Origin of the sequence: Paraburkholderia sp. BR10937 (assembly GCF_040965695.1) — a bacterium.
GTDB lineage: Bacteria > Pseudomonadota > Gammaproteobacteria > Burkholderiales > Burkholderiaceae > Paraburkholderia.
This window is the reverse complement of record NZ_JBFRCL010000026.1, coordinates 57,672-115,342: the sequence shown is the minus strand read 5'-3', so window position 1 is coordinate 115,342 and position 57,671 is coordinate 57,672. Positions and strand designations below refer to the sequence as shown.

General features: G+C 65.4%; 49 protein-coding genes and 1 tRNA gene (2 of these 50 cut by a window edge). 16 read left to right on the top strand and 34 right to left on the bottom strand.

The genetic code is table 11. From position 1 onward, the window contains the following. The 4 genes from AB4Y44_RS22140 to AB4Y44_RS22125 form a co-directional block, all read right to left on the bottom strand. Positions 1–1,865, bottom strand: the 5' portion of a protein-coding gene (locus AB4Y44_RS22140) for a DNA internalization-related competence protein ComEC/Rec2 (protein ID WP_368700902.1). It extends 772 nt beyond the left edge of the window; only the first 1,865 of its 2,637 coding nucleotides appear in the window; its start codon is at positions 1,863–1,865; its stop codon lies off the left edge, out of view. Positions 1,866–1,955: 90 nt separating this feature from the next. Continuing rightward, a complete protein-coding gene (locus tag AB4Y44_RS22135; RefSeq protein WP_368700901.1) occupies positions 1,956–2,744 on the bottom strand; it encodes a TatD family hydrolase in 789 nt (262 codons plus the stop codon). Between the two features lie 21 nt (positions 2,745–2,765). Next, complete coding sequence (gene lolD / locus AB4Y44_RS22130) at positions 2,766–3,497, bottom strand: lipoprotein-releasing ABC transporter ATP-binding protein LolD (protein WP_342925371.1); 732 nt, start codon at positions 3,495–3,497, stop codon at positions 2,766–2,768. Further along, entirely contained in the window at positions 3,490–4,743 is a 1,254-nt protein-coding gene (locus AB4Y44_RS22125) for a lipoprotein-releasing ABC transporter permease subunit (RefSeq protein WP_342925370.1), read from the bottom strand. The genes lolD and AB4Y44_RS22125 overlap by 8 nt, the downstream gene beginning before the upstream one ends. A 318-nt stretch (positions 4,744–5,061) precedes the next feature. Between AB4Y44_RS22125 and AB4Y44_RS22120 the strand changes: the two genes are divergently transcribed. The 5 genes from AB4Y44_RS22120 to AB4Y44_RS22100 all read left to right on the top strand — a co-directional run bounded on the left by AB4Y44_RS22120 (position 5,062) and on the right by AB4Y44_RS22100 (position 11,936). Continuing rightward, a complete protein-coding gene (locus AB4Y44_RS22120) occupies positions 5,062–6,177 on the top strand; it encodes a regulator (protein ID WP_368700900.1) in 1,116 nt (371 codons plus the stop codon). Between the two features lie 33 nt (positions 6,178–6,210). Then, positions 6,211–7,917, top strand: a complete 1,707-nt coding sequence (gene recJ / locus AB4Y44_RS22115) for a single-stranded-DNA-specific exonuclease RecJ (RefSeq protein WP_368700899.1) — start codon at positions 6,211–6,213, stop codon at positions 7,915–7,917. Positions 7,918–8,035: 118 nt separating this feature from the next. Next, a protein-coding gene (prfB, locus tag AB4Y44_RS22110; protein ID WP_342925367.1) for a peptide chain release factor 2 occupies positions 8,036–9,140 on the top strand; the annotation gives its coding sequence in 2 pieces (ribosomal slippage) (positions 8,036–8,116 and positions 8,118–9,140; 1,104 coding nt in all). 211 nt (positions 9,141–9,351) lie between these two features. Further along, positions 9,352–10,887, top strand: coding sequence for a lysine--tRNA ligase (lysS, locus tag AB4Y44_RS22105; protein WP_342925366.1), 1,536 nt, complete (start codon positions 9,352–9,354; stop codon positions 10,885–10,887). 305 nt (positions 10,888–11,192) lie between these two features. Further along, on the top strand, positions 11,193–11,936 hold the full coding sequence (locus AB4Y44_RS22100) for a glycine zipper 2TM domain-containing protein (protein WP_368700898.1): 744 nt from the start codon (positions 11,193–11,195) through the stop codon (positions 11,934–11,936). 90 nt (positions 11,937–12,026) lie between these two features. Here AB4Y44_RS22100 and iscX read toward each other — a convergent pair whose 3' ends face one another. The 12 genes from iscX to AB4Y44_RS22040 all read right to left on the bottom strand — a co-directional run bounded on the left by iscX (position 12,027) and on the right by AB4Y44_RS22040 (position 21,578). Beyond that, entirely contained in the window at positions 12,027–12,224 is a 198-nt protein-coding gene (gene iscX / locus AB4Y44_RS22095) for a Fe-S cluster assembly protein IscX (protein WP_028204168.1), read from the bottom strand. 30 nt (positions 12,225–12,254) lie between these two features. Then, entirely contained in the window at positions 12,255–12,596 is a 342-nt protein-coding gene (gene fdx, locus AB4Y44_RS22090) for an ISC system 2Fe-2S type ferredoxin (protein ID WP_069265529.1), read from the bottom strand. Positions 12,597–12,780: 184 nt separating this feature from the next. Next, positions 12,781–14,652, bottom strand: a complete 1,872-nt coding sequence (gene hscA / locus AB4Y44_RS22085) for a Fe-S protein assembly chaperone HscA (protein ID WP_368700897.1) — start codon at positions 14,650–14,652, stop codon at positions 12,781–12,783. 63 nt (positions 14,653–14,715) lie between these two features. After that, positions 14,716–15,264 (bottom strand): Fe-S protein assembly co-chaperone HscB, encoded by a 549-nt coding sequence (gene hscB, locus AB4Y44_RS22080; protein ID WP_342923696.1) that lies wholly within the window; start codon positions 15,262–15,264, stop codon positions 14,716–14,718. Between the two features lie 105 nt (positions 15,265–15,369). Then, complete coding sequence (gene iscA, locus AB4Y44_RS22075; RefSeq protein WP_028210067.1) at positions 15,370–15,693, bottom strand: iron-sulfur cluster assembly protein IscA; 324 nt, start codon at positions 15,691–15,693, stop codon at positions 15,370–15,372. 152 nt (positions 15,694–15,845) lie between these two features. Further along, entirely contained in the window at positions 15,846–16,250 is a 405-nt protein-coding gene (gene iscU, locus AB4Y44_RS22070; protein WP_028216879.1) for a Fe-S cluster assembly scaffold IscU, read from the bottom strand. A 99-nt stretch (positions 16,251–16,349) separates the two neighbouring features. Next, positions 16,350–17,573, bottom strand: coding sequence for an IscS subfamily cysteine desulfurase (locus tag AB4Y44_RS22065; RefSeq protein ID WP_069265526.1), 1,224 nt, complete (start codon positions 17,571–17,573; stop codon positions 16,350–16,352). Positions 17,574–17,653: 80 nt separating this feature from the next. Then, positions 17,654–18,187: a Fe-S cluster assembly transcriptional regulator IscR gene (gene iscR / locus AB4Y44_RS22060; protein WP_042264865.1), complete on the bottom strand. Its 534-nt coding sequence runs from the start codon at positions 18,185–18,187 to the stop codon at positions 17,654–17,656. Between the two features lie 154 nt (positions 18,188–18,341). After that, positions 18,342–18,824, bottom strand: coding sequence for a low molecular weight protein-tyrosine-phosphatase (locus AB4Y44_RS22055; RefSeq protein WP_368700896.1), 483 nt, complete (start codon positions 18,822–18,824; stop codon positions 18,342–18,344). Positions 18,825–18,926: 102 nt separating this feature from the next. Further along, on the bottom strand, positions 18,927–19,157 hold the full coding sequence (locus AB4Y44_RS22050; RefSeq protein ID WP_342923693.1) for a hypothetical protein: 231 nt from the start codon (positions 19,155–19,157) through the stop codon (positions 18,927–18,929). 159 nt (positions 19,158–19,316) lie between these two features. Then, the gene (locus AB4Y44_RS22045; RefSeq protein WP_368700895.1) at positions 19,317–20,753 is read right to left on the bottom strand and encodes a lactate utilization protein B; all 1,437 of its coding nucleotides are present in this window, start codon (positions 20,751–20,753) and stop codon (positions 19,317–19,319) included. Between the two features lie 102 nt (positions 20,754–20,855). Continuing rightward, complete coding sequence (locus AB4Y44_RS22040; RefSeq protein ID WP_368700894.1) at positions 20,856–21,578, bottom strand: (Fe-S)-binding protein; 723 nt, start codon at positions 21,576–21,578, stop codon at positions 20,856–20,858. A 190-nt stretch (positions 21,579–21,768) separates the two neighbouring features. On the opposite strand from AB4Y44_RS22040, the gene AB4Y44_RS22035 reads away from it, so the two are divergent. Further along, positions 21,769–22,569 carry an IclR family transcriptional regulator gene (locus AB4Y44_RS22035; RefSeq protein ID WP_028204180.1) on the top strand — a complete coding sequence of 267 codons (801 nt, stop codon included), beginning with the start codon at positions 21,769–21,771 and terminating at the stop codon, positions 22,567–22,569. Positions 22,570–22,637: 68 nt separating this feature from the next. Here the strand turns inward: AB4Y44_RS22035 and AB4Y44_RS22030 are convergent, their stop codons facing one another. The 3 genes from AB4Y44_RS22030 to pbpG form a co-directional block, all read right to left on the bottom strand. Next, positions 22,638–23,162: a DNA-binding protein gene (locus tag AB4Y44_RS22030; protein ID WP_342923690.1), complete on the bottom strand. Its 525-nt coding sequence runs from the start codon at positions 23,160–23,162 to the stop codon at positions 22,638–22,640. Between the two features lie 3 nt (positions 23,163–23,165). Then, positions 23,166–23,453, bottom strand: a complete 288-nt coding sequence (locus AB4Y44_RS22025) for a hypothetical protein (RefSeq protein WP_368700910.1) — start codon at positions 23,451–23,453, stop codon at positions 23,166–23,168. A 241-nt stretch (positions 23,454–23,694) separates the two neighbouring features. After that, complete coding sequence (gene pbpG / locus AB4Y44_RS22020) at positions 23,695–24,879, bottom strand: D-alanyl-D-alanine endopeptidase (RefSeq protein ID WP_342923689.1); 1,185 nt, start codon at positions 24,877–24,879, stop codon at positions 23,695–23,697. A gap of 715 nt (positions 24,880–25,594) precedes the next feature. Here pbpG and AB4Y44_RS22015 point away from each other — a divergent pair. Then, positions 25,595–26,173, top strand: coding sequence for a phasin family protein (locus tag AB4Y44_RS22015; RefSeq protein ID WP_342923688.1), 579 nt, complete (start codon positions 25,595–25,597; stop codon positions 26,171–26,173). Positions 26,174–26,404: 231 nt separating this feature from the next. Here AB4Y44_RS22015 and lpdA read toward each other — a convergent pair whose 3' ends face one another. The 3 genes from lpdA to aceE all read right to left on the bottom strand — a co-directional run bounded on the left by lpdA (position 26,405) and on the right by aceE (position 32,712). Then, positions 26,405–28,171, bottom strand: a complete 1,767-nt coding sequence (lpdA, locus tag AB4Y44_RS22010; protein ID WP_368700893.1) for a dihydrolipoyl dehydrogenase — start codon at positions 28,169–28,171, stop codon at positions 26,405–26,407. Between the two features lie 95 nt (positions 28,172–28,266). Beyond that, positions 28,267–29,937: a dihydrolipoyllysine-residue acetyltransferase gene (gene aceF / locus AB4Y44_RS22005; RefSeq protein WP_368700892.1), complete on the bottom strand. Its 1,671-nt coding sequence runs from the start codon at positions 29,935–29,937 to the stop codon at positions 28,267–28,269. Between the two features lie 78 nt (positions 29,938–30,015). After that, complete coding sequence (gene aceE, locus AB4Y44_RS22000) at positions 30,016–32,712, bottom strand: pyruvate dehydrogenase (acetyl-transferring), homodimeric type (RefSeq protein WP_342923685.1); 2,697 nt, start codon at positions 32,710–32,712, stop codon at positions 30,016–30,018. A gap of 295 nt (positions 32,713–33,007) precedes the next feature. On the opposite strand from aceE, the gene fixL reads away from it, so the two are divergent. From fixL to AB4Y44_RS21980, 4 genes are all read left to right on the top strand, one after another. Continuing rightward, entirely contained in the window at positions 33,008–35,521 is a 2,514-nt protein-coding gene (gene fixL / locus AB4Y44_RS21995) for an oxygen sensor histidine kinase FixL (protein ID WP_342923684.1), read from the top strand. Continuing rightward, a complete protein-coding gene (gene fixJ / locus AB4Y44_RS21990) occupies positions 35,518–36,165 on the top strand; it encodes an oxygen response regulator transcription factor FixJ (RefSeq protein WP_254315147.1) in 648 nt (215 codons plus the stop codon). The genes fixL and fixJ overlap by 4 nt, the downstream gene beginning before the upstream one ends. Before the next feature lie 227 nt (positions 36,166–36,392). Beyond that, entirely contained in the window at positions 36,393–37,247 is an 855-nt protein-coding gene (gene folD / locus AB4Y44_RS21985; RefSeq protein ID WP_324149145.1) for a bifunctional methylenetetrahydrofolate dehydrogenase/methenyltetrahydrofolate cyclohydrolase FolD, read from the top strand. Positions 37,248–37,494: 247 nt separating this feature from the next. Beyond that, positions 37,495–39,594, top strand: coding sequence for a M3 family metallopeptidase (locus tag AB4Y44_RS21980; RefSeq protein ID WP_368700891.1), 2,100 nt, complete (start codon positions 37,495–37,497; stop codon positions 39,592–39,594). Positions 39,595–39,677: 83 nt separating this feature from the next. Here AB4Y44_RS21980 and AB4Y44_RS21975 read toward each other — a convergent pair whose 3' ends face one another. Both AB4Y44_RS21975 and dinB read right to left on the bottom strand, forming a co-directional pair. After that, complete coding sequence (locus AB4Y44_RS21975; protein WP_368700890.1) at positions 39,678–40,964, bottom strand: amidohydrolase family protein; 1,287 nt, start codon at positions 40,962–40,964, stop codon at positions 39,678–39,680. 105 nt (positions 40,965–41,069) lie between these two features. After that, on the bottom strand, positions 41,070–42,173 hold the full coding sequence (gene dinB, locus AB4Y44_RS21970) for a DNA polymerase IV (protein ID WP_368700909.1): 1,104 nt from the start codon (positions 42,171–42,173) through the stop codon (positions 41,070–41,072). 234 nt (positions 42,174–42,407) lie between these two features. Between dinB and AB4Y44_RS21965 the strand changes: the two genes are divergently transcribed. Beyond that, positions 42,408–43,115, top strand: a complete 708-nt coding sequence (locus tag AB4Y44_RS21965; RefSeq protein ID WP_368700889.1) for an aspartate/glutamate racemase family protein — start codon at positions 42,408–42,410, stop codon at positions 43,113–43,115. Positions 43,116–43,210: 95 nt separating this feature from the next. Here the strand turns inward: AB4Y44_RS21965 and AB4Y44_RS21960 are convergent. Next, positions 43,211–43,287 (bottom strand) — tRNA-Met (locus AB4Y44_RS21960). A gap of 150 nt (positions 43,288–43,437) precedes the next feature. Beyond that, positions 43,438–43,980, bottom strand: coding sequence for a PadR family transcriptional regulator (locus tag AB4Y44_RS21955; protein WP_368700888.1), 543 nt, complete (start codon positions 43,978–43,980; stop codon positions 43,438–43,440). A 188-nt stretch (positions 43,981–44,168) separates the two neighbouring features. Between AB4Y44_RS21955 and AB4Y44_RS21950 the strand changes: the two genes are divergently transcribed. Then, on the top strand, positions 44,169–45,170 hold the full coding sequence (locus tag AB4Y44_RS21950; protein ID WP_368700887.1) for an NAD(P)H-dependent flavin oxidoreductase: 1,002 nt from the start codon (positions 44,169–44,171) through the stop codon (positions 45,168–45,170). A gap of 64 nt (positions 45,171–45,234) precedes the next feature. On the opposite strand, the gene AB4Y44_RS21945 is transcribed toward AB4Y44_RS21950, so the two are convergent. Beyond that, positions 45,235–45,855, bottom strand: a complete 621-nt coding sequence (locus AB4Y44_RS21945; protein WP_368700886.1) for a 2-hydroxychromene-2-carboxylate isomerase — start codon at positions 45,853–45,855, stop codon at positions 45,235–45,237. 100 nt (positions 45,856–45,955) lie between these two features. Between AB4Y44_RS21945 and AB4Y44_RS21940 the strand changes: the two genes are divergently transcribed. Together AB4Y44_RS21940 and xth are read left to right on the top strand one after the other, a co-directional pair. After that, on the top strand, positions 45,956–46,684 hold the full coding sequence (locus AB4Y44_RS21940) for an SDR family oxidoreductase (protein WP_368700885.1): 729 nt from the start codon (positions 45,956–45,958) through the stop codon (positions 46,682–46,684). Positions 46,685–46,767: 83 nt separating this feature from the next. Continuing rightward, positions 46,768–47,553 (top strand): exodeoxyribonuclease III, encoded by a 786-nt coding sequence (gene xth, locus AB4Y44_RS21935; protein WP_342923675.1) that lies wholly within the window; start codon positions 46,768–46,770, stop codon positions 47,551–47,553. A gap of 9 nt (positions 47,554–47,562) precedes the next feature. Here the strand turns inward: xth and AB4Y44_RS21930 are convergent, their stop codons facing one another. The 4 genes from AB4Y44_RS21930 to glnA form a co-directional block, all read right to left on the bottom strand. Continuing rightward, positions 47,563–49,656, bottom strand: coding sequence for a prolyl oligopeptidase family protein (locus AB4Y44_RS21930; RefSeq protein WP_368700884.1), 2,094 nt, complete (start codon positions 49,654–49,656; stop codon positions 47,563–47,565). Positions 49,657–49,773: 117 nt separating this feature from the next. Then, positions 49,774–51,357 (bottom strand): nitrogen regulation protein NR(I), encoded by a 1,584-nt coding sequence (ntrC, locus tag AB4Y44_RS21925; RefSeq protein WP_342923673.1) that lies wholly within the window; start codon positions 51,355–51,357, stop codon positions 49,774–49,776. Positions 51,358–51,432: 75 nt separating this feature from the next. Beyond that, positions 51,433–52,575 (bottom strand): nitrogen regulation protein NR(II), encoded by a 1,143-nt coding sequence (glnL, locus tag AB4Y44_RS21920; RefSeq protein ID WP_368700883.1) that lies wholly within the window; start codon positions 52,573–52,575, stop codon positions 51,433–51,435. A gap of 231 nt (positions 52,576–52,806) precedes the next feature. Beyond that, positions 52,807–54,222 carry a type I glutamate--ammonia ligase gene (gene glnA / locus AB4Y44_RS21915; protein ID WP_342923671.1) on the bottom strand — a complete coding sequence of 472 codons (1,416 nt, stop codon included), beginning with the start codon at positions 54,220–54,222 and terminating at the stop codon, positions 52,807–52,809. Positions 54,223–54,688: 466 nt separating this feature from the next. On the opposite strand from glnA, the gene AB4Y44_RS21910 reads away from it, so the two are divergent. Then, entirely contained in the window at positions 54,689–55,153 is a 465-nt protein-coding gene (locus AB4Y44_RS21910) for a rhodanese-like domain-containing protein (RefSeq protein WP_342923670.1), read from the top strand. A 100-nt stretch (positions 55,154–55,253) separates the two neighbouring features. Here AB4Y44_RS21910 and AB4Y44_RS21905 read toward each other — a convergent pair whose 3' ends face one another. From AB4Y44_RS21905 to AB4Y44_RS21895, 3 genes are all read right to left on the bottom strand, one after another. Further along, complete coding sequence (locus AB4Y44_RS21905) at positions 55,254–56,111, bottom strand: competence/damage-inducible protein A (RefSeq protein WP_368700882.1); 858 nt, start codon at positions 56,109–56,111, stop codon at positions 55,254–55,256. Between the two features lie 34 nt (positions 56,112–56,145). Beyond that, entirely contained in the window at positions 56,146–56,979 is an 834-nt protein-coding gene (locus AB4Y44_RS21900) for an EI24 domain-containing protein (protein WP_368700881.1), read from the bottom strand. 139 nt (positions 56,980–57,118) lie between these two features. Next, on the bottom strand, positions 57,119–57,671 hold the 3' portion of the coding sequence (locus AB4Y44_RS21895; protein ID WP_368700880.1) for a sterol desaturase family protein. 506 nt of this gene lie beyond the right edge of the window; the window shows 553 of its 1,059 coding nt (coding positions 507–1,059); its start codon lies beyond the right edge, outside the window; its stop codon occupies positions 57,119–57,121.

Genomic DNA, 57,671 nt, shown 5'->3' with positions numbered 1-57,671 from the left:
GCCGTTTCGACCAGCACCGACGTGCCCTGCCCGATGTCGAGCGCCGCGAGCCGGAAAGCGCCCGGCGCCGGCCCCGTCGGCGCAGGCACCAGTAGCGGCAGCCACGTGAACGGCGCGATCCAGCGCAGCGGCCAGCCGCGCGGCGCAAGCCACCAGGCGACGCCCACAGCTGCGCTGGCGAGCGGCCACGCCCCGGGTTGCGGCAGCCGTAAAACCGCCCATGGCAAGCCCTCCAGCGCGCTCAGCGCCACAACGAGCCAATCGAGGCAGGTATGCGCCCCGCGCAGCGCGAGGGCGTCGATCGGCGCGGGCATCGCCGCGCTCGCGATCACCAGCGGCGCGACGAGCATGCTCACCCAGGGAATCGCAAAGGCATTGGCGATCGGACCGATGAGCGGTATTTGCGCAAACCAGTAGACCGTGAGCGGCGCGAGCGCCAGCGTCACGGCCCACTGCACGCGAGCGCCATCGCAAAGGCGTGACGCGAGACGTCGCATCGCCTCACGCCAGCCGCCCGTTGGATAGGCGATGGCGGCGAGACATCGAAGCCAGCCGCCGCGCGCGGTTGGCTCCGCTAGTGGCTCAGTTCGCTCGCGCATCGGATCGGCAGCGTCCGCGGCAGCATCCTGCGGCGCGTCCCTGTGCAAGCGCGGCACGCCACTCGCCGCGAAGAGGATCGCCGCGACCGCGCAAAACGAGAGCCAGAATCCGGCTGCGGTCACCGCCCACGGATCGCGCAGCAGTACGAGCCCGAGTGCCCACGCCAGCACGTGCGAGCGCGCGACCTCGCGCCCGGCGAACAGCGCGAGCGCAACGACCGCCAGCATCCAGAGCGCGCGCTGCACCGGCACGTTGAAGCCGGCGAGCGCGGCATAGACGCCCGCCGCCAGCAACGCGCCGGCCACCGCCACCTTCTGCGCGGGCACGACGAGCGGCGCCTCGACGCCGCGCCAGCGGGCGCGCCGCCACAGTGCGCCCGCGATCCACCCGGCGAACCCCGCGACGAACGCGAGATGCAGCCCGGAGATCGCCACTAGATGGCTCGTGCCCGTATCGCGCATGAGACGCCTGTCCGCGTCGCTGACCGCATCCTGCGCGCCGGTGGCGAGCGCGATGACGATGCCGCGATGCGGCGCGTGGCCGAGCACCGCGTCGATGCGCGCACGCAGCGCGGCACGCGCCCGCTCGATGCGCACGCCAATGCCGCTGGCGTCAATGGGCAGACGCACGGCATGCCCGGGATCGCTCACGTAGCCGACGGCGCGCACGCCGCGCGCGAGCAGCGCGACTTCCGTATCGCGCAGGCCGAAGTTGCCGTTGCCATGCGGGCGTTTGAGCCGCACGGCGAGGCGCCAGCGCGCGCCGGGCACGAGCGGCGGCAGCGGCGCTTCGCGCGCCACCCACGACAGTTGAATCAAATGCGGTAGCCGCGTGGCGGCTTTGTGCGTCTCCCAGGATTCGACACGAAAGAGGAAGCTCGCGCCGATCTCGCCATAAGAAGGCAAGCTGGAGATATAGCCGGTGATGGTGATGTTGCGCGCCTGCCAGGCAGCGGGAAGCGCCTCAGCAAGCCGCGTTTCGGCGCGCCACGCCGCGTAGCCAAAGCCCGCGCATCCGGCCGCAAACCACACCGCCGCCCAGCCGAGCGTCATACGCCAGCGTCGCCCGCAAGCCAAGCCGAACACCCGGCGCACCATTTCGTGAGATTCGTCCGCCGGTGGCGCGGCGCCCAACGCCCACGCCGCCCACCCGGCCGCAAGCATGCTTGCCAGAACGAGCGCGACCCACGCGCCCCACCCCGGCAACGCCGCCTGTCGCTGCAAGACAATCACGCCCAGCGCAAACCCGCACCACATCGCCCGCATCCCGCCTCCTCGCAACGAGGGGGCTCAATGCTCGGACCGCGTCAGTCGCGCCGCGCAAAATGCACGCTGTGCACGCCACCCTGGAAACGATTATGCAGACGAAAGCGCGAGCCGCGGCAGCGCAGCCGTCGCGTTAGCCGTCGTGCCAAGTGCGAGTTCTTCGGGGCTCAAGCCCCGCAAGCCCGCAAGCACGGCGCCAATGCGCGGCACCTGGTCGGGCGTGTTGCGCGCGCGATAAAGCCAGGCGGGCGAGATATCCGGCGCATCGGTTTCCATGACGATGGCCTCGAGCGGCAACTGCTGCGCGAGCCTGCGAATCTGCAGCGCGCGCTCGAACGTCACATTGCCGCCAAAGCCCAGATGCATCCCTTGATCGATGAACGCTCGCGCCTGCTGGAAGCTGCCGTTGAACGCATGCGCGATGCCGCCTTTCACGCCGTTGCGGCGCAGCCCCTTGAGCACCTGGTCCTGCGACTTGCGCACATGGCAGATCGCCGGCAAGCCGAACTCGCGCGCAAGGCGCAGCTGGGCATCGTAGAAGTGCTGTTGACGCGCCTCGTCGAGGCCCGGCACGAAGTAATCGAGCCCGATCTCGCCGATGCCGACGAAGCGCGGATCATCGAGACTCGCCTCGATCTCGCGGCGCAGCACCTCGAGGTCGTCGTCACGCGCCTGCGGCGTATAGAGCGGGTGGATGCCGAGCGCGTAGACCGCGCCCGGGATGCGGTGCGCGAGCGCGCGCACCACTTCGAAGTTCTCGCGCGCCACCGCCGGAATCACGATGCGCGACACCCCCGCCGCTCGCGCCGCCGACGCGACCGCGTCGCGGTCGGCGTCGAACTCGGCGGCATCGAGATGGCAGTGCGTATCGATCCACATGGGGCGCGCTCGCGGGAAGGCTCAGACCGGTACGACCGGTTCCTCGTGCAGCATGCCGTCGCGCAGGCGCACGATGCGGTCGCAACGCGCCGCGAGGTCGGAATCGTGCGTGACGATCACGAAGCTCGTATCGAACTGGTCGGAGAGTTCGAGCATCAGATTGAAGACGTTATCCGCCGTCGCGCCGTCGAGGTTGCCCGTCGGCTCGTCGGCGAGCACGCATGCGGGCTTCGTCACGAGCGCGCGCGCGATGGCCACGCGCTGGCGCTCGCCGCCCGACAGCTCGCCCGGCCGGTTGCGCGCGCGATGCGAGAGGCCCACGCGATCGAGGATCTGCATCGCCTCGGCACGCGCGTCTTCCTGCGTCATGCGACGAATACGCAGCGGCATCGCCACGTTGTCGAGCGCCGAAAACTCCGGCAGCAGATGATGGAACTGATAGACGAAGCCCAGCGCGCGATTACGCAGTTCGTTGCGCTCGCGCTCGGACAGCTCGGTGAACGGCTTGCCGAGCACCGAGACCTTGCCCGCGCCCGGCTCGTCGAGGCCGCCGAGCACGTGCAGCAGCGTGCTCTTGCCCGAGCCCGACGCGCCGACCACGGCGAGCTTCTCGCCGCGCTTCACTTTCAGATCGGTGTCATGCAGCACCTGCACGGCAAGCGGCCCCTGGCCAAACACCTTCGAGACGCCGTGCGCTTCGAGCACGTACGGATAATCGCCAGCCGCGGCGATCAGCGATTGACGGTCATTCATAGCGCAGCGCCTCCGCAGGACGAACCTTGGCCGCGCGCCAGCTCGGATAGAGCGTGGCGAGCGCGGACAGCACGAAGGCGATCACGCCGATGCGGATCACGTCGGAAGGCACGAGTTCCGAAGGCAGCTCGCTGATGAAATAAACCGAAGGCGGCAGGAACTGGATGCCGAGCAGATGCTCGATCGCCGGCACGCTCCATGGAATGCTCCATGCGATCAGGCAACCGAGCGCGATGCCGATGGCCGTGCCCACGAAGCCGATCGTCACGCCCTGCACGACGAAGATCTTCATGATCGAGCCCGGCTGCGCGCCGAGCGTGCGCAGGATCGCGATATCGGCCTGCTTGTTGGTGACGGTCATGACGAGAGACGAAACGAGATTGAACGCCGCGACCGCGATGATGAGCGTGAGAATGATGAACATCATGCGTTTTTCGATCTGCACGGCCGAGAACCAGGTCTTGTTCTGCTGCGTCCAGTCGCGGATATAGAGGTCGCCCGAGAGCGTGTGCACGAGTTGGCGCGCCACCGCCGGCGCGCGCTGCATGTCCTTCAGGCGCAGGCGCACGCCGCTTGGCGCGCCGAGGCGATAGAGCACTTCCGCGTCGCGGATATTGACGAGCGCGAGCGTGCTGTCGTACTCGTAGTGGCCCGACTCGAACACGCCCATCACCGTGAACTGCTTCAGGCGCGGCAGCATGCCGGCCGGCGTGATCGAACCCTCGGGCGCGACGAGCGTGACCTTGTCGCCCACCGTCACGCCCAGGTTCACGGCGAGATCCGCGCCGAGCACGATGCCGAAGCTGCCGGGCGTGAGGTCGTTCAGGCTGCCCGCCTTCATTTCCTTGCCGATGTCCGAAACCTGCGGCTCCTCGGAAGGCTCGATGCCGCGCAGCGCAACGCCGTTGACGCTGTCGCCGCGCGTGAGCAGCGCCTGGGCGTCCACGTAGGGCGCCGCGCCAATGACTTCGGGATTGGTTTTCGCTTCCTTCGCGGTGAGCTGCCAGTCGGGCATCGTGCCGGTGGGCGAAAAGATCTCGATGTGCGCGAGCACGGAAAGCATGCGGTCGCGCACGTCACGCTGGAAGCCGTTCATCACCGAGAGCACGACGATCAGCGCCGCGACGCCGAGCGCGATGCCCGACATCGAAATGAGCGCGATGAACGAGATGAACCCGTTGCCGGTCGTGCGTTTGCCGGCGCGGGTGTAGCGCCAGCCTATCTGCCATTCGTAGGGAAGTTTCAAGCGAATCCTTTTGCGTCTTCGTTGCGCTCCGGCGCCGTATTGACCCCGGGGCCAGTGCGCCGGACGGCCGGAGAATATCGTGCCGGGTCGGGCGGCGATCAACCGCGAAGTTTGCCACACTGGCGGCGGTTCACGGATATTCGACGAAGTTCCCCACGCACTTTCGCGCGTGAGAGCCGCTGCCCGGCGAGGCGTCTGCCCGCCCTCTGCTTCGAGCCGCAATTCGCCCACAAGTGCCGCAGCGCCAGCATAACGGGTCGACGCGATGCCGTTGCGGCACGCCCGAGGGCCGCCCGGCGCACGATGCGCCGAAGTACAATGCGCACCATCATGCCCGCCGACCGACTCCATCTCCTCGTCCCCTTTGCCTTGCCGTCCGCGGCGGCCGCCTCCGCCGCGCTCGCGGGCCTCGAATACCCGGCGCTCGCGAAACTGGTTGCGCGCGCGACACTCGGCGAGCAGGTGATCGGCGAAGACTTCCAGCGCACCCTGCCGCACGAGCGCTGGGTCGCGCGCCAGTTCGGCGCGCTCGGTCCGGCGAGCGCAAACAACGCACAACCAGCGCCGGCCGCCGACGACGAAGCGCCGCTTGCGCCCTACATGCTGCTCGCCGACGGCGGCACGCCCGGCGACGCCACATGGGCGTGCGTCCAGCCCGTGCATGTGCGCATCGCGCACGATCATCTGGTGCTGATCGACCCCGCCTCGCTGGAACTCGCCGACGCCGACGCTACCACGCTCTACACCATCGCCCGTCCGCTGATCGAAGAAATGGGCGTGCGCATCGAGGCCCCGACGCCGCAGCGCTGGTATCTCTCGTCGGAAGCGTTCGGCACGCTCGCGGGCGCGTCGCCCTTGCGCGCGAGCGGCCGCAACATCGAGATCTGGCTGCCGCACGAGGCTCATTCGGGCCAGCGTTCACGCGCCTGGATGAAGGTGCAGAACGAGGTGCAGATGGCGTGGTTCGAGCATCCCGTGAACGAGGCGCGCGAAGCGCGCGGCCTGCCCGCCGTCAATTCGATCTGGTTCCACGCCCAGGGCGCGCTGCGCACCGTCACGAGCCCCTACGCGCGCGTGCGCTCCGACGCGGCCGCCACGCGCGGCCTGGCGCTCGCCGCAAAGGCGGAAGTCGGCGCTGCGCCCGCGACCTTCGCCGCGCTCAGCAACGGTTCGGGCACGGGCGCCACGCTCGTCGAACTCGATCCGTTCTCGGCAGCCTTCATCCAGCAGGACTGGGGCCGCTGGAGCGCCGCGTTCGCCCAACTCGAGCGCGACTGGTTCGCCCCCGCGCTCGCGGCGCTGCAAACGAGCGCGCTCGCCGCGCTCGATCTCACGCTGTGCGGCGATACCGGCTCGGTCACGCTGTCCATCACGCGCAGCGATTTGCGCAAGTTCTGGCGACGCCGCCTGTTCGCGTCGCTCTTTATCGAATGATCCCCGAATGACTTCTTTCTTCCGCGCTCACGCATGACCCGAATCGTCACCCGCGCCTGCTCGCCCGCCGACACCGAAGCGCTCGTGCGCCACGGCCTGCATCCGGTGCTCGCGCGCCTCTACGCCTCGCGCGGCGTTTGCCAGCCCGACGAGATCGAAACCGGCCTCGCGCGCCTCATCCCGCCCACGGGCATGAAGGGCCTCGACGAGGCCGCCGAACTGCTCGCCGACGCGCTCGAAGCCGAGTGCCGCATGCTCGTGGTCGCCGACTACGACTGCGACGGCGCGACGGCCTGTGCCGTGGCCGTGCGCGGCCTGCGCATGTTCGGCGCGCAGATCGACTATCTGGTGCCGAACCGTTTCGAGTATGGCTACGGCCTCACGCCCGAGATCGTCGCGCTCGCCGCGCAACGCAAGGGTGGCCCACCCGACGTCCTGATCACGGTGGACAACGGCATCGCCAGCGTGGAAGGCGTCGAAGCCGCCAACGCGCTCGGCATCGAGGTGCTCGTGACCGACCACCACCTGCCCGGCGACACGCTCCCCGACGCGCGCGCCATCGTCAATCCGAACCAGCCGGGCTGCGAGTTTCCGAGCAAGTGCATCGCGGGCGTGGGCGTGATGTTCTACACGCTGCTCGCGCTGCGCGCGGAGCTGCGCAAGCGCGGCTTCTTTGGCGACGGCAAGCCAGAGCCGCGCCTCGACGGTCTGCTCGATCTCGTCGCGCTCGGCACCGTCGCCGACGTCGTGAAGCTCGACTGCAACAACCGCGTGCTCGTCGCGCAAGGCTTGCAGCGCGTGCGCAACGGCCGCATGCAGCCGGGCATCGCGGCGCTCTTTCGTGCGGCGGGCCGCGACGCGAAAAGCGCGTCGGGCTTCGACTTCGGCTTCGCGCTCGGCCCGCGCCTGAATGCGGCCGGCCGGCTCTCGGACATGTCGATCGGCATCGAGTGCCTGACCACCGACGACGTGGGCCGCGCCTGGGAGCTTGCGCAGCAGCTCGACGGCATGAACCGCGAGCGCCGCGAGATCGAAGCCGGCATGCAGCAGCAGGCGCTCGCCGATCTCGCCGACGTCGATCCGCAAGGCAAGGCCACGCTCACGCTGTTCAACGAAGGCTGGCATCAGGGTGTGATCGGCATCGTCGCGGGACGGCTCAAGGAGCGCTTCCACCGCCCGTCGTTCACCTTCGCGCCTGCCGACGATGACGGCGCACTCGTGAAGGGCTCGGGCCGTTCGATCCCCGGTTTCCATCTGCGCGACGCGGTCGATCTGATCAGCAAGCGCGAGCCCGGTCTGATCCAGAAGTTCGGCGGCCACGCCATGGCCGCGGGCATGACGATCGCCGCCGCAGACGTGCCGCGCTTCGCCGAGGCGTTTGAGCGCGTGGGCCGCGAGTGGCTCACCGAAGAGGCCCTCGCGCGCACGGTCGAAACCGACGGCGATCTCGAAGACGCCTACTTCACACCCGATTTCGTGGAGATGCTCGACGCCGCCGTGTGGGGCCAGGGCTTCCCGGCGCCCGTCTTCTCGGGCGAATTCGAGGTGGCCTCGCAGGCGCTCGTGAAGGACAAGCACCTCAAGCTGCAACTGCTGCGCGGGCGCCAGCGCTTCAACGCGATCTGGTTCAATCACACGGAGTCGCTGCCGCAGCACACCACGGTCGCCTACCGGCTCGTGCGCGACACCTGGAATGGCGTGTCGCGCGTGCAGCTCGTGGTGGAGCACGCCGCGCTCTGAGCCCGCTCTGAACTGCACGTTGCGCTGAAAGCGCGGGCCGCCCGAAGCGCCCGCGCCGCCCTTGATCCGGGTCCAATCGGCTATAATTCAATGTTTTACACGCCGGATCACGATACAAATGGAAGCGGAACGTCTCAACGCGATCGAAGCCCTTTTGGCGGACCTGCGCACGCGCGCGGGCGAGCTACGGGGGTATCTTTGACTACGACGTAAAAGCCCGACGGCTCGTCGAAGTCAACAGCGAACTCGAAGACCCCAACGTCTGGAACGACTCCAAACACGCCCAGGGTCTCGGCAAGGAAAAGAAGCTGCTCGAGGGCGTGGTGCACGTGCTCGACGGCATCGAGAACGACACGCGCGACACGCAGGATCTCTTCGAGATGGCCCGCGAGGAAGGCGATGAAGACACACTCGTCGCCATCGAGTCCGACGCTCACGCGATCGAAGCGCGCGTAGCCGACGTCGAATTCCGCCGCATGTTCGCGAATCCGGCCGACCCGAACAACGCGTTCATCGATATCCAGGCCGGCGCCGGCGGAACCGAGGCCTGCGACTGGGCTTCCATGCTGCTGCGCCAGTACGTGCGCTACTGCGAGCGCAAGGGCTTCAAGACCGAAGTGCTCGAAGAATCCGAAGGCGACGTGGCCGGCATCAAGAGCGCGACGATCAAGGTCGAAGGCGAATACGCCTACGGCTTCCTGCGTACCGAAACCGGCATTCACCGCCTCGTGCGCAAGTCGCCGTTCGACTCGTCGGGCGGGCGTCATACGTCGTTCTCGTCGGTGTTCGTGTATCCGGAAATCGACGACTCGTTCGAGATCGAAGTCAATCCGGCCGATCTGCGCATCGACACGTACCGCGCTTCGGGCGCGGGCGGTCAGCACATCAACAAGACCGACTCCGCCGTGCGTATCACGCACGTGCCGTCGGGCATCGTCGTGCAGTGCCAGAACGACCGCTCGCAGCACCGCAACCGCGCCGAAGCCATGGCCATGCTGAAGTCGCGCCTGTACGAAGCCGAAATGCGCAAGCGGCAATCGGAACAGGACAAGCTCGAGGCGGGCAAATCGGACGTGGGCTGGGGTCACCAGATCCGCTCCTACGTGCTCGACAACAGCCGGATCAAGGATCTGCGCACCAACGTCGAAATCAGCAACACCAAGGCCGTGCTCGACGGCGATCTCGACGCCTTCATCAGCGCGAGCCTGAAACAGGGCGTGTAAGCTTGCCGCACGCCACGGGCGCTGCAGAGCACCGCACGCCGCCCTCTCCTGCTGCTCCGCCCGTCTCGACTGCGAGGCGCGCGACGCGCAGCAGGAACCGAAGTCCGCTTATCTGCGCGCGATGCGCGCCGTGTCCCGCGAAGGACCATGCCGGGGCCGCAGCCCCGAAAACTCGCCGAAACACCTGCGAATCAAAGAACTCCGAGCCATCATGACCGAACCGACCCAGCAGAACGCGCCCAGCGCCGCGCCCGAACTCGACGACAACCAGATCATCGCCGAGCGCCGCGAGAAACTGCGCGCGCTGCGCGAGGCAGGCGTCGCCTATCCGAACGACTTCCGCCCGACCCACCACGCCGCCGACCTCGCGCGCGACTACGCCGACACCGACAAGGACGCGCTCGAAGCGAATCCGCTCGAAGTGGCCATCGCCGGCCGCATGATGCTCAAGCGCGTGATGGGCAAGGCAAGCTTCGCCACGGTGCGCGACGGCTCGGGCCAGATCCAGTTCTTCATCACGCCCGCCGACGTGGGCGAGGCGACCTACGACGCGTTCAAGAAGTGGGACCTCGGTGACATCGTCGCGGCCAGGGGTGTGCTGTTCCGCACCAACAAGGGCGAGCTTTCGGTGCGCTGCACGGAACTGCGTCTGCTCTCGAAGGCGCTGCGTCCGCTGCCGGACAAGTTCCACGGCCTCGCCGACCAGGAAATGCGCTATCGCCAGCGCTATGTCGACCTGATCGTCACGCCGGAAGCGCGCAACACGTTCCAGGCGCGCACGAAGGCGATCTCGTCGGTGCGCCGCTTCATGGCCGACTCGGGCTTCATGGAAGTCGAAACGCCGATGCTGCACCCGATCCCGGGCGGCGCGGCCGCGAAGCCGTTCGTCACGCACCACAACGCGCTCGACATGCAGATGTTCATGCGCATCGCGCCCGAGCTTTATCTCAAGCGCCTGATCGTGGGCGGCTTCGAACGCGTGTTCGAGATCAACCGGAATTTCCGTAACGAAGGCGTTTCGCCGCGTCACAATCCGGAATTCACGATGATGGAGTTCTACGCCGCGTACACCGACTACGCGTGGCTCATGGACTTCACCGAGCAACTGATCCGCCAGGCCGCCATCGACGCGAGCGGCACCGCCGTGCTCACCTATCAGGGCCGTGAACTCGACCTCTCGAAGCCGTTCCATCGCTTGACGATCGTGCAGGCGATCCAGAAGTACGCGCCGCAATACACGAACGAGCAGCTTGCCGACGCGGCCTTCCTGCGCACGGAACTCAAGAAGTTCGGCGTCGACGCGAACCAGCCGGCGTTCCTGAACGCGGGCGTGGGCTCGCTCCAGCTGGCGCTCTTCGAAGAGACGGCCGAGTCGCAGTTGTGGGAGCCGACCTACATCATCGACTACCCCGTCGAAGTCTCGCCGCTCGCGCGCGCCTCGGACACGCTGCCGGGCATCACCGAGCGCTTCGAGCTGTTCATCACGGGCCGCGAGATCGCCAACGGCTTCTCGGAACTGAACGATCCGGAAGACCAGGCTGCGCGCTTCAAGAAGCAGGTCGAGCAAAAGGACGCCGGCGACGAAGAAGCGATGTTCTACGACGCCGACTACATCCGCGCGCTCGAGTACGGCATGCCTCCGACGGGCGGCTGCGGCATCGGCATCGACCGTCTGATCATGCTGCTCACGGACAGCGCTAGCATCCGCGACGTGATCCTCTTCCCGCACCTGCGCCGCGAAGACTAAGCGCAACACGGCCTGACATCACGGGGCGCATGCGGTCCACTCCGTATGCGCCCCGTTTCTTTGTGCCGTCTCGGCGCATACGTTTGTAACCATCGGTAAAATCTGCCGGCGAGCGCAGCGGCCGGGACGGGTACGTCGATTGCGCCCCCGTGAAAAACCGCGCTGTGCAACGCTGCGCGACGACCACGCCCTCAGTGTCTGCCCGCACCCGCCGCGCGGGGTTACAAATTGAAACGCCCACGGACCTGGATTGGCTCAAACTGGGTCTCACAAGAGAGCCAACTCTGCCAAAGACGGAGCCTGTCATGAACACAACCGATCCGACCACACCGAAACGCCGCCTCCATCCGCTGATCGCAACGGCGGCGGCAGCCGTCATCGTCGCGAGCCTTGCGGCCACGGCGGCCATCACCGGCGTTTTCCCGAAAGCGTCCAGCACCGCCGAACAGAGCGCCCAGGTTCAGACGGGCCAGACGGCCATGACGGCTTCCCAGCCGCAGGTGGTCGACTCGACGAAGCCGGTGCAGGCCTCGCAATATGCGCAGAACGGCCAGAATGCGCCCGCCGAGCCGCAAGAGGCGCCGGCGCCGGCACAAGCTCAACAGCAGCCGGCCGTGCCCGTCGCCCCGGCGCAGCAGTATGGTCAACAGCCTGCCCAACAGCCGCAGCCTGCGCAGCAGCAATATGCGCAGGAAGCGCCGCCCGCCCGGCCCGCATGTTCGACGTGCGGCACGGTCGTCGCGATTTCCGAGGTCAAGCATGAAGGCCATGGCACCGGTATCGGTGCAGTAGGCGGCGCGGTGGCCGGTGGCGTGGTCGGCAACCAGTTCGGCTCGGGCAACGGCCGCACGGCCATGACGCTGCTCGGCGCACTGGGTGGCGGCTTCGCCGGCAACTCGGTCGAAAAACACCTGCGCAGCACGACCAGTTATTCGGTGCGCGTGCGCATGGAGAACGGCAAGACGCGTTATTTCACGTATCACGAAGCGCCGCCGTTCCAGCAAGGCGAGCGCGTGCGCGTGGAGAACGGCACGCTGGTCGCGGGTTGAATGCGCTGAAGTTGGCGGCGTAATAAAAAAGGCGATTTGCCGTACTGGCAAATCGCCTTTTTCTCGTCTGCTTGCCGGGCGTGCCGGGAATCAGTAGTCCGCGTCTTCGATCCACGCGGCCTGGATCGCTTCGAGAATCTTCTCGTTCGAGCGCTCGGGGTCGTCGTCGAAACCGTCGAGCTGGGTGATCCAGCGGTGCAGATCGGTGAAGCGCACGTACTGCGGATCCACTTCGGGATGGGTGTCCGTTAAGGCCATCGCGATGTCCTGCGTATCGGTCCATTTCATGGCTGCGCGCTCCTCCTGGTGTTCAGTGGCTCAGTGGTTTTCTTTCGCGTGGTTGATCGAGTAACGCGGAATCTCGACCACCAGGTCGTCGTTCTCGGGCACGATGGCCTGACACGACAGCCGCGACGTCGGCTCGAGGCCCCACGCCTTGTCGAGGAGATCGTCTTCGTCTTCCTCGGACGGCACGAGCGCATCGAAACCTTCGCGCACGATCACGTGACAGGTCGTGCAGGCGCACGACTTCTCGCATGCGTGCTCGATTTCGATGCCGTGTTCGAGCAGCGCGTCGCACACGCTCTCACCCGGTTTGGCGTCGATGACCGCGCCCTCAGGGCACAGTTCGACATGGGGCAGCACCACGATTTGAGGCATTGTGATTTCCGTATCCAATAACTTTCATATCGGGCGCATGCCCCGCCTCCGACGGCGGCATGTGCCCATTCTACTGTCGGTGCGCGCTCAGCCACATCGGGAAAGCACGCACGCGTGCGCCGTTTGCTAACGACGCGCTCGCCTTTAAGCTGTTGAGGCTTTGGACGCGCGTCTAGCCGCGCCTTTAGCCGATCTCGTCGAGCTTCTTGCCGGCCAGCGCGCGCTTGATGCCCTTGTCCATGCGGCGCGCCGCAAACTCGTCGGTGCCTTCGGACAGTGCCTTGGTGGCGGCTTCGATCGCGCCGGCGTCCTCGCCCTGCGCGACTTGCGCGAGCGCGGCGATCAGCGCGTCGACCTGCGCGCGCTCGGCTTCGTCGAGCAGTTCGCCATCGGCGCCCAAAGCGGCGTTCGTCGCTTCGATGATGCGATGCGCCTCGACCTGCGCCTCGCGCAGCGCGCGGGCGCGCATGTCGACTTCGGCGGTCTTGAAGCTGTCTTCGAGCATGCGGGCCACGTCGTCGTCGGCGAGACCGTAGGACGGCTTCACCACCACCGAGGCTTCCACGCCCGAGAGCTGCTCGCGCGCGAACACCGACAAGAGGCCGTCCGCATCCACCTGGTAAGTCACGCGAATGCGCGCCGCGCCCGCCGCCATCGGCGGAATGCCACGCAGCTCGAAACGCGCGAGCGAGCGGCAGTCGGCGACGAGCTCGCGCTCGCCCTGCACCACGTGGATCGCCATGGCCGTCTGGCCGTCCTTGAAGGTAGTGAAGTCCTGCGCACGCGCGACCGGAATGGTCGAATTGCGCGGGATGATCTTCTCGACGAGGCCCCCCATCGTCTCCACGCCGAGCGACAGCGGAATGACGTCGAGCAGCAGCCAGTCGTCCTCGCCGCCACGGTTGCCCGCGAGCAGGTCGGCCTGGATCGCCGCGCCGAGCGCGACGACCTGATCGGGGTCCAGATTCGTGAGCGGCGCCTGGCCGAAGTGCTGCTCCACGGCGCGGCGGATCACCGGCATGCGCGTCGCGCCGCCAACCAGCACCACGCCCTTGACGTCCTTCGCGGCCACCTTCGCGTCGCGCAGCGCCTTCTTCGTCGGCGTGAGCGTGCGCTGCACGAGCGCTTGCGTGAGCGCTTCGAAGCGCGGCTCGTCGATCGTCAGCGCGATCTGCTTGCCGCTCGACAGCGTTGCCTCGATGCGCGCCTCGGGCACGGACGAAAGCGCTTCCTTCGCATCGCGCACGCGGTCGAGCAACAGACGCACGTCTTCGGGCGCGAGCGTCGCGCGCTCGATGCCGGACTGCTCCAGCGCCCAGGCAAAGAGCGCGTGGTCGAAATCGTCGCCGCCGAGCGCGGAATCGCCGCCGGCCGCCAGCACTTCGAACACGCCCTTCGTGAGCTTGAGAATCGACAGGTCGAAGGTGCCGCCGCCGAGGTCGTAGACCGCGTAGAGGCCTTCGGAGCCGTTGTCGAGCCCGTAAGCGATCGCCGCCGCGGTCGGCTCGTTGAGCAGACGCAGCACGTTCAGGCCCGCGAGACGCGCGGCGTCCTTGGTCGCCTGGCGCTGGGCTTCGTCGAAGTACGCCGGCACCGTGATGACGGCGCCGACCAGTTCGTCGCCGAGCGTGTCTTCGGCGCGCTGGCGCAGCGTCGCGAGAATTTCCGCCGAGACTTCGACGGGGCTCTTCACGCCGTCGATGGTCTGGATTTGCACCATGCCCGGTGCGTCGACGAAGTCGTACGGCGCGTTGGCCGCGCCTTCGACATCGGACTTGCCGCGGCCCATGAAGCGCTTGACCGACACGATCGTGTTACGCGGATCGGTGGCGGCTTCCGCCTTCGCCGTGCGGCCGATGCGCCGGCCGCCGTTCGCGAGATAGCGCACGACCGAGGGCAGCAGCACGTGCCCGTCTTCGTCGGGCAGCACGTCGGGCACGCCGCTGCGCACCGCGGCGACCAGCGAGTTCGTCGTGCCGAGGTCGATGCCGACGGCGAGTCGCCGCTGATGCGGCGCCGGCGCCATGCCGGGTTCGGAAATTTGCAGTAAGGCCATCTGTGTGATCTGCTTTTTAACCTGATGGGCGCGAGCGCCCGATATCCGTTTGCGCGCCCGGTCTCAGCCTTCGAGCCGCTCGATCTGCGAGTCGATTTCGCCCGCCACGCGCTCGATGAACATGAGCTGGCGCACCGCCTCGGCCGCGGGCTGGTTCGAGCCGCTGTCGAGCAGCGCCGCGAGTTTCGTGAAGCGCACGCGTTCGTCGTCGCGCAGCTCGCCCGCGAGTGCGTCGAGCGCATCGACGTTCTTTGCCGAGACCGCGTCTTCGATCGCCTCGCGCCACTCCATCTGCTGCATGAGGAATGCGGGCTCCATCGCGGTGTTGTTTTCCGCGCCCACGTCGATGCCGCGCAGATGCAGCAGGTACTTCGCGCGCTTGAGCGGATCGCGCAGCGTCTGATACGCCTCGTTCGTGCGCGTGGCCCATTGCATGGCGATGCGCTTTTGCGCCTCGCCGGCCGCCGCGAAGCGGTCGGGATGCACCTGCGCCTGCACCGTGCGGTAGGCATGGTCGAGCGCGTTCGCGTCGATCGCGAACTGCTCGGGCAGGCCGAACAGCACGAAGTGGCTGTCGGAGAGCGACCGGGAAGGCGTGGAAGGCGTGCTCATCGGCTGGAACGTTCTTGTGGGGCTATGAGGGGTGAGAGGGGCTAACCCGCGGCCGTCAAAATCAAAAAGGCGGCACAGGCCGCCTTTTCACCGCTCGACGCGGGCTCAAACGCGGAAGGACTCGCCGCAGCCGCACTCGTCCTTCACGTTCGGGTTGTTGAACCGGAAGCCTTCGTTCAGCCCTTCACGCACGAAGTCGAGCTGCGTGCCGTCGATATAGGCGAGACTCTTCGGGTCGACGATGACCTTCACGCCGTGGCTCTCGAAGACGTTGTCTTCGGGCGCGAGTTCGTCGACGTACTCGAGCTTGTACGCGAGGCCCGAGCAGCCCGTCGTGCGCACGCCAAGACGCAGGCCCACGCCCTTGCCGCGACGGGTCAGGTACTTTTGCACGTGCTGTGCCGCTTTTTCAGTCAACGTAATTGCCATAGCATCTTCGCCGCGCCTCGCGCCGCCAGTTGGGCTTTCGCCTTTTCCTCGCGTCGCGACGCAACCCTGCTGCATCCAAAATCGTTAGTCCCAGAGCGCCGAGCTTGTGGGCCCGACGCCGTCCTGCATCTGCTACGCCGCAGCGCCGCGCTTTACGCCGCGTCGGCCTTCGCTTCGGTCGTGTGACGCTGGCGATAGTCCGCAACCGCTGCCTTGATCGCGTCTTCCGCGAGAATCGAGCAGTGGATCTTCACCGGCGGCAGCGCCAGTTCTTCGGCGATCTGCGTGTTCTTGATGTCGAGCGCCTGGTCGAGCGTCTTGCCCTTCACCCACTCGGTCACGAGCGAGCTCGAAGCGATCGCCGAACCGCAGCCGTAGGTCTTGAACTTCGCGTCTTCGATCACGCCGTCCGCGCCCACGCGGATCTGCAGCTTCATCACGTCGCCGCACGCCGGCGCGCCGACCATGCCGGTGCCCACTGCGTCGTCGTCCTTGGCGAACGAACCGACGTTGCGCGGGTTTTCGTAGTGGTCCAGAACCTTGTCGCTATATGCCATGATCACACTCCTTCAATTCGTGTTTGCCGCGCTGCACGCAGTTGACTGCTCATTGCGCTGCGGCCGGGTCTTTGTTCGCTGCTAACTGCGCCGCCTTGCTTAGTGCGCCGCCCACTGGATGGTCGACAGATCGATGCCGTCCTGATGCATTTCCCACAGCGGCGAAAGCTCGCGCAGCTTGGCGATCTTCGTCTTCAGCAGGTTGATCACGTAGTCCACGTCCTGTTCCGTCGTGAAGCGGCCCACGGTGAAGCGGATCGAGCTGTGCGCCAGCTCGTCGTTGCGGCCGAGCGCGCGCAGCACGTACGACGGCTCGAGCGATGCGGACGTGCACGCCGAACCCGACGACACCGCCACGTCCTTCACCGCCATGATCAGCGACTCGCCTTCGACGAAGTTGAAGCTGATGTTCAGGTTGTGCGGGACACGCTGTTCCATGTCGCCGTTCACGTAGGTTTCTTCGATCTCCTTCAGGCCGCGCAGGAGCTTGTCGCGCAGCATGCGCACGCGCTCGTTTTCCGTGGCCATCTCTTCACGCGCGATGCGGAACGCTTCGCCCATGCCGACGATCTGGTGCGTGGCCAGCGTGCCCGAGCGCATGCCGCGCTCGTGGCCGCCGCCGTGCATCTGCGCTTCGATACGCACGCGCGGCTTGCGGCGCACGTACAGCGCGCCGATGCCCTTCGGGCCGTAGGTCTTGTGCGCCGAGAACGACATCAGGTCGACCTTGAGCTTTTGCAGGTCGATGGGCGCCTTGCCGGTGGATTGCGCCGCGTCGACGTGGAAAATGATGCCCTTCTCACGGCAGATTTCGCCGATCGTCGCGATGTCCTGGATCACGCCGATCTCGTTGTTCACGTGCATGACGGAAACGAGGATCGTGTCGGGGCGCAGCGCGGCCTTGAACGCTTCGAGATCGATCAGGCCGTCGTCCTTGACGTCCAGATACGTGACTTCGTAGCCTTCGCGCTCGAGCTCGCGGCAGGTGTCGAGCACGGCCTTGTGCTCGGTCTTCACCGTGATGATGTGCTTACCCTTGCTCTTGTAGAAGTGCGCGGCACCCTTGATCGCGAGGTTGTCCGATTCGGTGGCACCGGAGGTCCAGATGATTTCGCGCGGGTCGGCGTTGACGAGCGCGGCGACCTGCTCGCGCGCTTCCTCGACGGCGCGCTCCGCATCCCAGCCATAGGCGTGGCTGCGCGACGCCGGATTGCCGAACTGCTCGCGCAGATACGGAATCATCTTGTCCACCACGCGCGGGTCGACGGGGGTCGTCGCGCTGTAGTCCATGTAAATGGGCAGGTGGGGAATGTCGTTATTCATCTATCGCTCCGGGGAATCTTGTGTGCTGCGCTGTACTGTCTGTTTTGCCAACTGCGGCGTTCTGGCGGCGCTCGCAGGACTTACGAGCCCGCCATGTTGAAGATCGAGTTCGGACCCAGCGGCATCGCCCTGACCGGCTCCACCGCCGGCGCCTCGGCGCGGCGGTCGCGCAGGACGGCGGGCGCGGCGCCTTCGCGGGCGCGCTGCTTGTCCACCAGATCCTTGAGCGACACCGAATCGAGGTACTCGACCATTTTCTGGTTCAGCGTCGACCAGAGTTCGTGCGTCATGCAGTGGCCGTCGTGCTGCTTGGTGCCCTCGCAGGCACCCTTGCCGCCGCACTGGGTGGCGTCGAGCGGCTCGTCCACGGCGATGATGATGTCCGCGACCGTGACGTCCTCCGCGCGGCGCGCGAGGTTGTACCCGCCGCCCGGCCCACGGACCGATTCGACGATTTCATGACGGCGCAGCTTGCCGAACAGCTGTTCGAGGTACGACAGCGAGATGTGCTGCCGCTGGCTGATACCCGCAAGCGTCACCGGGCCCTGCTCCTGGCGCAGCGCCAGGTCAATCATCGCCGTGACGGCGAAACGGCCTTTGGTGGTGAGTCTCATGATGTATGGGAACCGCAATTCTCGACAATTTTCGTCAAGTATAAATACATGACTAGTTTAGTCAAGTATCAACGTCGCGATCTGGGTTATTAGGTGCGCGGCGAATCGCAAAAATGGCGCGATTTCTGCATCCGGCAGATTCGCGCCGCTCATCTCAATCCGCCAGTCGCGGGCGCAATGCGGCGAGCAGCCCCGCGCAGGCGGCCTCGCACTGATCGAGCACCGTTTCGAAGCCCGCATCGCCGCCGAAATAGGGATCGACTACGACGCGCGTTTCGGCCTGCGGCGCAAATTCCATCAGCAGGCGGATCTTGTCGCGCTCGCTCGCCGGGCAGACGCCCTGAAGCGCGCTGACGTTGGCGTCGTCCATCGCCACGATCAGGTCGAAACGGCGAAAATCGTCGGCGGCGATCTGCCGGGCCCGCAACGCCGCGAGCGCGTAGCCGCGCAGGCCGCCCGCGCGCTGGGCGCGCTCGTCGGGCGCCTCGCCGATGTGCCAGTCACCCGTGCCCGCCGAATCGACCTCGACGCGCCCCGCCAGCCCCGCCTCGTCGACGAGACGCAGCATCACGGCCTCGGCCGTGGGCGAGCGGCAGATATTGCCAAGACAAACGAAGCAGACGGAAACCTTTTTCATTCGTGGGGGCTGGGCAGCGGAAGGCGTTCAGCGCGCGGCGGCGAATCTCAAATTATACAAAGCGCACGACGTACGCGCTGCACGTTGGCGCCAGCGCGATCATCAGATCGCGTTCGAGCGCGGCAGCGTCGCGATGCCGTTCATCGCCTTCACCGGCGTCTTGCCTTCGCTGCCCACGAGGCCAAACGACACGGCGCGAGCGAGTTCGGCCGTAACCTGATCGGCGGCGAGCGGCATTTGCTGCTCGGCGGTCTTCCATGCATGAATCCATGCGATTACCGCGAGCGGCACGATCAGCGCCAGCGGCCAGTACACCGTTATTTTCTTTCTCATGATGCGACTCTCTATCGACTGTGAAGCGACAGGTGCGGACGCACTATCGCCAGTCGAGATGATATAGAGAGTCGCAATCAGGAAAAACCCGGTCCGGATGAACACACTGTTGCGTCAGCTTAAATAGTCGGCAAACCAGACTTGACCGATGCGCGCGCGTCAGGCCTGCTCGGAGCGCTTTGTCGTGTCCAGATGCGTGTGCCGCGCCGCGTACAACTCGCGAAACGTACGCCCGACCGGCGCGGGCATGTCGCGCCCGTTGGTCCAGCCGCGCGCAAATGGCAGCTTGCGAATGAGTCTGGCCTGCCCGCCCATGCGCTCGAGTATGCGCACGCCGAGCTTGGTGAGCAGCGCGTAGGCCGTTGGGTGAAGCGCGAGCCAACCCCAGGCTGCGAGCGCCGCGCGCTCGCGCCACGGACGGAGGTGCCGCTCCGTTTGCTTCTCGCGCAGTTTGCGCAGCAGGTCCGAAAGCGGGATGCCCACCGGGCAGACGCTATTGCACTCGCCGCACAGCGTTGCGGCCTGCGGCAGATCGAGCGTCTTTTCGATGCCGACGTAGCTTGGCGTGAGCACCGAGCCCATCGGCCCCGGATAGACCCAGCCGTACGCGTGGCCGCCCACCTTCTGATAGACCGGGCAGTGGTTCATGCACGCCCCGCAACGGATGCAGCGCAGCATCTCCTGGAATTCGCCGCCGATCAGGCCGGTGCGGCCGCCGTCCACGAGCACGACGTACATGTGCTCGGGGCCGTCCCGGTCCTCGGGTCCGCGCGGGCCCGTGAGAACCGAAAAGTAGTTCGACGTGGCCTGCCCCGTCGCCGAACGCGGCAACAGACGCATCGCTGTGGCGAGGTCTTCGAGCGTAGGCAGCACCTTCTCGATGCCCGTCACCGCCACATGCACGCGCGGCATCACGGTGCACATGCCCTCGTTACCCTCGTTGGTCACCAGCACGACCGAGCCCGTCTCCGCGACGAGGAAGTTGCCACCCGTCACGCCCATGTCCGCCGACAGAAAATGCGGGCGCAGGACTTCACGCGCCTCGCGGGTCATGTCAGGGATTTCGGTCAGGCGCGGCTTGTCGTGCGTCTTCGCGAAGAGATCGGCGATCTCGTCCTTGTCCTTGTGGACGACGGGCGCAATGATGTGGCTCGGCGGCTCGTTGTCGTTGATCTGCAGGATGTACTCGCCCAGATCGGTCTCGATGGACTGCACGCCCATTTCCGCGAGCACCGTATTGAGCCGCATCTCCTCCGAAACCATCGACTTGGTCTTGATGACCTTGTGCACGTCGTGGCGCCGCGCGATGTCCGCAACCAGCTTCGCCGCGTCTTGCGCCGTTTCCGCGTAGAGCACGGTCACGCCGCGCCGCGTCGCCTCGGTCTCGAACTGCTCGAGCCAGACGTCGAGATTGTCGAGCGCACGGTTGCGGCGCGCCTTGAGTGCCGCGCGTGTGGCCGGGAAATCGATCGCCGTGATCGCCTCGGCGCGCGCCGAGACGAACTTGGTCGAAAGTTTCTTGAGGTTGTGCTGCAAACGCTGATCGGCCAGCTTCTGGCCGGCGCGCGCCTTGAACTGCATCGATTGGACTTGCATGGCGTGAGGGCGAGGTTGAGCGGTGTTCGGCGAGGTCTGGGGTCGAGGTCCGGGGCTATTCGGACGTTCCGCACGAAGCGAGCGGCGGCAGCCGGCGGCGCATCACAGGTCGCCGGCCAGCACTTGCGCGATGTGCAGCACGCGCGTGGTGGTGTCGCCGGTGCGGCGCAAACGCCCTTCGATATTCAACATGCAGCCGAGGTCGCCGAGCACCACCGCGCCCGTCTCGCTCGCCTGAACATTCGCGCATTTTTCGTCTGCAATGGCCGTCGAGATGTCTCCGTACTTGACCGCAAAGGTGCCGCCGAAGCCGCAGCAGTGCTCGCAGTCCTTCATCTCGCGCACTTCGACGCCACGCTGGGCGAGCAACGCGCGCGGCTGCGCCTTGACCCCAAGCTCTCGCAGGCCTGAACACGAGTCGTGATACGTCACCGGCCCGCTGAAGTCCCCTTGCGGCAGCGTGACCTTGGCGACGTTCACGAGGAAATCCGTAAGTTCGTAGACGCGCTCGCGCAACTTGCCGTAACGGGCCATCAATTCGGGATCGTCGCGGAACAGATCGCCATAGTGCACGCCGATCATGCCGCCGCAGGAACCCGAGGGGACGACGAGATAGGCGAACTGCTCGAATTCGCGCAGCGTCTTTTCGGCGAGATCACGCGCGATGGCGCGCTCGCCGGAGTTGTAGGCCGGCTGGCCGCAGCAGGTTTGCGCAGGCGGCACGACGACTTCATAGCCAGCCTCTTCGAGCAATTTGAGCGTCGAAAAGCCAATTTCCGGACGCATCGTGTCGATGAGGCACGTGACGAACAAACCGACTCGCATGGGGACTCCTCGTGAAAACCGTCCCCGATTATCCGCTGTTTCGCCGCCATGACCAACGCCGGTCCACATCGCCCTAGCCAGTCGCCCGCGATGCCGCAGCGCAGCGCGAGTCTTGGTCCTGGCGCTTACTTTTTTCACAATACGAGATACAATGCATTTTCCGCCTCACGTGTCAAACGAATCTGAACTCATGAGCGACACCCATCCAGATCCGAAGACCTCGATTCAGGTGATTGAGCGCATGATGCGCCTGCTGGACGCGCTGGCCGCGCACAGCGACCCTGTCAGCCTGAAGGAACTTGCGCAGCGCACCGAACTGCATCCTTCGACTGCGCACCGCATCCTGAACGATATGGTGAGCTGCCGTCTCGTCGACCGCTCGGACCCCGGCACCTACCGGCTTGGCATGCGATTGCTCGAACTCGGCAACCTCGTGAAAGCGCGGCTTTCGGTGCGCGACGCGGCGCTCACGCCGATGCGCGAACTGCACCGTCTCACGGGCCAGACCGTCAACCTCTCCGTGCGCCAGGGCGACGAAATCGTCTATATCGAACGCGCCTATTCGGAGCGCTCGGGCATGCAGGTGGTGCGCGCGATTGGCGGCCGGGCTCCGCTGCACCTCACTTCGGTCGGCAAGCTCTTTCTGGCCGCCGACGAAGCGAACCGCGTGCGCGCGTACGCCACGCGCACCGGCCTGTCGGGTCACACGCGCAACAGCATTACCGACCTCGGACGCCTCGAGCGCGAACTCGCGCACGTACGCCAGCAATTTTGCGCACGCGACAACGAGGAGCTCGAACTGGGCGTGCGCTGCATCGCCGCCGGCATCTACGACGATACCGGCAAGCTGGTGGCGGGTCTTTCTCTCTCGGCGCCCGCGGATCGCCTGCAGGATTCGTGGCTCGGCCAGTTGAGCAAGACGGCGCTGACGATTTCAGAGTCGCTCGGCTATCACCCGGAGCCCGCTGAAGGCAACGTGCAGCCTGCCTGAAGTCAGGGCGAAGCACATCGAGAAGAGCGGAGGCGTGCCCTCTGCTTTTTTTGGGCTCGCCGCGTGCCTCACGCGACCACTTCGTCGAGTTTGCGGCTCAGCTTCGTGTCGAGATGGCGCGCTTCTTTTGCCAGATTCACCTGCTTCGCCGTTCGCGCCGTTTCCAGCAGCGCCGAGTCGATGCTGTACGCGTCGCGCCCCTTCAGCCAGGCCAGGATGTCGCCAAGATGCCATAGCGACGGATTGCCCTCGTGCACGGGCTGGGGAAATTCCGCCGCGTGCCCGAGCATCAGCTTGCGCAGGTTCTGGCGGGACATGCCGGTCAGGTCCGCGGCATCGGTCAAACCGACAAAATCTGGTGCGGCTTCCACGAGGCGCGCGGTAGGCACCGCCTGCTTCACGTCCTGCAGCGCCGTGTAGATTGCCGACCATGCGTTCGCACTGTCGCGCGAGAACGTCAGCGCGATTCGGCCCGGCAACCCCACACCGATCGTCGCGTCGTCGCAGCCGGCAACGGCGAGGCGCTCCACGAGATCTTCGTGATCGCTGTCTTCGGTTGCCAGCTGGTACTTGAGAGTGAACAGATAGCGCATGACTTACTCCGGCGCTTCGGCCGCCGCACACGCAGCTACCGCGTTGATACGATGTGTCGTGCAGTTGTCGACCACGCGTTTGAGCACATAGGCGTGATTGCCTGCATTACGCGGTGTACTCCAGATGCTCGTAATGCAGAATTCCCCGCAACGACAGGCAGCGTCGTTGTATGGGCAGTACATTCGTCCCCAAGCATGCCCATGGCTTTTACCTGGTTGAACTAACCAACCCTGTTTCTCGGCGTAAGCAAGCACGGCCTCGATCTCTTTCTTACGGTGCGATCGTCTCATCGACAGACTCAGCGTACGCATGATCATTGTGGTTGTCAATTGACAACCATCAAGTAGCCAGCATCACCGCGCGCCGAAGTCAGACGGGATTGGACGCCAGGCCACCATTGAATGAGCAATGTGCCGACGAACCAAACGACGAAACAGTTTGCCGATCGTCATAGGACGAACGGCACGCACCAGAAAGCAAAACGCCCCGCGGTTGCGGGGCGTTGGTCGGGTAATTCCGGAAAGGCGGGGATCAGGTCCCAGCGCCGCCTGCGTCGGCGCTCGTAATGCGCGGCTGCTGGTCGGCGCCGCCATTGTCGAGCCACGTGCGCACGCGCGTTGCATCCGCGAAGCGCGAGTACTTGCCGCTCGAATCGAGCAGGACCATGATCACCGGACGATTGTGGATCGTTGTCTGCATGACGAGGCACTCACCCGCTTCGTTGATGAAGCCCGTCTTCTGCAGGCCGATGTCCCACGACGCATTGCGGACCAGCGCATTCGTGCTGTTGTAGGCGAGATTGCGCTTGCCCGTGAACACGTCGTAGCTGCGGTCGGTCGAGAACTGGCGAATCATCGGGTACTGGTACGCCGCGTTCACCATCTTCACGAGGTCACGCGCCGTCGAGACGTTGTGGCTCGTGAGCCCCGTCGAATTCTCGAAGTGCGTATCGGTCATGCCGAGCTGCTTCGCCTTCGCGTTCATCGCCGCGATGAACGCCGGACGCCCGCCCGGGTAATAGCGCGAGAGCGCCGCCGCCGCGCGGTTTTCCGACGCCATCAACGCGATGTGCAGCATGTCCTCGCGCGAGAGCACCGAGCCCACCGAAAGACGCGAGCCCGTGTTCTTCTCATAGTCGCGGTCTTCGTCCGTGACTTCGAGCGGCTCCGAGAGCGATGCCTTCGAGTCGAGCACGACCATCGCGGTCATGAGCTTCGAGATCGAGGCGATCGGCACGACGGCGTGCGAGTTCTTGTCGAACAGCGGCTCGAGCGTGTTCTGGTCGACCACGTACGCAACGCCCGAGCGCAGCATCAGCGAGTCGGGGGAATCGTGCAGACCGAACGCCTGCCCCACGGTCGGCTGGCGCGGTTCGAACGCGACACGGCGCACCGCCGAGTGGTGGCGACCGCTCATCGTATAAGTGACGCGGCGTTTTTTGGCCACCGGACGCGCATCGTCGTCCTTTGCGGCGACGGTACGGGTTGCGCCCGCCTTCTTGCTGGCCTTGGCCGTTTCCGGCTCGGCATTCGCAACCTTCTTGGTGGCTTTTTTCGCCTTGGCCGTTTTGGCCGGCGCAGCGTCTTGCGACGCAGCAAAGGCGCCCTCAGGCGCCACGAGCGTCGCACTGATCGCGACGGAAACAGCAACCGACAATGCGGTGCTGATAACCGACGACGGCATCAGTGAGAACGACAGGAGCTTGTCGGATTTCATTAGTGTTCTTGATGGAGCGGCGGGATCGTTCGCCAAGTGTAGTAAAACCACGAAAAATTCGCAAATTGAAGCACTTATAGGCGCTCATTAAACCGAAGTATGACCTCCGATTGAGCTGGCCAATGCACTTCCCGCATTCGATGGAGTCAGACAATTGCCAAGCCACTCCTCTCGCCGCGACGCCGTTTTCTGACAACGTTTGCGGCACACGCAAAATGCGCTTGCTGCGTTAACGGCGTTCGTCGCAGGAACTTGAACTGAGGAAAAAAACGGGTGAGATTTGTCTGACTACCAGTGCCGCCGTGCCGCGCGACGCGCGTTCGACTGCAATGGATCATTAACGTTCCATGAAGGAATTCGGTGGACGCACCCAGGTGAAATCCTATAGACGCGTTCACGTGATCCATGCCGCATCTTGCCAGAAGCCGCGTTTGCGCGCTTGCCCCACCCTGCGCGCTGGCTTCGTCAACACGCCGCGAGCCCCGCGCTGCGGGGCATTGGCAGGTTGTCGCGGTTGCGCGATGCGCCGGGCATAAGTGATTGTTTAATAATAAATTATTGACATTGTGCGACGCACCAAAAACCCTTGACTTTCTTCTGGAGCATCCTAAAATCGAATCAATGTTGCGACGCACAAAGCGAGCGACAGAGCACCAGCGCCGTGCCACTTACTTCAGGCGACCCACGAAGGCCGCCGACATCCAGGAGCGTAAACATGAGTCTGCTGACCCCTGAGCAATTCGCCGCTGCCCAGAAAGCCAACCTCGAAACCCTGTTCGGCCTCACCGGCAAGGCATTCGAAGGCGTGGAAAAGCTCGTCGAATTGAACCTTCAGGCCGTCCGCTCGAATCTGGCGGAATCGCAGGAACACGCCCAGCGCGCACTGTCGGTGAAGGACGCGCAGGAATTCCTGGCCCTGCAAACGAGCTATGCCCAGCCGCTGACCGAAAAGCTGCTGTCGTATGGCCGTCATGTGTATGAAATCGCCTCGGCCACCCAGGCTGAGTTCGCGAAGGTCGCCGAAGCCCACTACGAAGAGCAGAACCGCAAGGTTCAATCGCTCGTCGACAACGTCGCGAAGAATGCGCCGGCTGGCTCGGAAACCGCAGTCGCCGTGATCAAGTCGGCCATCAACGCCGCCAACACGACCTACGAAACGGTCCACAAGGCGACGAAGCAAGCCGTAGAAATGGCGGAAAGCAACTTCAACGCCGCCACCGCTGCTGCGAGCAAGGCTGCCGCCCAGGCGTCGCGCTCGGCTGCTGCTTCGGCCTCGGCCAAGAAGACGGTCTGAAGGTTGCAGCTTGATCCGGTGCGTGCGCTGAAGCAGCGGCGCACCGGGCGCCGGACCTGAACGCTCCGGCATGCCGCCTGGCATGTCACTTGCCCGGTCGCCGACCGGGAATCTTTTTTACGCTCCGGCGCCTCTCGCAGTACCTACCGCAGAACCCAAAAGCAAACGGCGCACCCCTCACGGAGTGCGCCGTTTCTTCATGCGCGCCGCAACGAGCGGCGCGGCACGAACTTACTTCTTCTTCTGCGGCGGCAGGTCGGTACAGACGCCTTCGTACAGCTCGGCGGCCATGCCGATCGACTCGCCCAGCGTCGGGTGCGGGTGGATCGTCTTGCCGATGTCGGTCGCATCCGCGCCCATTTCCACCGCGAGGCAGACTTCGCTGATGAGGTCGCCCGCATTCAGGCCGACGATGCCACCGCCGATCACGCGATGCGTCTCTTCGTCGAAGATCAGCTTCGTGAAGCCCTCGTCGCGGCCATTGGCGATCGCGCGGCCCGAAGCGGCCCACGGGAACACTGCCTTGCCGTACTTGATGCCTTCGGCCTTGCACTGGTCTTCGGTCTTGCCGGCCCACGCCACTTCCGGATCGGTGTAGGCCACCGAAGGAATCTGCAGCGCGTCGAAGTAAGCCTTCTCGCCATGCGCCGCTTCCGCCGCCACGTGACCTTCATGCACGGCCTTGTGCGCGAGCATCGGCTGGCCGACCACGTCGCCGATCGCGAAGATGTGCGGCACGTTGGTGCGCATCTGCTTGTCGACTTCGATGAAGCCGCGATCCGTCACCGCCACGCCCGCCTTGTCCGCGCCGATCTTCTTGCCGTTGGGCGAGCGGCCCACGGCGACCAGCACGAGGTCGTAGCGCTGCGGCTCGGCCGGGGCCTTCTCGCCCTCGAACGACACGTAGATGCCGTCGTCCTTCGCCTCGGCCTTCGTGGTTTTGGTCTTGAGCATGACGTTCGCGAAGCGCTTCGCGTTGTACTTCTCCCAGACTTTCACGAGGTCGCGGTCCGCGCCGGCCATCAGGCCGTCGAGCATTTCCACGACCTCGATCTGCGCGCCGAGCGTCGCGTAGACGGTGGCCATTTCCAGACCGATGATGCCGCCGCCGATGACGAGCATCTTCTGCGGAATCTGGCGTAGTTCCAGCGCGCCGGTCGAATCGACCACGCGCGGATCTTCCGGCATGAACGGCAGCTTCACGGCCTGCGAACCCGCAGCGATGATCGCCTGCTTGAACTTGACGATCTTCTTGCCGTTCTCGCCCACCACTTCCATGTGGTTCGGATCGAGGAACGCGCCCACGCCCGTCACGACTTCGACCTTGCGCGCCTTCGCCATGCCGGCGAGGCCGCCCGTGAGCTTCTTGACGACACCCGACTTGAAGTCGCGCAGCTTGTCGAGATCGATCTGCGGCTTGCCGAACGTGATGCCGTGCGAGCCGAGCGCTTCGGCTTCGTCGATCACGAGCGCCGTGTGCAGCAGCGCCTTCGACGGAATGCAGCCCACGTTCAGGCACACGCCGCCGAGCGTCGAATAACGCTCGACCAGCACGGTCTTCATGCCGAGGTCGGCGGAGCGGAACGCCGCCGAGTAGCCGCCGGGGCCCGCGCCGAGCACGAGCATGTCGCATTCGACATCGGCGCTGCCGCTGAAGCTGCCGGCTTGCGGTGCCGGCGCTGCGGCCTTCGGTGCTTCGGCGGCCCTGGGCGCTTCAGCCTTCGGTGCTTCAGCCTTCGGAGCCGGCGCGGCCGCACCTTCCGAAGCCTCGACCAGTGCGATCACCGTGCCTTGCGAAGCCTTGTCGCCGGCCTTGATCTTCACTTCCTTGACGGTGCCCGCGACGTCGCTGGGCACTTCCATCGTGGCCTTGTCCGACTCGAGCGAGAGCAGCGTCTGCTCCTTCTCGATGACGTCGCCCGCCTTGATATTGACTTCGATGACGTCGATGTCCTTGAAGTCGCCGATATCCGGCACTTTCACTTCGACGAGACTCATGGTGTCCCCTACCCCTAAAGGATGACCGGCCGCGCCTGCCGCAGCGCGCACGTCGTGGACGTGCGGCGCGTCGGCGCGAGCCGGTCAGATCGGTTTTACAGAATCACGCGGCGGAAATCGCCGAGGATCGAAGCGAGGTACGCGTTGAAGCGCGCGGCGGCTGCACCGTCGATCACGCGGTGATCGTACGAGAGCGACAGCGGCAACGTGAGACGCGGCACGAACTGCTTGCCGTCCCACACCGGCTTCATCGCGCTCTTCGACAGGCCGAGGATCGCAACTTCCGGTGCGTTGATGATCGGCGTGAAGTGCGTGCCGCCGATGCCGCCGAGCGACGAGATCGAGAAGCAGCCGCCTTGCATCTGGTCCGGCTTGAGCTTGCCTTCGCGCGCGAGCTTCGAGAGCTCAGCCATTTCCTTCGCGATGTCGACGAGGCCCTTCTTGTCCGCGTCGCGGATCACCGGGACGACGAGGCCGTTCGGCGTGTCGGCGGCAAAACCGATGTGGTAGTACTGCTTGAAGACGAGGTTGTCGCCGTCGAGGCTCGCGTTGAACGCCGGGAACTTCTTGAGCGCCGCGACGCAGGCCTTGATGACGAACGCGAGCATCGTGAACTTCACGCCCGCCTTCTCGTTTTCCTTGTTCAGCTGCACGCGCAGCGCTTCGAGGTCGGTGATGTCCGCTTCGTCGTTGTTCGTGACGTGCGGGATCATGACCCAGTTGCGGTGCAGGTTCGCGCCGGAAATCTTCTTGATACGCGACAGCGGCTGCGTATCGATCGGGCCGAACTTCGTGAAATCGACTTTCGGCCAGGGCAGCAGGTTCAGCCCCGCGCCGCCCGCAGCCGGGGCGGCTGCGGCGCCGGCCGGTGCCGCGAGCTGGCCCGTCATCACGCCCTTCACGAACGCAGTGACGTCGTCCTGGGTGATGCGGCCCTTGGGACCGGTACCCGTCACGCGGGCAACGTCCACGCCGAGTTCGCGTGCGAACTTGCGCACGGACGGCGAGGCATGGCTCGGGCGGCGCGCGCCGCCTTCGCCTGCCGGAATGATCGGCGCCTGCGCGAGTGCCGACGGTGCGGCGGTCGCGGCCTTGGCCGGCGCTTGCTGGGGCGCATCCGACGGCTCTTCGACGTGCTTCGCAGCCGGTGCGGCGGCGGGCGCCGCGGCGCCTTCCGCTTCGACGACGACGATCTCGGTGCCTTCCGACACGTTATCGCCGACCTTGACCAGGATTGCCTTGACGACACCCGCCACGGGGCTCGGCACGTCCATGGTCGCCTTGTCCGACTCGAGCGTGACGAGCGACTGCTCCTTCTCGACGCGGTCGCCGACCTTCACGCCGATCTCGATGACCGGCACGTCCTTGTAGTCGCCGATGTCGGGGACCTTGACCGACTGCGCGCCGCCGCTCGCGGCGGGTGCTGCAGCGGGTGCCGGCGCAGCCGCTTGCGCGGGCGCGGCGGCAGGAGCGGCCTGCTCTGCCTTCGCGGCGGGCGCGGGAGCGGCGGGCGCAGCGCCTGCACCGGCGCCGTCCAGCACCAGCACGAGCGAGCCTTCCGACACGTTGTCGCCGACCTTGACCTTCACTTCCTTGACCGTGCCCGACGCCGGGCTCGGCACGTCCATGGTCGCCTTGTCCGACTCGAGCGTGATGAGGGACTGCTCTTTTTCGACGGTATCGCCCGCCTTCACCAGCACCTCGATCACAGGAATGTCCTTGTAATCGCCGATGTCCGGCACCTTGACTTCGATCGCTTGACTCATTGTTAGTGTCTCCGGGGCCGCATACGACACGCCTCCCCGCTTCGGGGAGGCGCACATGCCATGCACAGGGGTGATGGGTTAGACGGTCATCGGGTTGGGTTTGGACGGATCGAGGTTGTACTTGGCGATCGCCTCGCCAACCACCTTGCGTTCGATCTTGCCTTCGTCTGCGAGCGCGTTGAGCGCTGCAACCGTCGTCCAGTAACGATCGACTTCGAAGAAGTGACGCAGCTTCTCACGCGTATCCGAACGGCCGAAGCCGTCGGTGCCGAGCACCACGAACTTGCGCGGCACCAGACCGCGGATCTGGTCGACCAGTGCACGCACGTAGTCGGTCGAAGCGATGACCGGACCTTGCGTGTCCTTGAGCAGCTTCTCGACGTGCGATTCGCGGCGCGGCTCGCTCGGGTGCAGCAGGTTCCAGCGCTCGACTTCGTGACCTTCGCGGGCGAGTTCGGTGAAGCTCGGCACGCTCCAGAGATCGGCTTCGACGCCCCAGTCGTTTTTCAGCAGGTCGGCGGCGGCGATCACTTCGTTGAAGATCGTGCCCGCGCCCATCAACTGAACGCGCGGCGCCTTGGCGTTCGCGTCGGCCTTCCTGAACGAGTACATGCCCTTGATGATGTCGGCCGCCACGCTCTCGCCCTGCGGGATCGCCGGGTGCTCGTAGTTCTCGTTCATCACCGTGACGTAATAGAACACGTCTTCCTGGTCCTGCACCATGCGGCGCAGACCGTCCTGCATGATGACCGCGAGTTCATAGCCGAACGTCGGGTCGTAGCTCACGCAGTTCGGCACCGAAGCCGCCCACAGCAGCGAGTGGCCGTCTTCGTGCTGCAGACCTTCGCCGTTGAGCGTCGTGCGGCCCGCGGTGCCGCCCAGCAGGAAGCCGCGCGAACGCATGTCGCCCGCAGCCCAGGCCAGGTCGCCGATACGCTGGAAGCCGAACATCGAGTAGAAGATGTAGAACGGGATCATGATCTCGCCGTGCGTCGAGTACGACGTCGCAGCTGCGATCCAGTCCGACATGCCGCCGGCTTCGTTGATGCCTTCCTGCAGGATCTGACCGGTTTCCGATTCCTTGTAGAACATCAGCTGGTCGGAATCTTCCGGCACGTACTTCTGGCCTTGCTGATTCCAGATACCGATCTGGCGGAACAGGCCTTCCATACCGAAGGTACGCGACTCGTCCGGCACGATCGGCACGACGCGCTTGCCGAGCGCCTTGTCCTTCAACAGGATGTTCAGGATCCGCACGAACGCCATCGTCGTGGAGATCTCGCGGCCTTCGCCCGTGCCCTTGAGCAGCGGCTCGAATGCGTCGAGCGCCGGCACCGGCAGCGATTCCGCCTTCTGGCGGCGAGCCGGGAGGTAACCGCCGAGGTCCATGCGCTTCTGGCGCATGTACTCGAGTTCCTTCGAGCCTTCTTCGAACGTGAGGTACGGCACGTCGACGATCTGCTCGTCCGTGATCGGCAGACGGAACTGGTCGCGGAACTTCTTGAGCTGATCCACCTGCATCTTCTTCTGCTGGTGGGTGATGTTCATGGCCTGGCCGGCTTCGCCCATGCCGTAGCCCTTGATCGTCTTCGCGAGGATGACGGTCGGCTGGCCCTTCGAGTTCGAAGCTTCGTGGAACGCCGCGTAGATCTTGTGCGGGTCGTGGCCGCCGCGGTTCAGGTTCCAGATGTCGTCGTCGGACCAGTCGGCGACCAGCGCCTTCAGTTCCGGCGTGTTGAAGAAGTGCTCGCGCACGAACGCACCCGACTCCGACTTGTACGTCTGGTACTCGCCGTCGACCACTTCCATCATGCGGCGCATCAGCGCACCCGTCTTGTCGCGTGCGAAGAGCGCGTCCCAGCGGCTGCCCCAGATGACCTTGACGACGTTCCAGCCGGCGCCGCGGAACTCGCTTTCGAGTTCCTGGATGATCTTGCCGTTACCGCGCACCGGGCCGTCGAGGCGCTGCAGGTTGCAGTTGATGACGAACACGAGGTTGTCCAGACGCTCGCGGCCAGCCATGCCGATCGCGCCGAGCGATTCCGGCTCGTCCGTTTCGCCGTCGCCGAGGAAGGCCCAGACCTTGCGGCCGTCGGTCCTGGCGATGCCGCGCGCCTGCAGGTACTTCATGAAGCGCGCCTGGTAGATCGCCATGATCGGGCCGAGACCCATCGAGACGGTCGGGAACTGCCAGAAGTCCGGCATGAGCCACGGGTGCGGGTACGACGAGATGCCCTCGCCGCCCACTTCCTGGCGGAAGTTGTCGAGCTGCTTTTCGGTCAGACGGCCGAGCAGGAACGCGCGCGAGTAGACGCCCGGCGACGAGTGGCCCTGCACGAACACGAGGTCGCCGCCATGCTCAGCCGAGGGCGCGCGCCAGAAGTGGTTGTAGCCGACGTCATAAAGCGTGGCCGCCGATGCGAACGAAGCGATGTGGCCGCCCACGTTCGTATGCTTGCCCGCGCGCAGCACCATGGCCATGGCGTTCCAGCGCGTGTACGAGCGGATGCGGTGTTCGATGTCCTGGTCGCCCGGGTTCTTGGCCTGGTTGGCGACGGGGATCGTGTTGATGTACGGCGTGTTCGCCGAGAACGGCAGATGCTCGCCGTGCACGCGGGCGAATTCGATCTGCTTTTCGATCAGGTAGTGGGCGCGATCAGGGCCGACAGTCGAAATGACGCCGTCCAGCGCTTCAAGCCATTCGGCGGTTTCCTGGGGATCCTCGTCCTTGTCGGCGGCAACGTACTTGAGGACTTCGTCGGGTACAGCGGACATGCTCGTCTCCTGGATGTAGGGGAACGCTGTTGATCGGACCATGCGGGCGGCAACGCTTAAGACGTGACCGGGCCAACCGCAGCAGCTTCGGGGCGATTGTAATGACCCCTCTGACCATTGCGCAACAAAATTTTCGAATTGCGAGATGTGATTTTATAATGTGAAAAATTGGTGCAGCGCACGCTTAATCGTTCGCGCCCCTGTGCCGATAACGGCCAGTTTGCACCCGTTTATCGGCGATTTACGGCTTTTTTCGCGGCATTTCCGTGTCTTACGCTGAGCTACAATCCTTGCCATGTTGACCGAACGGCTTTTCGCACGCTCGGCGCGGCCGCCCGGAACGCCCGGCGAGTCGTCGCCATCCCGCTGGCACCACGGACCCTGGTGGTCGAATTCCTATTTGCTGACGCCGCTCCTGTCGATCCTCGTGTTCCTGATCGTCATGAGCCTGATCTTGTGGAGCCTGAACCGCCGCGAGCAACAGCAACAGGAAGACACGCTCTACCGCAACGTGGCATGGGCCCAGCAGCAGATCCGGCTTTCCATGACAGGCGCGCAGGAGCAGCTGCAGGCACTCGCTCGCGACCTCGCCGCGGGCCACAGCGATCCGCAGTATTTCCAGACGTCCACCACGGACATCATGCAGGGCCATCCGGAGATCCTCTATCTCAACTGGTACACGAGCCAGGAGGAGCCGCGCTGGCCCAACACGGCGATGCCGGTCTTCGGCCAGCGCCTCGCGAAGCCCAACGACGCGCAAATGGACGAGGCCGTGAAGGCCGCCTTTGCCGAGGCGCGCGCCACGCGCCGCCAGGTGTATTCGCCGCTTATTTATGACGACGTCGGTAACGGCTACATCACGCTGCAAACGCCGGTATACCGCGATCGTGAATTTCTTGGGTCGATCGCGGCCGTGTTTTCGGTCGAAGGCATCCTGAAGCACGACATCCCGCCCGAGCTGTCGGCCAAGTACAAGATTTCGATCCTCGACGCGAACAATCGCGAGCTCGCGACCACCTCGACGCGGCCGCGCCTGCCGCGCGACGTCTATTACGACCTGCCGCTCGATCCGCCTGGCCAGGGCGTGTCGGTACGCGTCTACTCGTATCCGCAGATGACCAACTTCACGAACAACACGCTCGTGTGGCTGGTCGCAGGGCTGTCGTGTTTCGTGCTGTGGAGCCTCTGGAGCCTCTGGAAGCACACGCGCCAGCGCTTCGAGGCGCAGCAGGCGCTCTACGCGGAGGCGTTCTTCCGCCGCGCGATGGAAAACTCGGTGCTGATCGGCATGCGCGTGCTCGACATGCACGGCCGCATCACGCACGTGAACCCGGCGTTCTGCCGCATGACCGGCTGGGACGAAAGCGACCTCGTGGGCAAGAACGCACCGTTCCCCTACTGGCCGCGCGACGCCTACCCCGAAATGCAGCGCCAGCTCGACATGACGCTGCGCGGCAAGGCGCCCTCCTCGGGATTCGAGCTGCGCGTGCGCCGCAAGGACGGCTCGCAGTTCCACGCGCGGCTCTATGTCTCGCCGCTCATCGACAGCTCGGGCCGCCAGACCGGCTGGATGTCGTCGATGACCGACATCACGGAGCCCAAGCGCGCACGCGAAGAACTCGCCGCCGCGCACGAGCGCTTCACCACCGTGCTCGAAAGCCTCGACGCCGCCGTCTCGGTGCTCGCCGCCGACGAAGCCGAACTGTTGTTTGCGAACCGGTACTACCGCCACCTCTTCGGCATCCGTCCGGACGGCCATCTGGAACTCGCGGGCGGTGGCGGCTTCGATTCGGCGAGCGCCTCTTCCGACTCGATCGACATGGTCGACGCCTTCGCCGGCCTGCCCGCCACCGCGCTCACCGAGAGCACGGCGGACGCGCAGGAGGTCTACGTCGAAAGCATCCAGAAGTGGTTCGAAGTGCGGCGCCAGTACATCCAGTGGGTGGACGGACACCTCGCGCAGATGCAGATCGCGACCGACATCACTACGCGCAAGCAGGCGCAGGAACTGGCCCGCCAGCAGGACGAGAAGCTCCAGTTCACGAGCCGCCTGATGACGATGGGAGAAATGGCCTCGTCGCTCGCGCACGAACTGAACCAGCCGCTCGCCGCGATCAACAACTATGCCTCGGGCACCGTCGCGCTCGTGAAGTCGGGCCGTGCCGCGCCCGACAACCTGCTGCCCGTGCTCGAGAAAACGGCGCAGCAGGCCGTGCGCGCGGGCATGATCATCAAGCGCATCCGCGAGTTCGTGAAGCGCTCCGAGCCCAAGCGCCAGGCCACGCGCGTGGCCGACATCGTCGCCGACGCCGTGGGCCTCGCCGAGATCGAGGCGCGCAAGCGTCGCATCCGCATCGTGACCGACATGCGCTCGCGCATGCCCGTGATCTACGTCGATCCGGTGCTGATCGAACAGGTGCTCGTCAACCTCTTGAAGAACGCCGCGGAAGCCATGGCCGAAGCGCGCCCGAATGCGATCGACCCGGTGATCCGCGTGATCGTGAAGCGCGAAGGCGGCAACGTCTGCATCAGCGTGGTCGATCAGGGCCCCGGCGTTGACGAAGCCACGGCCGAGCGTCTCTTCGAACCCTTCTACAGCACCAAGTCGGACGGCATGGGCATGGGCCTGAACATCTGCCGCTCCATTATTGAATCGCACCGCGGGCGTCTCTGGGTGGTCAACAACGTCGAATCCGACGGCCACATCAGCGGCGCAACGTTCCATTGCAGTCTGCCTATCGGCGAATCGGACACCCTCTCGCGGAACACCGACGAACCGACTCCACAAACCGTTACGGGAGAGCCATGAACAGCCCAGTCACCACCCAGGAAACCGTCTTTGTTGTCGATGACGACGAGGCCGTACGAGATTCCCTGCGTTGGCTCCTCGAAGCGAACGGCTACCGCGTCCAGTGTTTCAATAGCGCGGAGGAGTTCCTCGAGGCGTACCAGCCGGCGCAACAGGCCGGCCAGATCGCCTGCATGATTCTGGACGTGCGCATGCAAGGCATGAGCGGCCTCGAACTGCAGGAACGTCTGATCGCCGAAAACGCCTCGCTGCCGATCATCTTCGTGACGGGTCACGGCGACGTGCCGATGGCCGTCTCGACCATGAAGAAGGGCGCGATGGACTTCATCGAGAAGCCCTTCGACGAAGCCGAGCTGCGCAAGCTGGTGGAGCGCATGCTCGACAAGGCGCGCAACGAAAGCAGCAACGTGCAGCAACAGCGCGCGGCCGCCGAGCGCCTCGGCAAGCTCACGGCGCGCGAGCACCAGGTGCTCGAGCGCATCATCGCGGGCCGCCTGAACAAGCAGATCGCCGACGACCTCGGGATCAGCATCAAGACGGTGGAGGCGCACCGCGCCAACATCATGGAGAAGCTCAACGTCAACACGGTCGCCGACCTGCTGCGTCTCGCGCTCTCCAACAAGCCGCAACAGGCGCAGCAGTAAGCGTGCGTCTTTCTCCGGCAGCATTCGCGCGCCACGCCGCGCGAATGCTGTCGGCGGCATCTCGCCGCAACTCTCTTCCGTCGCCCATCGTCCGTTCAGGCCGGAGCACGGCCGCCGCGCGGGTATAATGTCGGCCTTCGAACGGCGCCCGCCCCACGCGCGCCAGCGCTCGCGCCCGAACGAGCCCGAACAGAGCCCGCATTGCCCACTCTCGACCCCGACCGACCATGACTGCCACTATCATCGACGGCAACGCCCTCTCCAAGAAACTGCGTGCGGAGGTCGCCACGCGCGCCGCCGCCCTCACCGCCCGCGGCCATCAGCCGGGACTCGCCGTCGTGCTGGTCGGCGACAATCCGGCGAGCGAAGTCTACGTGCGCAACAAGGTCAAGGCCTGCGAAGACAACGGCCTGTACTCGTCGTACGACCGCTATCCCGAGTCGCTTTCCGAAGCCGACCTCCTCAAGCGCATCGACGAGTTGAACCGCGACCCGAAGATCAACGGCATTCTCGTGCAGTTGCCGCTGCCGAAGCACATCGACAGCCACAAGGTGATCGAAGCCATCGCGCCCGAGAAGGACGTGGACGGCTTTCACGTCGCCAATGCGGGCGCGCTCATGACGGGCCAGCCGCTGTTCCGCCCCTGCACGCCCTATGGCGTGATGAAGATGTTCGAGGAATACAAGATCCCGCTCGAAGGCGCGAACGCCGTGGTGATCGGCCGCTCGAACATCGTCGGCAAGCCGATGGCGCTTCTGCTGCTCGAAAAGGGTGCGACGGTCACGATCTGTCACAGCAAGACGCGCGACCTCGCGAAGCACACGCGCGACGCCGATATCGTGGTCGCCGCGGTGGGCAAGCGCAACGTGCTGACCGCCGACATGGTCAAGCCCGGCGCGACCGTGATCGACGTGGGCATGAACCGCGACGATAACGGCAAGCTCTGCGGCGACGTCGATTTCGCGGGCCTGAAGGACGTGGCCGGCTTCATTACGCCGGTGCCGGGCGGCGTCGGCCCGATGACCATCACAATGCTCCTCGTGAACACGATCGAAGCCGCGGAGCGCGCGGCAGGCGCGTAAGCCACGCGCGGCGACGCGTCGCGACATGACATTTCCCGAAGCGGCCCACCACGGGCCGCTTTCTTTTTGCGGCGCCGCCCGCGTGAACGCGCGCAGCCGCGATTGCGGCACCGGCCCCCGACATCTGTTAATTTGCTCGGATAACCCGGTTGGAAAGCGCACCTGGCGCCCCAATACTCTGGCTATCGGGCGCGCGCGTGCCGCGCCCCCGGCCCCTAACCCGCGACAGACAGGAACAGGAAGCATCATGGCTACTACCCCCTCCGACAATCCGCTCCTCGATTTCACCGGCCTGCCGCGCTTTGGCGAAATCCGCCCCGAACACGTGACGCCCGCGCTCGACGTCCTGCTCGCGAACGCGAAGGCCGCGGTCGAGCGCGCCGCGCAACCCATGACGCCCGCGCAATGGAGCGACGTGGTCGAGCCGGTCGAACGCGCCAGCGAGCCGCTTTCGCGCGCCTGGGGCGTGGTCGGCCACCTGAACGCCGTCGCCGACACGCCGGAGCTGCGCGCCGCCCACGGCGAGAACCTGCCGCGCGTAACCGAATTCTGGTCGAGCGTCGGCCAGAATCTCGAGCTTTTCAAGAAGTACAAGGCCATCACGAATCACAACTCGTTCGAGCTGCTCTCGGGCGAACGCAAGAAAATCCTCGACAATTCGCTGCGCGACTTCCGCCTCTCCGGCGCGGAACTGCCCGAAGACCAGAAGCCGCGCTTCGCCGAGCTGCAGGAGCGTCAGGCCGCGCTCGCCAAAGCCTTCTCCGACCACGTGCTCGACGCGACCAACGGCTACGCGTTCTACGCCACGAACGAAGCCGACCTTGCGGGCCTGCCCGAGGACGTGGTCGCCGCCGCGCGCGAAGCCGCCGAGCGCGAGAACAAGGAAGGTTGGAAGTTCACGCTGCACTTCCCCTCGTACTTCCCGGTCCTGCAGTACTCGGAAAACCGCGCGATGCGCGAGACGATGTACCGCGCCTACGTCACGCGCGCGTCCGAACTTGGCCCCGTCTACGGCGGCGGCAAGGCCGAATGGGACAACACGGCGATCATCGAGGAGCAACTGAAGCTGCGCGCCGAAGAAGCGAAGATGCTCGGCTACAACAACTTCGCCGAAGTCTCGCTCACGCCGAAGATGGCGGAAACACCGGCCCAGGTGATGAGCTTCCTCGAAGACCTCGCCACGCGCGCGCGCCCGCACGCCGAAAAGGACTGGGAAGAGCTGCGCGAATTCGCCGCGAGCGAACTGGGGCTCACGCAGATCGAACCGTGGGACATGGCGTTCGCCGCCGAGCGGCTGCGCCAGAAGCGCTACTCGTTCTCGGAAAACGAAGTGAAGCAGTACTTCCCGGAAGACTTCGTGCTGCAGGGCCTGTTCAAGGTCACGGAAACGCTGTTTGGCGTGCGCATCCGCCCGGACACCGCGCCGGTATGGAATCCCGATGTGCGTTTCTTCCGCGTGGAAAACGCGGACGGCACGCTCGTCGCGCAGTTCTATCTCGACCTCTATGCACGTGAAGGCAAGCGCGGCGGCGCATGGATGGACGACGCCCGCTCGCGCCGCAAGCTCGAAGGCAATGACGTGCAAACGCCCGTCGCGTATCTCACGTGCAACTTCTCGGCCCCGGTCGGCGGCCGCCCTGCGTGCTTCACGCACGACGAAGTCATTACGCTGTTCCACGAGTTCGGCCACGGCCTGCACCACATGCTCACGCGTGTGGACGAACTGGGCGTCTCGGGCATCAACGGCGTGGAGTGGGATGCCGTCGAACTGCCCTCGCAGTTCATGGAAAACTTCTGCTGGGAATGGGACGTGGTGCGCGAAATGAGCTCGCATGTCGAGACCGCCAGGCCGTTGCCGCGCGAACTCTTCGACAAGATGCTCGCCGCGAAGAACTTCCAGAGCGGTCTCGGCACGCTGCGTCAGATCGTGTTTTCGATGTTCGACATGGCGCTGCACGTGGACTTCGACGCGTCGAAGGGCAAGAGCGCGAACGACCTCGCACGCGAGATCAACGAGCGCTACCACGTCATTCCGCAGGCATCGTTCTCGCGCTGGCCGAACACGTTCAGCCACATCTTCGCGGGCGGCTACGCGGCCGGCTATTACAGCTACAAGTGGGCCGAAGTGCTTTCCGCCGATGCCTATGCGGCCTTCGAGGAAGCCGCGCAGGCCGCGAAGTCGAGCGTGCTCGACGAAGCGACCGGCACGCGCTACCGCAAGGAAATTCTGGAAGTGGGCGGCAGCCGCCCGGCGATGGAATCGTTCAAGGCCTTCCGCGGCCGCGAGCCGAACATCGACGCGCTGCTGCGCCACAACGGCATGGAGCAGCCGCCGGCACAGCAGTGAACGCGTGACTCGCTCATAAGCGATCCGAACGAAAACCGCGCATGGGTAGGCAACCCATGCGCGGTTTTTTATTGCCGGACCTTTTATCGATGCAGTCTGAAATCGACGCTTTGCGGCCGCCCTTCGAGCGCAAGCGCCGCGCGCTGCGCGGGTTGCCGGCTCACCACCCTGCCCCGGCTCACGACCGCCAGCCGCGCCGCGCGCAGCCGGATCGCCTCGACGGGATCGCGAGCGTCGAGCACCACGAGGTTCGCCGCGCAACCGGGCGCCACGCCGTAGCCTTCGAGGCCGAGGATCGTCGCGGCATTGACGGTCACCGCGTCGAAGCAGGCGCGCGAGGCGTCGGTGCCCGTCATTTGCGCGACGTGCAGGCCCATGTGCGCAACTTCGAGCATGTCGCCCGAGCCGAAGCTGTACCACGGGTCCATCACGCAATCGTGGCCGAACGCGACGGTCACGCCGGCCGCCATCAACTCGGGCACGCGCGTCATGCCGCGGCGCTTCGGGTAGGTATCGGCGCGCCCTTGCAGCGTGATGTTGATGAGCGGATTCGCAATTGCCGCGACACCCGACTCGCGCATCAGCGGGATCAGCTTGCTCACGTAGTAGTTGTCCATCGAATGCATCGAGGTGAGATGCGAGCCAGTCACGCGCCCATGCATGCCCAGCCGGTGCGTCTGCGCCGCGAGCGTTTCGATGTGGCGCGAGAGCGGGTCGTCGGATTCGTCGCAATGCATGTCCACGCGCAGGCCCTTGTCGGCGGCGAACTCGCAGAGCAGGCGCACCGAGTCGGCGCCCTCCGCCATCGTGCGCTCGAAGTGGGGAATGCCGCCCACCACGTCCACGCCCATCGCGATCGCGCGCTTGAGATTGTCGAATGCACCGGGGCTGCGCAAGACGCCATCCTGCGGAAACGCCACGAGCTGGAGATCGAGATACGGGGCGACGCGGCGCTTCACTTCGAGCAGCGCCTCGACGGCGAGCAGCCGTGCGTCGCACACATCGACGTGTGAGCGGATCGCGAGGAGCCCGCGCGCGACGGCCCAGTCGCAGTACTGCAGCGCGCGCTCGACGAGCGCCTCCTGCGTGAGATGTGGCTTGAGCTCGCCCCACAGCGCGATGCCCTCCAGCAGCGTGCCCGACGCATTCACGCGCGGCAGGCCATACGAGAGCGTGGCGTCCATGTGGAAATGCGCATCGACGAACGGCGCGCTCACGAGCGCACCCGCCGCATCGATCTCCTCGCGCGCCGCCGTTGCGAGATGCGGCTCCACCGCCGCAATGCGCCCCGCCTCGATGCCGATATCCACGGTGGGATAGCCGGCGGGATGTGCGTGCGCGAGCACCGCGCGGCGAATGATCAGGTCCATCTGCGGCTCCTTGTTCTGGCGTGGCGCTTTCGTTAAGACTCGCGTCGATTCTATCGACGCCAGAATGACGCCGCCAGCGGCGTGGCCCGCATCTACGCACAGGCGTCAGACGGGCGCGCTCGGGCCGTCGTCTTCCGCAGGATCGTCGTCGAAGAGCGCGAACTGCCCGCGCAACGCCGGGTTGTCCTCTTCGAGCCGCACACCCACGCCCAGCAGACGCACCGCCAGCTTGCGCCGCGCGAGTCCTTTTTCGAGCATCAGGAGCAGGGTGCGCACATTGGTGGCGTCGGCCACACACTCGACCGTCGTACGCTGGAAGTCGGCGAAGCGGATCTTCACGAAGAGCTTGCGCACCGCGTGCGCGCAAGCCGCGCGTTCGATGCGAGCGTCGAGCTGCACCGCAAGACGCTTGAGCTCTTCGCTGCACGCTTCGAGCGTGAGCAGGTCGTTCACATAGGTCGTCTCGATGCTCACCGGCTTGCGCTCCTGATCGGCGCGCACGGGCCGGTCATCCAGGCCGCGCGCGAGTTCGTAGAGCCGCTTGCCGAACACGCCGAAATGCCGGTGCAGATCGAACAGCGACCACGTGCGCAGTTGCGCGCAGGTGGTGAGCCCGAGGTTTTCGAGCTTCGCCGCCGTGACCTTGCCGACGCCGTGGATCTTGCGCACCGGCAGCGCAGCGACGAAGGCATCGACTTCAGGCGGACGCACGACGAAGAGGCCATCGGGCTTGTTCCAGTCCGAGGCGATCCTGGCGATGAACTTGTTCGGCGCCACGCCGGCCGATACCGTCACGCCTACGGTTTCGCGCACGCGCGCGCGAATTTCCTCGGCGATCAGCGTGGCGCTGCCGTTGCAGCGCGAGGCGCGCGTGACGTCGAGATAGGCTTCGTCGAGCGAGAGCGGTTCGACCTCGGGCGTGTAGTCGCGGTAGATCGCCATGATCGCGCGCGAGGCGGTGCGGTACTTCTCCATCGCCGTGGGCAGGATCAGCAGCTCGGGACACTTGCGCATGGCGAGCGCCGAGGACATCGCCGAATGAATGCCGAAGCGCCGCGCCTCGTAGTTGCAGGTGGCGATCACGCCGCGCTGGTCGGGCCGTCCGCCCACCGCGAGCGGACGGCCGCGCAACGAAGGGTCGTCGCGCATTTCGACCGACGCATAGAAGCAGTCGCAGCCGCAGTGGATGATCTTGCGAGCGGCGGCGATAAGTGCGGCGGCGGAGCGCCGCGGGTCGGGCGCAGCCGGCGGCGCGAGGTCGGAAGAAGGCGAGTTCACGGTCCCGATACTGTACAAAAACACAGTACTATTTCAAGACAAGTGTCCGCGCCCTTTATCGGCTCCCGTACCGCTTCGGATCGGCCAGATCCGTCTCTGGACTGCTGGCTGCGCGGGCCTATACTCGTGCGGACTGAACAGGCCACGAGGGCGAGGAACGAATCGATGAAGACGATCGGCGTGATTGGCGGGATGAGCTGGGAGTCGTCGGCCGAGTATTACCGGCTGCTGAACCGCCACGCGAAGGCGCGTCTGGGCGGCCATCATAATGCGCGCAGCCTGATGGTGACCGTGGACTTCGCGCAGGTCGAAGCGCTCCAGCGCGCGGGCGACTGGGAGGCGCTGGGCCTGCAGATGGCCGAGGCCGCGCAGCAGCTCGAACGCGGCGGCGCCGATATCGTGCTGCTCGCGACGAACACGATGCATCGCGTGCGCGCGGCGATCGAGGCGACGATCTCGATCCCCTTCCTGCATATCGCGGACCCGACCGGCCAGGCGTTGCGCGCCGCGGGCTTCACGCGAGCGGGCCTGCTCGGCACGCGCTACACGATGGAACAGGACTTCTATGTGGGGCGATTGCGCGAGGCGCACGGCATCGAAGCAATCGTGCCGAACGAACACGATCGCGCGGACGTGCATCGGATCATCTACGACGAGCTGTGTCACGGCAACGTCGATGCGCAGTCGCGGCGCGCGTATCAGCGCGTGATCGATGACCTCGCGGCACGCGGCGCGCAGGCCGTCATTCTCGGTTGCACGGAAATCACGCTGCTAATCGGACAGAAGGATTCGGCACTGCCGGTGTTCGACACGACTGCGTTACACGCGCAGGCCGCGGTGGATTGGGCGATTGGAAGCGAGGCAGGTGCCTAGCAAGGGCGCTCGTTGCAGCTTCGAGCTGCAGAAAACAAAAAACCCGCTCAGAGCGGGTTCATTGTTTGGCACGAGGCCTTGCTGCTTAAGACGTTTGGTTGCGGGGGTAGGATTTGAACCTACGACCTTCGGGTTATGAGCCCGACGAGCTGCCAGACTGCTCCACCCCGCGTCCGTCAGAGAAAAGAATTATAGGGTGCAGCGACCACTCCGTCAAGCGTCTTTTTCACATGGCTGAAACATCACGCGTTCGGACGTCGTCGAGCCGGCGATCGCAACGCGAATCTCAACCCGACAATTACTTCGGACAACCTGGCACATTTCACTGTGCCTGCGCGGGTTCCACCAGCGTGCGCACCTCTTCCGCCCAGGCAAGCCACATCTCCTGCGTATGGATGCCCGCCTTGAGGATCGCGTACTGCAACCGCTGCCCGCGCGTGAGCGATGCCGCGCCAAAATCGCGCTGCTCGATCTCCCGATACGTCGTGAGCCGTGCACGATTTTCTTCGATGAGCCGCGCGAGTTCCTCGGCGAGGCCGAGCGGCCCGATCACGGCATCGGCGCGCAGCTTGAGCAGAAACACGTTGCGCGAGTCGAGGTCGAGCGCGGTCTCGCGCACCCAGCGCGCCACTTCATCCCGCCCGACCGGCAACACGCAGTACACCTTCTTGCGCGACGCGGCGGCCGTCTCGTCTTCGATGACCGAGACCCACCCCGCGTCGACCATGCGGCCCAGTTCGCGATAGATCTGCTGATGGGTGGCGTGCCAGAAGTAGCCGATCGCGCGATCGAAGCGGCGCGCGAGGTCGTAGCCCGATGAAGGCTTTTCCAGCAAGGCGATGAGGATGGCATGCGGCGTCGACATGCGGCGATTCTAAACCACGCCCCGCCCGATACCGGATCTGTTGCGGACCGAATTTTTCCAATATGCAACTGGTTGCATAGTTTCGACGGCTTTGCTATGTTTGAGCCTGCCAGCCGGCGCGTACGCCGGCGCATCGAATCACGCGACGGCAGCCGCACCCGGCGGCCGCCCCAGTCCAGGAGATATGGATGTCCCTGCCCGCCTTGCTGCGCCGCGGCCTGTCGATTCCCGTCGTCGGCTCGCCCCTCTTCATCATTTCGAATCCCGATCTCGTGATCGCCCAGTGCAAGGCGGGCGTCGTCGGATCGTTCCCCGCGCTCAACGCGCGGCCCGAGCACGTGCTCGGTGAATGGCTCGACCGCATCACCACCGAGCTCGCCGAGTACAACGCGAAGCATCCGGACGCCCCGGCGGCGCCCTTCGCCGTCAACCAGATCGTGCACAAGTCGAACGACCGCCTCGAGCACGACCTTGGCGTGTGTGCCCAATACAAGGTGCCGATCGTCATCACGTCGCTCGGCGCGCGCGAAGAGGTCAACCACGCGATCCACGCATGGGGCGGCATCGTGCTGCACGACGTCATCAACAACACGTTCGCGAAGAAGGCCATCGAGAAAGGCGCGGACGGCCTGATCGCCGTGGCCGCCGGCGCGGGCGGCCACGCGGGCACGCTCTCGCCGTTCGCCCTCATCCACGAGATTCGCGAATGGTTCGACGGCCCCCTGCTGCTGTCGGGCGCGATCGGCAACGGCAACGCGATTCTCGCGGCGCAGGCGGCGGGCGCCGATCTCGCCTACATCGGCTCGGCGTTCATCGCCACGCACGAAGCGAATGCCGTCGACGCCTACAAGCAAATGATCGTCGAAGGCGGCGCGGGAGATATCGTCTACTCGAATCTCTTTACGGGCGTGCACGGCAACTATCTGCGCCAGAGCATCGTGGCGAGCGGCCTCGATCCGGAGACGCTGCCGCAGTCGGATCCGTCTGCAATGAATTTCGGCTCGACGCGTGTGAAGCCGTGGAAGGACATCTGGGGCTCGGGCCAGGGCATCGGCGCGGTGAAGAGCGTCGTGCCTGCCGCTGAACTCATCGCGCGTTTGAAGCGCGAATACGAGGCGGCGCGCGTGCGTCTGGGCGTGGTCGCGGCGCCGCAAACCGAGGAACAAACGGTGGAACAAGCCGCGCTTTGATGCGCGGCGCGAGGCGGGAGCGACCGTGCCGCGTCCGCCTCGCCTCGTGATGAACCGCCCCGCCTTATGCGCGCGACTTCACGCGCGCGATTTCCTCTTCGACATCGCGCAACTGATCCTTGCCGAAGTACATTTCCTCGCCGACGAAGAAAGTCGGCGAACCGAACGCGCCGCGCTCGAACGCCGACTGCGTGTTCGCAAGCAGCGCGGCTTTCACATCGGCGTCCTGAATCGCCGTTTCGAATGCCGTGGCGTCGAGGCCGTCCGCCTCCAGCGCCGCGCGGATCACAGCGGGGTCGTCCATCTTGAGGCCCTCTTCCCACATGTGCGCGAACATGCGGTCCACGTAGCGCTCGAACGTGCCGTTACGCTGCGCCGCAATCGCGCCGCGCATGATCTGCAACGTGTTCACCGGGAAGTGCGGATTGTGCCGATAGGCGCTCAGCCCATACCGCCCGATGAAGCGCCGCATCTCGAGCATCATGAACTTGCGTTTGTTCTCGATGTCCGCGAACGCCTCGGCCGGCGAGCGATTGCCGCTCAGCTTGAAGAGGCCGCCGAGCAGGATCGGCACATACTCGAAACGCACCTGCTGGCGCGCTTCGATGCCGCCGATCACCTTGTGGCACAAGTAAGCGTTAGGACTACCGAAGTCGAACAGAAACTGCACCTTGATGTCACGCATCGTGTCTCCCCTATGTGAATACGCGCACCTTTGCCCGGGCGCGTCGACGTCCTAAGATACCTGAAACCGGGCCGCTGCAATCGACAGTGAGACAAGCACCATGACGCAAAAAAAAGCCGTACTGGTAATTGGCGCAGGCGACGCCACCGGAGGCGCCATCGCGCGCCGCTTCGCACGCGAAGGCTACGTTGCGTGCGTGACGCGCCGCAATGCCGACAAGCTCGCGCCGCTCGTCGCGCAGATCGAAGCCGAGGGCGGCGAAGCACACGCCTTCGGCTCGGACGCGCGCAAGGAAGAGGACATGATCGCGCTCTTCGCGGAGATCGAAACGCGCGTCGCGCCGATCGAGGTGGCGATCTTCAATATCGGCGCGAACGTGCGCTTCGGCATTACCGAAACCACGGCGCGCGTCTATCACAAGGTCTGGGAAATGGCCTGCTTCGCCGGGTTTCTAATGGGCCGCGAAGCCGCAAAAGTCATGCTACCGCGCGAACGCGGTTCGATCTTCTTCACGGGCGCCACGGCGAGCCTGCGCGGGCGCGAGGGCTTCGCGGCGTTCGCGGGCGCGAAGCACGCGCTGCGCGCGCTCGCCCAGTCGATGGCGCGCGAACTCGGACCGCAGGGCATTCACGTCGGGCAGATCATCGTCGATGGCGCGATCGACACCGAATTCATCCGCGAGAATTTTCCCGAGCGTTACAAGCTCAAGGAACGCGACGGCATCCTGAACCCCGAGCACATCGCCGACGCCTACTGGACGCTGCACCAGCAGCCACGCGATGCGTGGACGCACGAACTCGATCTGCGGCCGTGGCTGGAGCAATGGTGAGGCAACAGTTGCCCGCTCTGCGAAGCAGGCGATAATGGCGGCGAAGTGCACCGAACGCACACCGTCACCCTATCGAGCCTCACATGAAAATCGCAACGTGGAACGTCAACTCCCTCAAGGTCCGTCTGCAGCACGTCATCGACTGGCTCAACGAGAGCAAGACCGACGTGCTCTGCCTCCAGGAACTCAAGCTCACCGACGACAAGTTCCCGCGCGCCGATCTCGAGGCGCACGGCTATCGCAGCTGGTTTGCGGGCCAGAAGACCTATAACGGCGTGGGCATCCTCGTGCGCGAAGGCCTCTTCGTCGACGAGGCCACGGTCGTGCGCAACATTCCCGGCTTCGAAGATCCGCAGCAGCGCGTGATCGCCACCACGATCGGCGATGTGCGTATCGTGAGCGCGTACTTCCCCAACGGCCAGGCGCCCGGCACGGAAAAGTTCGCGTACAAGCTGCAATGGCTCGACGCCATGCACGACTGGCTCGCGCAGGAGATGCAGCGCTACCCGAAGCTCGCGCTGCTCGGCGACTACAACATCGCGCCCGAAGACCGCGACGTCCACGATCCGAAGGCCTGGGAAGGCCAGAACCTCGTCTCGCCCGAGGAGCGCGCACAGTTTCGCCGGCTGATCGAACTGGGCTTCGTCGACGCGTTCCGCCAGTTCGAGCAGCCCGAAAAGCTCTTCACGTGGTGGGACTATCGCATGTTCGCGTTTCGCCGCAACGCGGGCTTGCGCATCGACCATATCCTGCTCTCGCCCGCGCTTGCCGGACACCTCACCGCGTGCGAAGTGGACAAGGTGCCGCGCAAGTGGGAACAGCCGTCCGATCACACGCCGGTGATCGCCACGCTCGATATGCCGGGCTGAACGCCCGCCTTACCAGTTCCTCGCGAGCGTGGTCCACAGAAAGCGATAAACGAGCGCGTCATACTCCGCGCGCTCGAGCGAATCGCTGCCGGGACCGTGGCCACCTTCGGTGTTCTCCAGATACCAGACATTCGCGTGCCCCTGCTGCTCCATACGCGCGACCATCTTGCGCGCGTGCGAGGGGTGCACGCGATCGTCGCTCGTCGAAGTCGTGAACAGCGACGGCGGATACACGACGCCGGGCTTCACATGGTGATAAGGCGAATAAGCAGCCAGCGCGCAAGATTCTTCGGCATCCTCAGGATCGCCATACTCGTCGATCCATGACGCACCTGCATGCAGCAGCGGGTAGCGTCGCATGTCGAGCAACGGCACCTCGCACACCACGGCGCCGAACAGCTCGGGGCGCTGCACCATGCAGGCGCCCACCAGCAGCCCGCCGTTGCTGCCGCCCTTGATGCCCAGTTGCGCGGCGCTCGTATAGCCATCGGCGATCAACTGCTCGGCCACGGCGATGAAGTCGTCGAACGAGCGCTGGCGATGCTCGCGCTGCGCCTCGACGTGCCATGCAGTGCCGTACTCGCCGCCGCCGCGGATGTGCGCGATCGCCACTACGCCGCCCTGCTCCAGCCAGCCGATGCCCGAGCCCACGAGATATTGCGGCGTGAGCGCGATTGCGAAGCCGCCGTAGCCCGTGAGCAGGCATGGTGACGCCTTGCGCGACTCGCCTTCGAGCACGGCCTTCGGGCCGATCACGGTGAACGGGACGCTCGTGCCATCCGCCGAGCGCGCGTGCGAACGAATGACCGTGAGCGGGCCGGAGTCGAACTGCGTGGGCCAGCGGTCGAGCAATTCCCACTCCTGGAGATCGGTTTGCGCGAGATCGGCGAGCCAGTATTCGGGCGGCAGCAGGTAATCGTCGACGTCGACGAATACCTCGTCGTTGAGCGTGTCTTCGATGGGCGAGACATCCACCTGCGAGCTCGCACGCGCAGGAAACACGCGCGACTCCCAGCGCCATGCGTCATCTTCCCGGTGCGGCTGCCACAGCATCGTGCGACTTTCCACATCGTCGAGCCAGGAGACGATCAGGACGTTGAGCGTATTGGTCCAGTCGCACGCCGACGTAACCGGCGTGGGCGTGAAGAGCGCCGTGAACGCGCGATCGCCCGCAAGGAACGCGTCTTCGCGGATCGCGAGCAACGCGCCGCCCTTGTACGTCACGCCCGCAACGCGCCAGTCGAGCCGCGGCTCGAGCAGCAGCCAGCCATGCCAGGCGCCCACCGAGACATGCGTCGGCACGTCGTACACCTGCCAGTCGCCGCGCTCATCGAGACGATAGGTGTATGAATCGAAGAAGTCGACGCTGCGCACCACGTCGTGGCGCTTCTCGACCGGATCGTAGTCGCCCTCCACGCTGATGTCGTCGAACTCGCCGCTGAACACCACGGGCGCGTCGGCGAGCGCGGTGCCGCGGGTCCAGCGACGCACCTCGCGCGGATAGCCCGAGCGCGTGAGCATCTTCTTGCCGCTCTTGCCGCCCGCGTCCCAACCCAGGTACACGGTATCGCGATCGATCCACGAAATGATGTGCTTGCCTTCCTTCGCGATGGCGAAGCCATCGCCGAGGAATTCACGCTTCACGATGTCGAATTCGCGCACGATGACCGCGTCGGAGCCGCCGTCGGAAAGCTGGATCAGCGCGCGGTCGCCGTCGGGGTAGAGGATGTCGATGCCCGCGCACACCCATGGCTTGCCCTCTTTCGCGCCGAGCGCGTCGAAGTCGATCAGCGTTTGCCACTGCGGCTTGTGGGCGCGCCAGTCGGCCCAGAGCGCGCGGCGCCACAGGCCCTTGGGATTGTCCTCGTCCTCCCAGAGATCGTAGGCCCACTCCTGCCAGCGGCTCGGGATCACGGGCCGCTCGCGCGGCAGGTAGGCCTGCGCGAGGCGCTTCTCGAGCGCCTCGAAGCGCGCACCACCTTGCCACGCGGCGCGTGTGCGCGCGTTCTGCGATTCGACCCAGTCCATGACGGCGGGGTCGTCGAGCGATTCGAGCGAAAGGAACGGATCGGCCTCGGTGGGCCAGGGAGAAGTCACGGGCATGATCGGTCGTCGACAGGAAAACAGCGTCGATTATGCCCTGTGTGCGCGCCGATGGACTGCGCGCCGGGCCGGCTCGCGTGGCGCGAGGCCGGCCCGGTGCCCCATGCTAATCCGCGCTCATTCCAGATTGAGTTCCTGGATCTTGCGCGTGATGGTGTTGCGGCCGATGCCAAGACGCTCGGCCGCCTCGACCTTGCGCCCGCGCGTGAAGTCGAGCGCCTCGCGGATCACGGCGGCTTCGAAGCGGCGCGAGAGTTCGTCCATGACGTCGGCGCTGTTTTCGCGCAACAGACGCGCGACTTCCGTGCGCAGACCGCTCTCCCACACGCTCAGCGGCGAGACCGCGGCAACGGCGCCGTTGGACGCGCCGAACGCCGGCGTGCCGAACACCACGCCGCCCGGGACGCCGCCGATCGCGCCGGGCAAGCCCGCGCCTGCCACGGCGCCCCCAACCGGCGATATGCCGCCCGCGCCATTGGTCGCCGCGCCCGCTTCGGAAGCGGCCGAAGCATCGGCGAGATGCACCGGCGAACCCGCCGAGCCATGCGCAGGCACGAGGTCAGGCGGCAGATCCTTGATCTCGATGGTCTGCGCGGGCGCCATCACGGTGAGCCAGTTCGCGAGATTCTCGAGCTGGCGCACGTTGCCCGGAAACGGCAGCGACGACATCCACGCCAGCGCCTCGTCCGACACGCGCTTGGGCTCCACACCCAGCTCGCGCGCGCTTTTCTGGAGAAAGTGACGCGTGAGCAGCGGAATGTCCTCGCTGCGCTCGCGCAGCGCAGGCAGACGCAGCCGAATCACATTGAGCCGGTGATACAGGTCCTCGCGGAACAGCCCCTGGCGCACGCGCGTTTCGAGGTTCTGGTGCGTCGCGGCGATCACGCGCACGTTCGCACGCAGCGGGTTGTGCCCGCCCACGCGGTAGAACTGGCCATCGGAGAGCACACGCAGGAGGCGCGTTTGCAGGTCGAACGGCATGTCGCCGATTTCGTCGAGGAACAGCGTGCCGTTCTCGGCCTGCTCGAAGCGGCCCTGGCGCATGGCCTGCGCGCCCGTGAACGCGCCGCGCTCGTGGCCGAACAGTTCGGATTCCAGAAGATCCTTCGGGATCGCCGCGGTGTTCAGCGCGATGAACGGACCGTTCGCGCGTGGGCTATGTCGGTGCAACGCGCGCGCGACAAGCTCCTTTCCGGTGCCAGACTCGCCGGTGATGAGCACGGTGGCCGCCGAATGCGAAAGCCGCCCGATGGCGCGGAACATGTCCTGCATGGCCGGCGCCTGGCCGAGCATCTCGGGCGCTTCGGCAGGACGCTCGTCCCACTGCTGCTCGCCGCGCATGCTTTCGTCCACGGCGCGGCGAATCAGCTCGACGGCCTTGTCGACGTCGAACGGCTTGGCGAGATACTCGAACGCGCCGCCCTGAAACGCGGCGACCGCGCTGTCGAGGTCGGAGAACGCCGTCATGATGATGACGGGCAAGCCCGGCACGCGCTCACGCACGGTTTGCAGCAGTTCGAGGCCCGAGCCGCCCGGCATGCGGATGTCGGAGACGAGCACCTGCGGGCTGTCGTGATCGAGCGCGCTCGCGGCTTCGCGCACGTTCGAAAAGCTGCGGGTAGCGAAGTTTTCGCGGGCAAGGGCCTTTTCGAGCACCCAGCGTATCGATTGGTCGTCGTCTACTATCCAGATCGGCTTCATAAGATCGGTCAGAAGTCCTGGTGGCGTGCGGTATCGGTATATCTAAATTCAGGCTTGGCTATCGATGCAACGGATTCAACTATCGAGCGGCAGCAAGATCTGAAACTCGGTGTGACCCGGCCGGCTATCCACTTCGATGAGTCCGTCGTGCTGCTGGACGAACGTCTGCGCGAGCGTGAGGCCGAGACCGCTGCCATCCTCGCGTCCGGAGACGAGCGGATAGAAGATGCGGTCGCGAATATCCTCGGGAATGCCGGGTCCGTTGTCGGTGATATGCAAGTCCAGTGCCAGCTTGCACAGGCGTTTGGAAATCGTGACCTTGCGCGCGACGCGCGTGCGCAATTCAATGCGCGCGTCGCCCTGCGAAATACGTTCGCGCAGCGCCTGCGCCGCATTGCGCACGATGTTCAGCAGTGCCTGGATCAACTGCTCCTTGTCGCCGCGCAGGTCGGGCACGCTCACGTCGTAGTCGCGCTCGATGGTCAGGCCGCGCGGGAATTCCGCGAGGATCACGGCGCGCACGCGCTCGCACACTTCGTGAATATTCACGTCGCCGACGATATGCGGATGCCGGTGCGGCTCCAGCAGCCGGTCGACGAGCGTCTGCAGGCGGTCCGACTCCTTGATGATCACCTGCGTGTACTCGCGCAGCTCGTCGCGCTCCAGCGCGCCGAGTTCGAATTCGAGCAACTGCGCCGCGCCGCGAATACCGCCGAGCGGATTCTTGATCTCGTGCGCGAGATTGCGGATCAGATGCTTGTTCACGGCCGTGAGGTCGTGAATGCGCTCCTCGCGGTCGCTGCGCAAATGCCGCTCGTTCTCGAAGAGTTCGAGCAGCACGTAGTCGGACGTGTTTTCGAGAAAGCCCACGACCACATGCACGTTCAGCGGTTCGCGTCCGGGGCGTTCCAGCGAAGCGTCGAGCCGCGTCGCGTGAAAGCGATGCTCGGCGATCGACGCGATCGTCGAGAGCAGCTCGTCCGCATTCGAAAAAAGATCGGACCACGCCATCTGCGCGAGTTGACGGCGCGAGAGATCGAGCATCGCCTCCGCCGAAGGATTCGCGAAGGCAACGCGCAGTGTGCGCTTGTCGAGTACGAGCACGACCGTGGGCAGCGCCTCGAAGCCGGGCAACAGGCCCGACTCGACGAGCGGCACGTCGTCGGAGAGCGGTTCGGCGTGGCCCTTTCTTGCCTTGATCAGATTCTTGAGCACCATGTTTCAGGCCGGCCGCCATACGGCGCGCCAGCAACGGTCCTGGTCGTTAGTTCTGGTCAATACGCTGGTCAACAAGCGGGTCGATACGCCTCGTCGACGAGCGACAAAGCGTCCCAACGAAAAAGGGACGGCACCGCCGTCCCTTGGAGACCCAACGCGCACGCGTCCTGCGAGTCGAAGAAACTGAACCGGCGCTTCGCTGTGTAGCAGGCAGCGAAGCGCCATCGCCGATTACAGCGAGTAGTACAGTTCGAACTCGACCGGGTGCGTGGTCATACGCACGCGTTGCAGTTCGCTTTCCTTCAGCGCGAGGTACGCGTCGATCATGCCGTCGGTGAACACGCCACCGCGCGTCAGGAACTCGCGATCCTTGTCGAGCGCTTCGAGAGCCTGGTCGAGGCCGGCGCAGACGGTCGGGATCTTTGCATCCTCTTCCGGCGGCAGGTCGTACAGGTTCTTGTCAGCGGCTTCGCCCGGATGGATCTTGTTCTGCACGCCGTCCAGACCTGCCATCATCAGTGCCGAGAAGCACAGGTACGGGTTGGCGAGCGGATCCGGGAAGCGCGTTTCGATACGGCGACCCTTCGGGTTCGAAACGTGCGGAATACGGATCGATGCCGAACGGTTGCGTGCCGAGTAAGCGAGCTTGACCGGCGCTTCGAAGTGCGGCACGAGACGCTTGTACGAGTTCGTACCCGGGTTCGTGATGGCGTTCAGCGCGCGAGCGTGCTTGATGATGCCGCCGATGTAGAACAGCGCGAATTCCGACAGGCCAGCGTAGCCGTTACCCGCGAACAGGTTCTGGCCGTCCTTCCAGATCGACTGGTGAACGTGCATGCCCGAACCGTTGTCGCCGACGACCGGCTTCGGCATGAACGTCGCCGTCTTGCCGTACGTGTGCGCCACGTTGTGGACGATGTACTTCAGTTGCTGCGTCCAGTCCGCGCGCTGAACCAGCGTCGAGAACTTCGTGCCGATTTCGTTCTGGCCCTGGCCCGCCACTTCGTGGTGGTGCACTTCGACCGGAATGCCGATCTGCTCGAGCAGCAGACACATTTCCGAGCGGATGTCCTGGAACGTGTCGACCGGTGCGACCGGGAAGTAGCCGCCCTTCGTGCCCGGACGGTGACCCGTGTTGCCGCCTTCGATTTCGCGGCCCGACGACCACGGTGCTTCATCCGAGCCGATCTTCACGAAGCAGCCCGACTGATCCGTGTTCCACTGGACCGAATCGAAAATGAAGAATTCCGGCTCCGGACCGAAGAAGGCGGTGTCGCCTAGGCCCGTGCTCTTCAGGTACGCTTCAGCGCGCTTGGCGAGCGAACGCGGGTCGCGCTCGTAGCCCTTGCCGTCGGCCGGCTCGACCACGTCGCAGGTCAGCACGAGCGTCGATTCTTCGTAGAACGGGTCGATGAAGGCCGTGTTCGGGTCCGGCACGAGCAGCATGTCCGAGGCTTCGATGCCCTTCCAGCCGGCGATCGACGAACCGTCAAACGCATGACCCGACTCGAACTTGTCTTCGTCGAATGCCGACATCGGAACCGAAACGTGCTGCTCCTTGCCGCGCGTGTCCGTGAAGCGGAAGTCGACAAACTTGACGTCTTCGTCCTTGACGAGTTGCATGACGTCGGCCACGGATTTACTCATAACCTATTCTCCTGATTAACGATTTCGGCGAACGCTGCCGCCGTCCCAATCTTGTTGATCCCCCGCCGGCCGCCTCCTTCCCGGGTCTGTCCTGCTGACCCCGATTGGCCGGCTGCGAATCGATCGAGATGTATAAAGCAGCTTCCGTGCCATGCATGCGCCAACGTGGCGCAAATCCCTTTCGCGACACGCACTTGGAGTCAAAAATCGTGCGCCGCGCTTTTATGGAGCCGCCAGTGTGGCGGCTCATCGGCACCAAATTCGTGCAATCCCAAATTTGGCGCGCGAATCTCTCTTCATTATGGTGCAAAACATCTCGCATGCACCATTTCAATGCATCCCGCCCTTTATGCCACGCAGAACATCGCTTACGCCCGGTTTCACAGTGCCGGGATCGTCCTGCCCGCTCCGTCCCCACGCGCTAGAATGGTTTTTTGGTCCAACGCGAAACAGGAGATCCGTTGTCATGAGTACGCTCGAACAGTTGTACGCCCAGGCCGAGAAACGCCGCGTCGAGAACCAGTTGCCCTACGCGGGCGCGGTGTCGCCCGCAGAGGCATTCGAGCTTCTGCAGCTCGACCCGCGTGCGCGCCTCGTCGACGTGCGCACGCGCGCCGAACTCGACTGGGTCGGCCGTCCCGTCGTGGGCGACGGCCAGTATTCGCACGTCGAATGGACCCGCTATCCGGGCGGCGTGCCCAACGCCGAGTTCCTCAGCCAGCTCAAGAGCGCCGTGGAAGCCGACGCGCCAGTGCTGTTCCTGTGCCGCAGCGCCGCGCGCTCCAAGCTCGCTGCCATCGAGGCCGCCAAGGCCGGCTTCACGAAGGCCTATGACCTGCTCGAAGGCTTCGAAGGCGACAAGGACGGCCAGGGGCATCGCAAGACCGTCACCGGCTGGTGCTTCCGCGGCCTGCCGTGGATCGGCGCCTGACACCGCCCCGCTCCAGCCCAACGGGCCACTCTGAGCGCCCCGTGTGACACGCCGATGATGCGCCGCCGGCCCTCGAGCCGCACGCCCTCCTCGCGCTGAATCAAAAACCGGCGCGCGGCCCGCTGCGGCGCTCGCGATCGGGCGCCCCCTCGCCCGGCGCCGCCGGCTCGACCACATCGCCACCCAGTTCGTGCACGCCTTCGCGCAGCTTCACGAAGGCGGCCACCACGGCCTCGGGCTCGCCCTTCACGCCCAGATCGATGTGCCGGCGCGCATAAATGCCGCCGCGCTCCGTATCGCCCACGCTCGGCAGGCTGAACACCCGCACGCCAGGAAAATCGCGCTCGATGCGCACCATGAGCGGCGTGAGCGTCGACTCCGGCAGCTCGAACACGAGCAGCGACTTCTCGGCGTGCGGCGTCTGGTGATGCAGATGCGCATACTTCGTGTCGAGCACCCACTCGATCATCGGCCAGGCCATCACGGGGAAACCGGGCACGAAGTAATGATCGCGAATCGAAAAGCCCGGAATCTTGTTGTAGCCGTTCGGGATGATCTCGCAGCCCTGCGGGAACGTGCCCATCTGGAAGCGGTGCAGATTCTCGGGCGACTGGTAGTTCACGGGATCGGCGCCGGTGTGCATGTCACGGATGCGCTCGCGGATCGCCACCTCGGCGTCAGGGTGCAACGCGAGCGGCACGCCCAGCGCCGCCGCCGCGCACTGGCGCGTGTGGTCGTCCGGCGTCGCGCCGATGCCGCCCGTCGAGAACACGATGTCGCCCGAAGCGAACGAGCGCCGCAGCGTCTCGGTGATGCGCTCGGGGTCGTCGCCCACGTACTGGGCCCACTCGAGCGAGAGGCCGCGCGCGCCGAGCAGTTCGATGACCTTCGGCAGATGCTTGTCGGAGCGGCGCCCCGAGAGAATCTCGTCGCCGATGATGATGACGCCAAATGCCATGGGTCGCCTCGTTGATTGTCTTGATGATTGAGCGTTAGTGCACGATCGTCACGTCGCCGGACGCCTGCTGCACTTCGTGCGCGCGCATGCGCTGCAGCGCGCGCAGGCAGTAGTGCCCGAACCAGAGCGCCGTGAACACCAGAATGAATGCGTAGATCCAGATCGTCACCGCCGCCAGCACCGGGAAGAACAGCAGCAGCCACGCGGACACGGCCCAGATCGCCGTGGGCAGCGAGCCGAGCAGCCCGCTCACCACGCCGATCACGAGCAGCGGCAGGCGGTGGCTGCGCACCAGCGCGCGGCGCTCCTCGACGCTTGCGTGCAGCGCGAGCGCATCGTAGGTCATCACCCGATACGTGAGCCAGCCCCACAACAGCGGCGGAATCAGCGCGAAGAACGGCGGAATGAGCCACAGCGGCAGCGTCACGATCATCACGATCAGGCAGACCAGGGTCGTGACGAGCGAATAGAACAGGCTGCCGTACCAACTGCCGCCGTGCCGCATCTCGAGCATCCCGTACTGGCGCTTCGACAGATGGCGGATCACGCGCGGCATCGAAATCGCGACGATCAGCAGCAGCACCGTGATCACGATGAGCGGAATCGTCAGGATGATGACGAGAAACGGCGCGATCGTCGCGCGCAGCCAGCCGAAGCCGAGCGCGTCGAACAGATGATAGAGGTAGGCCGTCGAGGACCAGTTCGCGAGCGCGCCGCGCATCAGGTCGAGCAGCGGCTGCCAGAACACGTAGAGCACAGCGCCCCACACCGCCGCCGCCACGAGAAATGGCACGAAGGTGAGCAGCAGCATGGCGGGATGGAACACGCTCGCGAGCGCGCGTCCGAACGAGCGCAACAGGTCATTCATGCGAGCGGAATACGGCGAAAAGGACGGGTGGAGAACACAGTGTCGGCGAAATCGGTGCGACCAAGCCGACAGCATAAACCACCGCGCGCATGGCGGGTAAGACGGGTGCGAGGAAGCGTGAGGACGCCGCGCCGGCCGCTCAGGTCACGGTGGCGTCGTCGCGCGCCTCGGCAGGCGCGGCGGTGGCGGCGCGGGCGCGCGAACGCAGGCGCCGCGCGATGCGGCCGAACGCATAACCCTGCTGCGCCCAGAAGCCCTCGCCATAGCTCACGCCTTCGAGCTGGTCGCGAATGCCCGTGGGCTCGATCTCGCGATTGAACGACGCGCTGCCGAACAGCATGTCCCACCAGGGGAACAGCACGCCGAAGTTGCAGCCATAGTGGGTGCCTTCGTGGCCGTAGCCGATGGCGTGATGGCGGCGGTGAAAGCGCGGGCTCACCAGCAGCCGCTCGCCGAGCCAGCCGAAATGCACGCGGATATTGGCATGCTGCACGCTCTGCACGAAGTTCGTGAGCGCGACGAGCACCACGAATTGCGCGGGCGGCACGCCGATGACGAGCGCCACGGCGGCGAACATGCACGACTGGCCGATCACGTCGAGCAGGTGGTTGCGGTCATCGCACCAGAGCGACATCTTGCGCTGGCTGTGATGCACGGCATGCAGCTCCCACCAGACGCCGTAGCGATGCGAA

Coding starts and splice junctions, on each gene's coding strand:
- AB4Y44_RS21930 (WP_368700884.1), bottom strand. CDS start 49,656: ATGCCCGTGACTTCTCCCTGGCCCACCGAGGCCGATCCGTTCCTTTCG.
- ntrC (WP_342923673.1), bottom strand. CDS start 51,357: ATGAAGCCGATCTGGATAGTAGACGACGACCAATCGATACGCTGGGTG.
- AB4Y44_RS21900 (WP_368700881.1), bottom strand. CDS start 56,979: ATGAATGACCTGTTGCGCTCGTTCGGACGCGCGCTCGCGAGCGTGTTC.
- AB4Y44_RS21910 (WP_342923670.1), top strand. CDS start 54,689: ATGAGTACGCTCGAACAGTTGTACGCCCAGGCCGAGAAACGCCGCGTC.
- aceF (WP_368700892.1), bottom strand. CDS start 29,937: ATGAGTCAAGCGATCGAAGTCAAGGTGCCGGACATCGGCGATTACAAG.
- iscA (WP_028210067.1), bottom strand. CDS start 15,693: ATGGCAATTACGTTGACTGAAAAAGCGGCACAGCACGTGCAAAAGTAC.
- AB4Y44_RS21945 (WP_368700886.1), bottom strand. CDS start 45,855: ATGCGTGACATCAAGGTGCAGTTTCTGTTCGACTTCGGTAGTCCTAAC.
- iscU (WP_028216879.1), bottom strand. CDS start 16,250: ATGGCATATAGCGACAAGGTTCTGGACCACTACGAAAACCCGCGCAAC.
- AB4Y44_RS22025 (WP_368700910.1), bottom strand. CDS start 23,453: ATGAGACGATCGCACCGTAAGAAAGAGATCGAGGCCGTGCTTGCTTAC.
- AB4Y44_RS21980 (WP_368700891.1), top strand. CDS start 37,495: ATGGCTACTACCCCCTCCGACAATCCGCTCCTCGATTTCACCGGCCTG.
- AB4Y44_RS22120 (WP_368700900.1), top strand. CDS start 5,062: ATGCGCACCATCATGCCCGCCGACCGACTCCATCTCCTCGTCCCCTTT.
- folD (WP_324149145.1), top strand. CDS start 36,393: ATGACTGCCACTATCATCGACGGCAACGCCCTCTCCAAGAAACTGCGT.
- glnA (WP_342923671.1), bottom strand. CDS start 54,222: ATGAGTAAATCCGTGGCCGACGTCATGCAACTCGTCAAGGACGAAGAC.
- AB4Y44_RS22065 (WP_069265526.1), bottom strand. CDS start 17,573: ATGAATAACGACATTCCCCACCTGCCCATTTACATGGACTACAGCGCG.
- AB4Y44_RS21950 (WP_368700887.1), top strand. CDS start 44,169: ATGTCCCTGCCCGCCTTGCTGCGCCGCGGCCTGTCGATTCCCGTCGTC.
- recJ (WP_368700899.1), top strand. CDS start 6,211: ATGACCCGAATCGTCACCCGCGCCTGCTCGCCCGCCGACACCGAAGCG.
- AB4Y44_RS21955 (WP_368700888.1), bottom strand. CDS start 43,980: ATGTCGACGCCGCATGCCATCCTCATCGCCTTGCTGGAAAAGCCTTCA.
- AB4Y44_RS22035 (WP_028204180.1), top strand. CDS start 21,769: ATGAGCGACACCCATCCAGATCCGAAGACCTCGATTCAGGTGATTGAG.
- hscA (WP_368700897.1), bottom strand. CDS start 14,652: ATGGCCTTACTGCAAATTTCCGAACCCGGCATGGCGCCGGCGCCGCAT.
- fdx (WP_069265529.1), bottom strand. CDS start 12,596: ATGCCTCAAATCGTGGTGCTGCCCCATGTCGAACTGTGCCCTGAGGGC.
- AB4Y44_RS21940 (WP_368700885.1), top strand. CDS start 45,956: ATGACGCAAAAAAAAGCCGTACTGGTAATTGGCGCAGGCGACGCCACC.
- AB4Y44_RS22050 (WP_342923693.1), bottom strand. CDS start 19,157: ATGAGAAAGAAAATAACGGTGTACTGGCCGCTGGCGCTGATCGTGCCG.
- lolD (WP_342925371.1), bottom strand. CDS start 3,497: ATGAATGACCGTCAATCGCTGATCGCCGCGGCTGGCGATTATCCGTAC.
- AB4Y44_RS21905 (WP_368700882.1), bottom strand. CDS start 56,111: ATGGCATTTGGCGTCATCATCATCGGCGACGAGATTCTCTCGGGGCGC.
- AB4Y44_RS22030 (WP_342923690.1), bottom strand. CDS start 23,162: ATGCGCTATCTGTTCACTCTCAAGTACCAGCTGGCAACCGAAGACAGC.
- aceE (WP_342923685.1), bottom strand. CDS start 32,712: ATGTCCGCTGTACCCGACGAAGTCCTCAAGTACGTTGCCGCCGACAAG.
- xth (WP_342923675.1), top strand. CDS start 46,768: ATGAAAATCGCAACGTGGAACGTCAACTCCCTCAAGGTCCGTCTGCAG.
- AB4Y44_RS21965 (WP_368700889.1), top strand. CDS start 42,408: ATGAAGACGATCGGCGTGATTGGCGGGATGAGCTGGGAGTCGTCGGCC.
- iscR (WP_042264865.1), bottom strand. CDS start 18,187: ATGAGACTCACCACCAAAGGCCGTTTCGCCGTCACGGCGATGATTGAC.
- AB4Y44_RS22015 (WP_342923688.1), top strand. CDS start 25,595: ATGAGTCTGCTGACCCCTGAGCAATTCGCCGCTGCCCAGAAAGCCAAC.
- iscX (WP_028204168.1), bottom strand. CDS start 12,224: ATGAAATGGACCGATACGCAGGACATCGCGATGGCCTTAACGGACACC.
- AB4Y44_RS21975 (WP_368700890.1), bottom strand. CDS start 40,964: ATGGACCTGATCATTCGCCGCGCGGTGCTCGCGCACGCACATCCCGCC.
- lpdA (WP_368700893.1), bottom strand. CDS start 28,171: ATGAGTCTCGTCGAAGTGAAAGTGCCGGATATCGGCGACTTCAAGGAC.
- pbpG (WP_342923689.1), bottom strand. CDS start 24,879: ATGAAATCCGACAAGCTCCTGTCGTTCTCACTGATGCCGTCGTCGGTT.
- glnL (WP_368700883.1), bottom strand. CDS start 52,575: ATGGTGCTCAAGAATCTGATCAAGGCAAGAAAGGGCCACGCCGAACCG.
- AB4Y44_RS22055 (WP_368700896.1), bottom strand. CDS start 18,824: ATGAAAAAGGTTTCCGTCTGCTTCGTTTGTCTTGGCAATATCTGCCGC.
- fixJ (WP_254315147.1), top strand. CDS start 35,518: ATGAACAGCCCAGTCACCACCCAGGAAACCGTCTTTGTTGTCGATGAC.
- AB4Y44_RS22135 (WP_368700901.1), bottom strand. CDS start 2,744: ATGTGGATCGATACGCACTGCCATCTCGATGCCGCCGAGTTCGACGCC.
- fixL (WP_342923684.1), top strand. CDS start 33,008: ATGTTGACCGAACGGCTTTTCGCACGCTCGGCGCGGCCGCCCGGAACG.
- AB4Y44_RS22040 (WP_368700894.1), bottom strand. CDS start 21,578: ATGCGAGTCGGTTTGTTCGTCACGTGCCTCATCGACACGATGCGTCCG.
- AB4Y44_RS22045 (WP_368700895.1), bottom strand. CDS start 20,753: ATGCAAGTCCAATCGATGCAGTTCAAGGCGCGCGCCGGCCAGAAGCTG.
- lysS (WP_342925366.1), top strand. CDS start 9,352: ATGACCGAACCGACCCAGCAGAACGCGCCCAGCGCCGCGCCCGAACTC.
- hscB (WP_342923696.1), bottom strand. CDS start 15,264: ATGAGCACGCCTTCCACGCCTTCCCGGTCGCTCTCCGACAGCCACTTC.
- AB4Y44_RS22100 (WP_368700898.1), top strand. CDS start 11,193: ATGAACACAACCGATCCGACCACACCGAAACGCCGCCTCCATCCGCTG.